The organism is Actibacterium sp. MT2.3-13A (genome assembly GCF_018139985.1).
GTDB lineage: Bacteria > Pseudomonadota > Alphaproteobacteria > Rhodobacterales > Rhodobacteraceae > JAGSOU01.
In genome coordinates this window covers 1-42,529 of record NZ_JAGSOU010000024.1, presented here as the reverse complement: position 1 = coordinate 42,529, position 42,529 = coordinate 1, and the positions used below count along the sequence as shown (strand labels likewise).

Genomic DNA, 42,529 nt, shown 5'->3' with positions numbered 1-42,529 from the left:
GCCCCCGCGCCGGGGGTCTCCGCCGGGGCCGGGGCAGAGGCCCCGGCCGCAGAACCCGCCGCGCCGGGCGCGCAGGGCCCCGCCGCGGCGCCGCGCGCGCCGACCGTTCTGCTGGCCGGCGAGGGCGGCGTGAAGGTGCTGCAGGCGCCCGGCGCGCCGGATCTCGGCGATGGCGTGGTGATCGAGACGGTCTCCTACACCCCGGCCGGCGATGTCGCCCTGTCCGGCCGCGGGCAGGGTGGGGCGCATGTGCGGCTCTATCTGGACAATGCGGCGCTGGGCACGGTGCAGATCGGCGCGGACGGCCGCTGGCAGGCCGAACTGGCCGGGATCGCGCCGGGGGTCTACACCCTGCGTGCCGACCAGATCGACGCCGAGGGGCGGGTGAGCGCGCGCTACGAGACGCCGTTCAAGCGCGAGGCGCCCGAGGAACTGGCGCGCGCCGCGGCGCCCGCCGACCCCGAGGCCCCGGTCTCGGCCTCGGTGGTGACGGTGCAGCCGGGCTATACGCTGTGGGGGATCGCCAAGCGGACCTATGGCGAGGGCGTGCTCTATGTGAAGGTCTACGAGGCCAACCGCGACCAGATTCGCGACCCCGACCTGATCTATCCCGGCCAGGTGTTCGAACTGCCGCAGGCGGGGGCGGAATAGGCCCCTAGCCATTTCGCCCCGGAGGCCCTAGGTCTGTGCCACTGCCAGACCAAGGATTTCCGATGTCCCCGCGCCAGTCCAATGCCGACCTGTCCCATCTCGAACGCCGCAGCGCGCTGCGCACCATCGCGCGCGTCGGCCCCTACCTGTGGCCCGAGGGCCAGGCATGGGTGAAGCGCCGCGTGGTGCTGGCGCTGCTGGTGCTGGTGCTGGCCAAGCTGATCTCGGTCGCCACGCCGGTTCTTTACAAGGCGGCGGTGGATATGCTGACCGGCGAGGGGACGCCGCCGGCCTGGACGCTGGCGGCGGGCGCGATCGGGCTGACCGTGGCCTATGGCATGGCGCGGCTGATGACCGTCGGCTTCCAGCAGCTGCGCGACGCGATCTTCGCCCGCGTGGGGCAGCGCGCCCTGCGCCAGTTGGCGCTGGAGACCTTCACCCATATCCACCGCCTCTCGATGCGCTATCACATCACCCGCAAGACCGGCGGGCTGAGCCGCATCATCGAGCGCGGCGTCAAGGGCGTCGATTTCCTGCTGCGCTTCCTGCTGTTCTCGATCGGGCCCCTGGTGCTGGAGCTGACGCTGGTCGCCGCGATCTTCTTCTTCGTGTTCGATGTCTGGTACCTGGCCATCGTGGTGGGGACCATCGCGCTTTATGTCCAGTTCACCTTCAAGGTGACCGAGTGGCGGGTGAAGATCCGCCGCCAGATGAACGAGCAGGACACCGACGCCAACCAGAAGGCGATCGACAGCCTGCTGAACTTCGAAACGGTCAAGTATTTCGGCGCCGAGGCGCGCGAGGCGGCGCGTTACGACCGCGCCATGGAGGGCTATGAGGCGGCGGCGCTCAAGACCGCCTATTCGCTGGCCTTCCTGAATTTCGGCCAGAGCTTCCTGATCACCTCGGGGCTGGTCGGCGTGATGGTGCTGGCGGCGATGGGGGTGCAGGCGGGCGACCTGACCGTGGGCGATTTCGTCATGGTCAACGCCTACATGATCCAGATCACCATGCCGCTGAACTTCCTCGGCACGGTCTACCGCGAGATCCGGCAGGCGCTGGTCGACATGGGCGAGATGTTCGACCTGCTCGAACAGCCCGCCGAGGTCACCGACAAGCCCGGCGCGCCCGATCTGGTCTGCGAGCGTGGCGTGGTCGAACTGCGCGACGTGGTGTTCGGCTATGACGCGGCCCGGCCGATCCTGAAGGGCGTCAGCCTGAAGGTGCCCGCCGGTGGCTCGGTCGCCATCGTGGGGCCTTCGGGCTCGGGCAAGTCCACCATCGGGCGGCTGCTGTTCCGCTTCTACGACGTGAAGGAGGGCGCGCTGCTGATCGACGGCCAGGACGTGCGCGACGTGACGCAGGACAGCCTGCACGACGCCATCGGGGTGGTGCCGCAGGACACGGTGCTGTTCAACGACACGATCTATTACAACATCGCCTACGGCCGCCCGGCGGCAACCCGCGAGGAGATCGAGGCCGCCGCGCGCGCCGCCAAGATCCACGATTTCATCGAGGGCCTGCCGGAGGGCTACGACACCATGGTGGGCGAGCGTGGCCTGAAACTGTCCGGCGGCGAGAAGCAGCGCGTGGGCATCGCCCGCACCCTGCTGAAGAACCCGCCGATCCTGCTGCTGGACGAGGCGACATCGGCGCTCGACAGCGAGACCGAGGCCGGCATCCAGAGCGAGCTGAAGGCGATGGGCGTGGGGCGGACGGTGCTGACCATCGCGCACCGCCTCTCGACCATCGTGGATGCCGACGAGATCGTGGTGCTGGAACATGGCCGCATCGTCGAGCGCGGCCGCCACGACGCGCTCTTGACCCGCGGCGGGCGCTACGCCGCCATGTGGGCGCGCCAGCAGGCCGGCGAGGACAACGACGAGGCGGCCTGAGCCGCCCGGCGCCCCGGGTGGGAATGATCCACGTCAATGTCGCCCCGCCCGAGCGGGGCTACCCTGTCCGGTGCGGGTCCGGGCCCGTTCGGGCCGGCCCGCGGCATTTGATCGGGGGGATTGGCGATGAAATTCATTCGGACGAACAGATTTCGTGCGGCGCTGCTGCTGATTGCGGCGGCGCTGCTGTGCACGGGGCCTGCGCGGGCGGAAACGGCGGTCGGGGCGACGGTGGAGGGCCGCCTTCTGCTGGGCTTCAAGGTCGATGACGCCGCCGCGCAGGCATGGATGCCCGAGGGGTGGAGGGCGATCACCTTGCCCAACGGGCCGCTGGCGGGGGCGAATGTCATGCTGGTGCTGATGGACCGGCAGCTGATCCTCGACCCCGAGGGCAAGCCGCAGGCACCGTCGTCCGGCCGGGCCGCCGCGCTGTTCAGTTATGGCTTGGCGGAGGGGCAACCGGGCCCGCGCCTTTTCATCACCCGGGTCTTCGAGCCCGCTCCGATGACCGATGCCTACGGCAACTCGGTCCCGGCGCGGATCACCCGCGCCACGCAAAGTTCGGTTGACGCGGACGGCGCCACGACCCGCCGCGAGACATGGGTGGTCACGCCCGAGGCCGGCGGCGAGATCACCGTCGATCTCTCCTTCGCCCCCGGCACGCCGAGCCTTGTGAAGGGGGCCGAGGCATTGCCCTATTCCGCGGCGCGGCCCGATTTCCACCGCATCTACCGCTACGACCAGATGGTGGAGCTGGTGATGAACGCGGCGCTGGGCAAGCCCGTCGCCGGCGCGGCCGAGGTCAGCGTCGATCTGCCGGACATGGCCGGAATGTTCGACGGCGGCCAGCAATTGGCCGCCGTCCTGTCCATCCCGGTCTATCTCCGCGAGGTGTTCCTGCCCTGAGGCCCCCGTGCGTGGGCCGTCACTCGGCGGCGCGCAGCGGGGTGGCGGGGCCGCCACCCGGCCTCTCTCCATCCTCGGCCCCGGGCGCGCGTTCGTCGCCGGGCCGCGGGGCGGTTTCGCTCTCGTCGATCCACAGCAGTTCGGGCGCCCGCAGCCTGCGCGCTGCGCGGCGCAGGGCACGGTCGCGCGCGGGCCGGCTGTCGCGCCCGAGGCTGAGCGCGCGCAGCGCATCGACCGAGCGGTAGGCGCCGGTCCAGAACCACACCCTCAGCGCCAGCATCGAGGGAGTGAAGACCAGCGTCAGCACCGTCGCGATGCCGAGGCCGAACACCACCGCGGTCGCCAGCTGTTTCCACCACAGCGCGGTGGGGCTGTCGATGGTGTAGCCGCCCGCGATGAAATCGAAGCTCAGCCCGAACATCATCGAGGCCAGCCCCGCCATGGTGGTGACCGTGGTCAGCAGCACGGGCCGGATGCGCGCCTGCGCGGTGCGCGTTATGGCCTCGATCTTGGGCATGTACTGGCTGAACTCCATGTAGGTGTCGATCAGCACGATGTTGTTGTTCACCACGATCCCCGCCAGCGCCACGACCCCGGTGCCGGTCATGATGATCGAGAAGGGCTGCCCCATCACCATCATCCCGATCAGCACGCCGGTCGTGGACAGCACCACCGCCAGCAGCACCAGCGTCGCGTTGTAGAAGCTGTTGAACTGCGCCAGCAGGATGATGAACATCAGCCCCAGCGCCCCGGCGAAAGCCTTCATCAGGAAGGCCCCGGATTCCTCCTGGTCCTCGGTGTCGCCCGTCCATTCCCACTCCAGCCCTGCCGGCAGCGGGTCGGTCTTCAGCCACTCGGTCAGCCGCTCGATCCGCTCGTTGGCGTTGATCGGGGTGCCGTCGTCGTTGCTCAGCCCGGCGGCCACGCCGGCCTTGACGTCGAAGTAGCGCTCGCCGTCCACGCGGTTGATCAGCGCCAGTTTCTTCACCGGCGCGCGGGTGACGAAATTCGACAGCGGCACCAGTCCGCCGGCGGTGCGGACCTTGAGGCTGTCCAGCGTCGAGAGCAGCCGGTCCCGTTCGGGCAGGCGGACGCGGATCTCGATCTCCTCGTCGGAGGAGGGCACGCGCATCGTGTCCAGCAGCAGCCCGCGCGTCACCAGCTGCACCATGCCGCCCACGGTGGCCACGTCGGCGCCGTAGCGGCCGGCCTTTTCCACGTCCACGTCGATCTGCCAGTCGATGCCGGGCAGGGGCAGGGTGTCCTCGATATCGGTCAGGCCCTTGGTCTGCTCGAACTTCGCGCGCGCGATTTCGGTGGCCTTCAGCAGGTCGTCCCAGTTGTCGCCCTTGATCCGCAGATGCACCGGCTTGGCCGAGGCCGGGCCGCGCGATTGCGACAGGATCTCGGTCCGGATGCCGGGGAGCTGGGAAAGCTGCGTCTCCAGATCTTCGAGCACCACGTCGCCGTCCAGCTCGGGCTGGTCGGCGCGCTCTTCCCAGGGCACCAGCTCCACCTGGATCTGGCCGATGGTGTCCAGCGGCGGCTGCGCGCCGCCGGTGTTCTGGTCCAGCCCGCCCTGGCCGGCGAAGGCGAAGGCCGCGTCGACGCCGGGATGGGCCAGCACGATCGCCTCGGCCTCGCGCACCAGCGCGTCCTTTTCGGCCAGCGACAGGTTGCCCCGCGCGCGGACATAGACGATGGCCTGTTCGGGTTCGGATTCCACGAAGAACTCGACACCCTTGTTGTTCTGGCCATAGGCCATGAACACCGCCACGACCAGCCCGACCACCGCCGCGACGGTCACGAGGGGCATCACCGGGTTGCCCGCGATCAGCTGGATCACCCAGCCGAAGACCGACCGGCGATAGCCGGCGCGGATGCGCTTCCGCCGGGGCTCGATCCGGGCCGCGGTCAGGGTGATCGAGCTCAGCGCCGAGCCCAGCAGGAACAGCGCCACGCCGGGCAGGATCTGCACGGGGCGGGGCAGGGGGGCGGCGCCGGCGAACAGGTAGCCGGGGTTCAGCGTCTGCATCGCGCCGAGAAACACGAGGTAGAGCGCCCCGGCCGCCAGCGCGGCGCGCACGACCCAGGGCAGCGGCGTCAGCCGTTCCGCGATGCGGTCGAGGATGCGCGTCCAGCGCCCCGCGACGCCGCCCATCACCGGCAGGTAGATCAGCGCCACCACCAGCGAGGCCGACAGCACGAAGATCAGCGTGACCGGCAGCATTCCCATGAATTCGCCCGGCACGCCGGGCCAGAAGAGCATGGGCAGGAAGGCGCAGAGCGTGGTGGCGGTGGAGCTGACGATGGGCCAGAACATCCGCTTGGCGGCCTCGGTGAAGGCGTGCATCGGCCCCGCGCCCTCGGAGATGCGGCGGTCGGCATATTCGACCACCACGATGGCGCCGTCGACCAGCATGCCGACGGCCAGGATCAGGCCGAACATCACGATGTTGGAGATCGCCACCCCCATCAGCCCCAGCAGCACGAAGCACAGCAGGAACGAGGTCGGAATGGCGAAGCCCACCAGCATCGCCGAGCGCGAGCCGAGGAAGGCCAGCACCACGATCATCACCAGCGCGATGGCGGTCAGCACCGAGCCCTCCAGCTGGCTGACCATCGAGGCCACGGTCTTGGACTGGTCCATCGAGGTGCCGACGGTCACCGCCTGTTGCAGCTCCCTGGGCCAGGTGGCGCGTTCCCTGTCGACCTCCGCGCGCACCAGCTCGGCGGTGTCGATGATGTTGAAGCCCTTGCGCTTGACCACCTGCAGCGCGACCGTGGTCTCGCCGTTGAACCGCGCGGTGCCCTTGCGGTCCTCGAAGGTCAGGCGGATCTCGGCCAGATCGCCCAGCGTGACCACCCGGTCGCCGTTGGTCTTGACCGGCAGGTCGTGGACATCCTTCGGGGTGTCGAAGCTCGACGGGATCTTGACCGAGAAGGCGCCGGTCGCGGTCTCCACCTCGCCGGCCGCGATCAACTGGTTGTTGTTCTGCACGACACGGATCAGCTCGCCCGCGGTGACGTTGTAGGCTTCCAGCCGCAGCGGGTCGATCACCACCTCCAGCATCTCGTCGCGGTGGCCGGCCAGCCCCGCCTCAAGGACCGGCTCCAGCCCCTCCAGCCGGTCCTGAAGATCCTTGGCGAGGCGTAGCAGCGTGCGCTCGGGCAATGCGCCGGTCAGGTTGACGATGATGATCGGGAACTCGGAGAAATTGATCTCGTTGATCGAGTATTTCTCGGCCCCGTCGGGGAATTGCGCCTCGGCGGTGTTCATCCGATCGCGCACATCGGCGATGGTCTTGGTCTTGTCCCAGCCGAATTCGAATTCCAGCGCGACGCCGGCATAGCCCTCCTGCGCCACCGCCGACATCTTGTCGAGCCCGTCGAGATCGGACAGCTCCGTCTCCATGACCTTGACCAGCAGCTTCTCGGCGTCCTCGGCCGAGATGCCGGGGAAAGGGACCGAGATGAACAGCGCCGGGATTTCGATATCCGGCTCGCCCTCCTTGGGCAGGCCGGTGTAGGCATAGGCGCCCGCGAGCAGCGACAGCGCGATGAAGGCCAGCACCATCCGCGCCCGGCTGGCGGCCCAGTCGATCATGCCGGTCATTGGGTCACGTCCTCGCGGAAGGTGGGGGTCACCGGCACGCCGTCGGTGACGTATTCCTGCCCGACCACGATCACGTCGGCGCGGTCGGGCAGGCCGGCCACCCACATCCCCTCCACCGCGTCGCGCAGAACGGTGACGGGCGCGAAGCGGGCATGGGCGGTTTCGTCAACCAAGCGCACGCCGATGCGGCCCGCGTCATCCAGCGTCAGCGCCGATTGCGGCAGCAGATGCGCCACCTGCTCGCCCGAGGAGATCACGATCTCGGCGGTCTGGCCGTCGCGGATGGACAGGTCGCCATTGGCGATCTCGATCTCCACCCGGAAGGTGCGCGTGGCGGGGTCGGCCGAGCGGCCGAGGAAGCTTACCCGCCCGTCGACCGCGCGTCCCGTGGCCAGCTTCGCCCCGGCGCGCGCGCCGACGGCCACCTTGTCCACCTCGGTCTCCGGCACGAAGCCGACCAGCTTGATCGGGTCGAGCTGGATCACCGTCGCGCAGGGCGCGCCGGGCTGCAGCAGCGCGCCCAGCTCGGCGCTGTCGGTCTCCAGCAGGCCGGCGAAGGGGGCCTCGATGGTCAGGCGCTCGATCTCCTTCTCGGCGGCGGCGACGCCGGCCTCGGCGGATTGCACGCCGCTGGCGGCGGCCTCCAGCCCGGATTTTGCGGCCTGCACGGCGGCCTTGGCCGATTCCACGGCCGCATTGGTCGAGGCGGCGTGGGTCTGCGTGGCGAAGCCGTCCTCAAGCAGGCGGGCGGCGGCGCGGTCGTTGATCTCCGCCTCGCTGAGGCGGGCCTGCGCCTCGGCCAGCCGGGCCCGGGATTCGGGCAGCGCGGCACGCGCCTGCGCCAACCGGGCCTGCGCCTCGGCCAGCGCGACCTCGCGCGTGCCCGGGGCGATCTCGCACATCACCTCGCCGGCCGCGACGAAGGCGCCCTTGCGCAGCGGTTCGGAAATCACGGCGCCGGTGGTCTCGGCCCTGACCTCGACCTGGCGGGCGGCCTCGGTGCGGCCGCGCACCAGCACGGCACCGGCCACCGGGCGGGCCACCGAATGCAGCGCGACCACCGACACGCGGCGCGGCTCGTCCGGGGCGGGGGCTGCGGCGGGCGCGGTCGTTGCGGGCGCGGGATTTTCTGCGGCGGCGGTTTCTTCGGGCGCGCCGCGGCCGACGAACTCCATCACCCGGTCGCGCTCCATGACCATCAGGTAAAGCGCGGCCGTCACCAGGCAGGCGGTGAGAAAGGAAACAAAACGCATGCAATCCTCGTTCATGTGCGCTGGCACGGGCCGCGGACGTCAATTTCGCCCGCGGGCCGGGCAGCGCGTGACGCTCAATTCGTCTACGCTGAACCGACCAGTTCAGATTAAACTTTTCCGCAGCGCCGCGCAAGCAGGCCCGGCACGGGGCTTGGCAAGCCCTCGAGTGCTGGGCTAAGACGGGCCGGACCCGGCGGAGAGAGGCATATGAGCAACCCCGAGAGTTTTATCGAGGAAGTGACCGAAGAGGTCCGCCGCGATCGTCTGTTCGCGCTGATGCGGCGCTATGGCTGGATCGCCGTTCTGGCGGTGATCCTGATCGTCGGCGGCGCGGCCTACACGGAATGGCAGAAGGCGCGCGACACGGCCGCCGCCCAGGCGCTGGGCGATGCGCTGCTCGCCGCGCTGGAGCAGGACGACGCCGCGGCCCGCGTCGCGGCGCTGGACGGCGTGGCAGGGGCCGAGGACGCGGCGCCGCTGGTCGATCTGCTGGCCGCGGGCGAGCAGTCGGCCGCCGGCGAGGACGCGGCGGCGATCGCCCGCCTGCGCGCGCTGGCCGACGACACGCAGGCGCCGGTCACCTATCGCCAGCTCGCCCTGCTGAAGCTGGTGCTGATCGAGGGCGAGACGCGCCCCGCCGAGGACCGCCGCGCCGATCTGGCGCCGCTGGCCGAGCCCGGCGCGCCCTTCCGCCCGCTGGCGCTGGAGCAGCTGGCGCTGCTGGAGATCGAAGAGGGCAACACCGAGGCCGCCATCGGGCAGCTGCGCGAAATCCTGGAGCTGCCCGAGGCCACGGCGGGCTTGCGCGAGCGCGCCACTCAGTTGATTGTGGCGCTTGGAGGCACGCTCGAGCCCGCCTGATCGCGGCGCGGACGCGGGCGCATGGATGAAGGGAACAGGGTGGTGAAACTTACCCAGGGCGTCGCAATTCTGGTCACGCTCGGCCTGCTGGCCGGCTGCACCGAGCCCGAGCTGATTCTCGAGGGCGAGCGCCTCGGCGTGCGCGAGGCGCTGAGCGTGCCCGAGGAGGGCGCCGCGGCGCCGCTGGACGCCACCGCGCCCGCGCCCGACATGGCGCTGAGCCTGCCGGCGCCGCTGGCCAACGCAGACTGGACCCAGAAACGCGGCAACGCCCGGCACAAGATCACCCATCCCGCGCTCGGCAGCGTGCCGACCCTGGTCTGGAGCGCCAATATCGGCACCGGCGACAGCCGCCGCTACCAGATCACGGCCGAGCCCGTGGTCGCGGGCGACCGCATCTTCACGCTGGATTCGCAATCGCGGGTCATGGCGCACGGGCTCGACGGCGCGGCGCTGTGGTCGGCCGACCTGACCCCGCCCTCCGAACGCACGCGCGACGCCACCGGCGGCGGGCTTGCCTATGAGGACGGCCGCGTCTTCGCCACCACCGGCTTCGGCACGCTGGTGGCGCTCGATGCCGCGACCGGCGCGGTGCTGTGGGTGCAAAGGACCGACGCCGCCGTCACCGGCGCGCCCGCGGTGGCCGACGGGCTGGTCTATGTCGTGGGCCGCGACAACCGCGCCTGGGCGGTGCGGGCCGAGGACGGGCGGGTGCAATGGCAACTGCCCGGCACGCCCTCGCCCTCGGGCCTGCTGGGCGGCGCGGCGCCCGCGGTGACCGAGCAGCTGGCGATCTTCCCCTTCGGCTCGTCCGAGCTGGTGGCCGCGCTCCGCAAGAGCGGCGTGCGCGTCTGGGGCGCGCTGATCTCGGGTCAGCGCCGCGGCCGCGTCTATGCCCAGGTCAAGGACATCACCGGCGACCCGGTGATCGCCGACGGCGTGCTCTACGCCGGCAACCAGTCGGGCCGGCTGGCGGCGATCCGCGTGGCCAATGGCGAACGCCTCTGGACCGCCGAGGAGGGCAGCTACAGCCCGGTCTGGCCGGTCGCCGGCGCCGTGTTCCTGATCTCGGACCAGAACGAGCTGATCCGGCTGGACGCCGAGACCGGCGCGCGGGTCTGGGGCGTGCAGCTGCCTTACTTCACCAAGCAGCGGGTCAAGCGCCGCGATGCGATCTTCGCCCATTACGGCCCGGTGCTGGCAGGCGGGCGCCTGATCGTGGCCTCCGACGACGGGCTGCTGCGCTTCTTCGACCCCGCGACGGGGGCCGAGGCGGGCGCGCTGACGCTGCCCGGCGGCGCGGCCTCGGGGCCGGTGGTGGCGGGGCGGACGCTCTATGTCGTGTCGGCGCGCGGGCAACTCCACGCTTTCCGCTGAGCGCCGAATGGTGTAACGGGGCGGTCTGACGCCGATCCGGAGCATGAAATGAGCTTTACGCTGGCCATCGTGGGCCGTCCCAACGTGGGCAAGTCCACCCTGTTCAACCGCCTCGTGGGCAAGCGCCTGGCGCTGGTCGACGACCAGCCGGGCGTGACGCGCGACCTGCGCGAGGGCGAGGCGCGGCTGGGTGACCTGCGGTTCACCGTGATCGACACGGCAGGACTGGAAGAGGCAACCGACGACAGCCTTCAGGGCCGCATGCGGCGCCTGACCGAACGCGCGGTGGACATGGCGGACGTGTGCCTGTTCATGATCGACGCCCGCGCGGGCGTGCTGCCCTCAGACGAGGTCTTCGCCGATATCCTGCGCCGCCGCTCGGCGCATGTGATCCTCGCCGCCAACAAGGCCGAGGGCGCGGCCGCCGATGCCGGCGTGCTGGAGGCCTACGGCCTGGGGCTGGGCGAGCCGATCCGCCTGTCCGCCGAACATGGCGAGGGGCTGGCCGAGTTGCTGGCCGTGCTGATGCCCATCGCCGACGAATACGCCCGCCGCGAGGCCGAGAACGCGCCGGAGACCGACGTGGACGTGGATGAGGAGGGCGACGAGGCCGAGGGCCCGCGCGTCCCCACCCGCGAGAAGCCACTGCAGGTGGCGGTGGTGGGCCGGCCCAACGCCGGCAAGTCCACCTTGATCAACGCCCTGATCGGCGAGGAAAAGATGCTGACCGGCCCCGAGGCCGGGATCACCCGCGACGCGATCTCGACCCAGTTCGACTGGGAGGGGCTGCCGACCCGCATCTGGGACACTGCCGGCATGCGCAAGAAGGCCAAGGTGCAGGAAAAGCTGGAAAGGCTCTCCGTCTCCGACGCGCTGCGCGCGGTGAAATTCGCCGAGGTGGTGGTGGTGCTGCTGGACGTTGAGATCCCCTTCGAGCAGCAGGACCTGCGCATCGCCGACCTGGCCGAACGCGAGGGCCGCGCCGTGGTGGTCGCGGTGAACAAATGGGACCTGGAAGGCGAGAAGCAGGACAAGCTGCGCGAACTGAAAGAGGAATTCGCGCGGCTTCTGCCGCAGCTCAAGGGCGCGCCGCTGGTCACCGTCTCGGCGAGGACGGGTCGCGGGCTCGACCGGCTGCGCGGCGCCGTGATCCGCGCGCATGAGGTCTGGAACCGGCGCGTGCCCACCGCGCAGCTGAACCGCTGGCTCGCCGGCATGGTCGAGGCGCACCCGCCCCCCGCGCCCGGCGGCAAGCGCATCAAGCTGCGCTACATGACCCAGGTGAAGACCCGCCCGCCCGGGTTCGTGGCGATGTGCTCGCACCCCGAGAAGCTGCCCGACAGCTACCGCCGCTACCTGATCAACGGGCTGCGCGAGGATTTCGACATGCCGGGCACGCCGATCCGGCTGACCCTGCGTTCCCAGGCCGACAAGAACCCCTACAAGGGCAAGAAGAAAAGCACGCCCTCGCGTCTGCGCAAGCATCTCGGCAAGAAGCCCCACTCGGACTGAGCGGGCCGGCTTCCTTCTTCTTGGCGCAAATACTCACTGTCGCGCGGTTGAGTATTTTTGCCAAGAAGAAGGGGGCAGCGCGCGGGGCGTGCCGGCGCTCAGGCCAGGCGGCCCTCCGCGGTGATGCGGGTCTTACCGCCCAGCCAGGGGTGCAGCGCCTCGGGCAGCGCGACCGATCCGTCCTCCTGTTGGCCGTTCTCCAGCACCGCGATCAGGGTCCGGCCGACGGCCAGGCCCGAGCCGTTCAGCGTGTGCAGGAACTCGGGCTTGCCGCCCTCGGGGCGGTAGCGCGCGTTCATGCGCCGGGCCTGGAAATCGCCGCAGGTCGAGACCGAGGAGATCTCGCGGTAGGTGTTCTGGCCGGGCAGCCAGACCTCGATGTCATGGGTGCGGCGCGCGCCGAAGCCCATGTCGCCGGTGCACAGCACCACGGTGCGGTAGGGCAGGCCGAGCTTTTCCAGGATCGTCTCGGCGCAGCGGGTCATGCGGGCATGTTCCGCCTCGCTGTCCTCGGGCGCGGTGATCGAGACCATCTCCACCTTCTCGAACTGGTGCTGGCGCAGCATGCCCGCGGTGTCGCGGCCGGCCGAGCCCGCCTCGGAGCGGAAGCACTGGGTGTGGGCGACATAGCGGCGGGGCAGGGTGGCCTCCTCGACGATCTCGCCGTTGACGATGTTGGTCAGCGTCACCTCGGCGGTGGGGATCAGCCACCAGCCGTCCTCGGTGCGGTAGCTGTCGGCGCCGAATTTCGGGAGTTGCCCGGTGCCATACATCATCTCCTCGCGCACCAGAACGGGAGTGATGGTCTCGGTCAACCCGTTCTCCTCGACATGGGTGTCGAGCATGAACTGCGCCAGCGCCCGGTGGACGCGGGCCACCGCACCGGAGAGCACCACGAAGCGCGCGCCGGAGAGCTTGGCCGCGGTTTCGAAATCCATGCCGGCCTGCACGGCCGCCAATTCGTAATGCTCCTTGGGGGCGAAGGCGAAGTCGCGCGGGGTGCCCCAGCGGCGGATCTCGACATTGTCGTCCTCGTCCGCGCCGTCGGGGATGTCGTCATAGGGCAGGTTGGGGATGGTCATCAGCAGCTCGGTGAGCCGCGCATCCTCGGCCTTGGCCTCGTCGTTGAGCCGCGCGATCTCGGCCTTCTTCTCGGCCACCAGCGCGCGCAGCCGCTCGAATTCGGTCTCGTCTCCCGCGGCCTTGGCCGCGCCCACGGATTTGGACGCCTTGTTCTGCTCGGCCTTGGCCTCCTCGGCGGCCTGGATCTTGTTCCGGCGCGATTCGTCGAGGCCGAGGATCTGCGACGACATGGCCTCCAGCCCGCGGCGGGCGAGGGCGGCGTCGAAGGCGGCGGGGTTTTCGCGGATGGCCTTGATGTCGTGCATGGGAAGGATCCTGAGATTGTAACGTCACGTGCCGCCCCCATATGCCTCATGACGCGGGGCTTTTGAACCGTCAATTCGCGCGCCGCTTCGCCTTGCCAAGGGGCAGACCCGCCGATAGGGTGCCCGCCAATTCCACCGGGGCCCTTCTGCCCCGCCAACATGGGGAAACTGCCAATGTTCGCAACGCCTGCCTATGCCCAGGCCGTCGGAGGCGCCGGGGGCGCCTTCACCTCCTTCGTGCCGCTGATCCTGATCTTCGCGATCATGTATTTCCTGCTGATCCGTCCGCAGCAGAAGAAAATGAAGGAACACAAGGCCATGGTCGATGCGCTGCGCCGGGGGGACCAGGTGGTCACCCAGGGCGGGATCATCGGCAAGGTCGCCAAGGTCAAGGACGACGGCGAGATCGAGATCGAGATCGCCGAGGGCGTGAAGGTGCGCGTGCTGCGCGCCACCATCTCGCAGGTGCTGAGCAAGACCGAACCGGCCGAAAAAGCCTGAGCCTGACAGATGCTGAACATCCCACTCTGGAAACGGGTCGTCATCTGGGGCCTGTGCGCGATGGGGCTGGTGCTGGCCATGCCCAACGCGTTCTACACGAGGGTCGAGGGGCATAACGACGCCGTCAAGGCGATCGAGGCCGGGGGCGAGACCCCCGAGCTTGCCGCCATGAAGGCCGCCTGGCCCGACTGGCTGCCCTCGGGCCTGGTGAACCTCGGGCTCGATCTGCGGGGTGGGGCGCATCTTCTGGCCGAGGTGCAGGTCGAGGATGTCTATGCCGACCGCATCGACGGGCTCTGGCCCGAGGTGCGCGACGCGCTGCGCGAGGAGCGCGCTGCGGTGGGCACCATCCGCCGGCAGGCCTCGGCGCCGGACGAACTGCGGGTGCGCCTGTCGCAGCCCGAGGGGATGGCGGCGGCGGTCGAGGCCGTGCGCGGCCTGGCCCGTCCCATCGTGACGCTGACCGGCGTCGGCTCCTCCGACATCGAGGTGCGCGCGGAGGGCGACGAGCTGATCGTCACCCTGTCGGAGGCCGAACGTCTGGCCACCGACGACCGCACCATCCAGCAGTCGCTGGAGATCGTGCGCCGCCGGGTCGACGAGGTCGGCACGCGCGAACCCACGATCCAGCGCCAGGGCGAGAACCGGATCCTGATCCAGGTGCCCGGCATCGGCTCGGCAGAGGAGCTGAAGGCGCTGATCGGCACCACGGCGCGGCTGACGTTCCACCCGGTGGTGGGCCGCACCACGGACCCCGACCAGTCGCCGGGCGCGCGCAACGTGCTCTATCCGGCGATGGACCAGGAGGGGGTCTATTACATCCTCGAACAGACGCCGGTTGTGACCGGCGAGGAACTGACCGACGCGCAGCCTGCGTTCGACCAGAACGGCCGGCCGGCGGTGAATTTCCGCTTCAACCCCGCCGGCGCGCGCAAGTTCGGCACCTACACGGCCGAGAACGTCGGCTCGCCCTTCGCCATCGTGCTGGACGAGGAGGTGATCTCCGCCCCGGTGATCAACGAGGCGATTCCGGGCGGTTCGGGCATCATCACCGGCAGTTTCAGCGTGCAGGAAAGCACCGATCTGGCCGTGCTGCTGCGCGCCGGCGCCCTGCCGGCCGAGCTGACCTTCCTCGAGGAACGGACGATCGGCCCGGAACTGGGCGCCGACAGCATCGAGGCGGGCAAGATCGCCTGTGTCGTGGCCTTTGCCGCCGTCCTCATCTTCATGGCGCTCAGCTATGGCTGGTTCGGCGTGATCGCCAACGTGGCGCTTGTGATCAACGTCGGCCTGATCTTCGGCCTGCTGTCGCTGATCGGGGGGACGCTGACCCTGCCGGGCATCGCCGGCATCGTGCTGACCATCGGCATGGCGGTGGACGCCAACGTGCTGATCTTCGAGCGTATCCGCGAAGAGCTGAAATCGGCCAAGGGTCCGGCGCGGGCCATCGACCTGGGCTACGAGAAGGCACTGAGCGCGATCCTCGACGCCAACATCACGACCTTCATCACGGCGGTGATCCTGTTCATGCTGGGCTCGGGTCCGGTGCGCGGCTTCGCCATCACGCTGGGGCTCGGAATCCTGACCTCGGTGTTCACGGCCATATACGTCACCCGGCTGATGATCGTGGTGTGGCTGGATCGCCGTCGTCCCAAGACAATCACGGTTTGACGGAGAGATACAGATGCGGCTCAAACTCGTTCCCTCCGAAACCAGTTGGGATTTCTTCCGCCACGCGCGCCTGACCTTCGGCGCGTCGGTGGCGGCGGTGATCCTCTCGGTGGTGCTGTTTTTCGTTGTCGGCCTGAATTTCGGCATCGATTTCCGAGGCGGCACCACGATCCGCACCGAAAGCAGCACCGCCGTCGATGTCGGGACCTACCGGCAGGCGCTGTCGGGGCTGGGTCTGGGCGATGTCTCGATCACCGAGGTGTTCGATCCCACTTTCGGAGCGGACCGCCATGTCACGCAGATCCGCATCCAGGCCCAGGACGAGCAAGAGGCGGTGACGCCCGAGATCATCCGCCAGATCGAAGCCGCTCTGACCGCGATCGACCCGGCGATCACCTTTCCCTCGGTCGAAAGCGTGGGGCCCAAGATCTCGGGCGAGCTGATCCAGACCGCCGTCTTGTCGGTGCTGCTGGCCATCGGCGCGGTGCTGGTCTACATCTGGCTGCGCTTCGAGTGGCAGTTCGCGGTCGGCGCGGTGGCGGCGCTGCTGCATGACGTGGCGCTGACCGTCGGCATTTTCAGCCTGCTGCAGATCAAGTTCGACCTGGCGATCATCGCGGCGCTTCTGACCATCGTCGGCTATTCGCTGAACGACACCGTGGTGATCTTCGATCGCCTGCGCGAAAACCTGCGCAAATACAAGAAGATGGATCTGCGCGAGGTGATGAACCTTTCGGTGAACGAGACGCTGTCGCGGACCGTCATGACCTCGGGCACCACGCTGATCGCGCTGATTGCGCTGCTGGTGCTGGGCGGCGACGTGATCCGGGGCTTCGTCTTCGCGATGACCTGGGGCGTGATCGTGGGCACCTATTCCTCGGTTTTCGTGGCCAAGAACATCGTGCTTTTCCTGGGGGTGAAGCGCGACTGGTCGAAGACCTCGGATGGCGGCGGCACGCAATTCGCCAATATCGACGCCTGAGCTTGCCGCAGCGGCCGGCCGGACCTAGGATTCCGCCCATGCGCCTGAACGAGATCCTTTTCACCGACGCGCGGCCCGTCGACGGCTACGGCCCCGGGTTCTTTCGCGTGGGCGGGCAGGTGATCGAGGGGCCGGTGCTGCTGACCGCCAAGGACACGCGCAGCTGGGGCGGGCTGGAGGATGTCGCGCCGCTGCTGGCGCTGGCCGGGCATGTGGATGTGCTTTTCGTCGGCACCGGTGCCGAGACCGCGCATATCCCGCCCGCGCTGCGCAAGCGGCTGGAGGCGGCGGGGCTGGGGGTCGAGACCATGGCCACCGGACCCGCGGCCCGCACCTACAACGTGCTGTTGTCGGAGGGGCGGCGCATCGCTGCGGCGCTGTTGCCGGTGGAGGGGTAGGGCCGCCTCCGGCGGGAGTATTTTCACCAAGAAGAAGGGGCCGGGGTTTTGCCGCTTTCGCGTGGGGCGGCAATCGGCTATCGGGGAAGGCTATGGATTTGCGCGTGACCGATCTTGCCTGCGCCCGGGGGGGCGTGCCCGTTCTGGAGGGGGTGAGCTTCGCCCTTTCGGGCGGGCATGCGCTGTTCCTGCGCGGGCCGAACGGCATCGGCAAGACCACGCTGTTGCGCACGCTCGCCGGGCTGCAGCCGCCGTTGGCGGGCGAGATCTCGGTGCCGGCGGAAAGCATGGCCTATGCCGCCCATGCCGATGGGCTGAAGGGCACGCTGAGCGTGGCCGAGAACCTGCGCTTCTGGGCGCGGGTGTTCGGCACCAGGGGTATCGACCGGGCGCTGGAGCGGTTCAACCTGGTGGACCTCGCCGACCGGCAGGCGCAGAACCTCAGCGCCGGGCAGAAGCGCCGGCTGGGGCTGGCGCGGCTCCTGGTCACCGGGCGGCCGATCTGGGTGCTCGACGAGCCCACGGTGTCGCTCGACGCGGAGTCGGTGCAACTTTTCGGGCAGGCGGTGCGGGACCATCTCGATGCGGGCGGCTCGGCGCTGATCGCCACCCATATCGATCTCGGGTTCCTCGCCGAGGAACTGGAACTGACGCCGTTCCGGGCCGTGCCGCGCGATCTTGAGGATTTCGACGAGGCCTTCGCATGATCGCGCTGCTGACCCGGGACATGATGCTGGCGGTGCGCGCGGGCGGCGGCTTTGGCCTTGGCCTGGCGTTTTTCCTGATCGTGACCGTTCTGGTGCCCTTCGGCGTCGGGCCGGAAAGCGGCGTGCTGCGCGAGATCGCGCCGGGGATCCTGTGGATCGGGGCGCTGTTGGCCTGCCTGCTGTCGCTCGACCGGATCTTCGCGCTGGATTACGAGGATGGCTCGCTCGACCTGCTGGCCACGGCGCCGGTGCCGCTGGAGGGCGTGGTGGCGATGAAGGCGATCGCGCATTGGGTGACGACGGGCCTGCCGCTGGTGCTGGCCGCGCCGGTGCTGGGCGTGCTGCTGAACCTGGAGGCGGGCGCCTTCGGCTGGCTGGTGCTGAGCCTTGCGGCCGGCACGCCGGCGCTGAGCATGATCGGCACCTTCGGTGCGGCGCTGACCGTGGGGCTGAAGCGCGGCGGGCTGCTGTTGTCGCTGCTGGTGCTGCCGCTCTATGTGCCGACGCTGATCTTCGGCGCGCTGGTGGTGACGCGCGGGGCCGCGGGCATGGCGGCCACGCCGTCTCTGCTGATGCTGGGCGGCATAACCTGCGCCTGCCTCGCGCTTCTGCCTTTTGCCGCGGCGGCGGCGATCCGCATCAATCTGCGATAGGTCAATCTGCCGCCCCGTCACACGCGCTATTGAATTGAGAACCCGCCACACAGGACATAAGTAGGCTTCATGTCGATCTGGGAATACGCCAATCCGAAGAAATTCATGCAGACCTCGGGGGTCGTGCTGCCGTTTCTCGTCGTGCTGACGGTTCTGGCGCTGGGCGCCGGGCTGGTCTGGGGGTTCTTCTTCACGCCCGAGGATTACAAGCAGGGCTCGACCGTCAAGATCATCTATATCCATGTGCCCGCGGCCATGATGGCGATCAATGCCTGGGCGATGATGCTGGTGGCCTCGCTGATCTGGCTGATCCGCCGCCACCATGTGAGCGCGCTGGCGGCGCGCGCCGCGGCGCCCGTCGGCATCGTGTTCACCCTGATCGCCCTGGTGACCGGCGCCTTCTGGGGTCAGCCGATGTGGGGCACCTGGTGGGAATGGGATCCGCGGCTCACCTCTTTCCTGGTGCTGTTCCTGTTCTACCTGGGCTATATCGCGCTGTGGGAGGCGATCGAGAACCCCGATGCCGCGGCCGACCTGACCTCGGTGCTGTGCATGGTGGGCTCGGTCTTCGCGATCCTCAGCCGCTACGCGGTGAATTTCTGGAACCAGGGCCTGCACCAGGGCGCGACGCTGAGCATGGACGCCGAGGAGAACATCGCCAACGTGTTCTATGTGCCCCTGCTGATCAGCATCGCTGGGTTCATCCTGCTGTTCCTGACTCTGGTGCTGCTGCGGACGCGCACCGAGATCCGGGTGAGGCGGATCCAGGCGCTGCAGGCGCGGGAGAGGATGGGATGATGCCGGATCTTGGGAAATACGCGGTCGCGGTGCTGTCCTCCTACGGGGTGACGCTGGGGCTGCTGGCCGCCCTTGTTGGGCTGACCTTGTGGCGGGGCGCGCGTGTGCGCCGCCAACTGGACGAGATCGAGGAGCGCCGGTCGAGACATGGCTGAGAAGAAGAAGTTTTCTGTGATGATGATCCTGCCGCCGCTGATTTTCGTCGGCGTGGCGGCGCTGTTCTTCTTCGGGATGCTGCGCGACGATCCCGACACGCTGCCCTCAACCCGGATCGGCAAGCCGGTGCCGGGCGTCGATCTGGCGCCGCTGGCGGGGCTGCCGTTGCTGACCGACGAGGTGCTGGCGGAGCCCGGCGTCAAACTGGTGAATTTCTGGGGCACCTGGTGCGTGGCCTGCCGGCTGGAACACCCGCAGCTGCTGCGCATGGCCAATGAACTGGACATCACCGTTCACGGCGTGAACTACAATGACGAGCCCGAGCGCGCGGAGGCCTATCTGGAGAAGGAGGGCAACCCCTTCACCGCGTTGGGCGAGGATACGACCGGGCGCACCAAGATCGACTGGGGCGTCTACGGCGCGCCCGAGACCTTCGTGATCGATGGCGAGGGGATCGTGCGGCTGCGCTTTGCCGGGCCCATCACCGAGGACATCCTGCGCCACACCATCCTGCCGGCGATCGAGGCCGCGAAGTAGCGGTCAGGACGCCAGGCCCAGCACCAGGATGAAGGCGATCAGGGCCAGCGCCTCGAATGCGGGCGCGGAACGGATAAGGTTTTTCGTCGAATCGAACATGGTCACTCTGTCTGTCTTCCACAGGTTGCCTTTGGGTCAATGCGGAGGATCTAGCGCAGGGCCGGTTAACAGTCTCTGAAAAACCGGGGCGCCCTTCTGGAACAGAGTGTTTCCTCACCCTGAGGTTGTGCGCGCGGCGGCCACGCGGCCCGTGGCGGGCGTGGGTTTCAGGTGGGGAAACAATCGGCGGCGCGCCCCCGTCCGAAAGGCGGGGGCGTATTCGCGTCCGCGCGCGTGCACCGGGGAATCACCCCGGCCCGGCGTGGGCCGAAGGCGCCGTCGGACCCGCGGGCGCCGGGCATAGAAAAATCCGCCCCCCTGGGGGCGGGTTCGAATGTTTCAGGCGCCGGGCCTCAGGCCTTGGCGAGGTTGCGCAGAACGTAGTGCAGCACGCCGCCGTTCTCGACGTATTCCTTCTCGACCGCGGTATCGATCCGGCATTTCAGCGCGATCTCTTTGGTCGAACCATCCGCGTAGGTGATGGTGCAGGGCACCTCGCTCAGCGGTTTCAGATCGCCTTCGAGCCCGTGGATCGAGACCGTCTCGTCGCCCTTCAGGCCCAGCGACTTGCGGGTGTCGCCGCCGGTGAACTCGAAGGGGATGACGCCCATGCCCACCAGGTTCGAGCGGTGGATGCGCTCGAAGCTTTCGGCGATCACGGCCTTCACGCCCAGCAGGCTGGTGCCCTTGGCCGCCCAGTCGCGCGAGGAGCCCGCGCCGTACTGCTCGCCGCCGAAGATCACCAGCGGGGTGCCGGCCTCCTTGTAGGCCATTGCCGCGTCGAAGATGGCGGTCTGCGCGCCGTCCGGGCCCTTGGTGTAGCCGCCCTCGACCCCGTCCAGAATCTCGTTGCGGATGCGGATGTTGGCGAAGGTGCCGCGCATCATCACCTCGTGGTTGCCGCGACGCGAGCCGTAGGAGTTGAACTCGCGCACCGGCACCTGGCGCTCGGTCAGGTATTTGCCGGCGGGCGTTTCGGCCTTGAAGGAACCCGCGGGCGAGATGTGGTCGGTGGTCACCATGTCGCCCAGGATCGCCAGAACGCGCGCGCCCTCGATGTTCGAGATCGTGCCGGCCTCGGTCCCCATGCCCTGGAAATAGGGCGGGTTCTGGATGTAGGTCGAGCTGGCCGGCCAGTCATAGGTCTCGGCATCCGTGGTCTCGACCGATTGCCACTTGTCGTCGCCCTTGAAGACATCGGCGTATTTCTTCTGGAAGGCTTCGCGGGTGACGGTCTCATGCACCAGGTCGGCGACCTCCTTGTTGGTCGGCCAGATGTCCTTGAGGTAGACGGGGTTGCCGTCCTTGTCCTCGCCCAGCGGCTCGGAGCTGAGGTCGATGTTCATGTCGCCCGCGATCGCGTAGGCCACCACCAGCGGCGGCGAGGCCAGGTAGTTGGCGCGCACGTCGGGGCTGATGCGGCCCTCGAAGTTGCGGTTGCCCGACAGAACGGCGGTGGCGACCAGATCGGCCTTGGAGATCGCCTCGGAGATTTCCTTCTGCAGCGGGCCGGAGTTGCCGATGCAGGTGGTGCAGCCATAGCCCACCAGGTTGAAGCCGATGGCGTCGAGATCCTCCTGCAGGCCGGCGGCCTCCAGGTATTCCGACACGACCTGGCTGCCCGGCGCCAGCGAGGTCTTGACCCACGGCTTGCGGGTCAGCCCCAGCGCGCGCGCCTTGCGCGCCACCAGGCCGGCCCCGATCATCACATAGGGGTTCGAGGTGTTGGTGCAGGAGGTGATCGAGGCGATCACCACCGAGCCATCGCGCAGCTTGTATTCCTCGCCCGCCACCGCGACCGATTTGCGGACGTCGTTCGACGCGGTGATGGTGTCGCCCTCGGCGGCCATGTCGCGCGCCTCGTCGGTGGTGTCGATGCCGCGGAACTCGCTGACCACCTTGTAGAAGCTCTCGGCGGCCTGGTTCAGGGGCGTGTAGTCCTGCGGGCGCTTGGGACCCGAGATCGCGGGCACGATGGTGCCCATGTCGAGTTCCAGCGTGTCGGTGTAGACCGGGCTGTAATCGGCTGTCCGCCAGAAGCCGTTCTCCTTGGCATAGGCCTCGACCAGCGCGATGCGGTCCTCGTCGCGGCCGGTCTGGCGCAGGTAGCGCAGGGTCTCGTCGTCGATCGGGAAGAAGCCGCAGGTGGCGCCGTATTCGGGGGCCATGTTGGCGATGGTCGCGCGGTCGGCCAGCGGCAGGTGATCGAGACCCTCGCCGTAGAATTCGACGAACTTGCCCACCACGCCCTTCTTGCGCAGCATCTCGACGACCTTCAGAACCAGGTCGGTGCCGGTGGTGCCCTCGACCATCTGGCCGGTCAGCTTGAAGCCCACGACCTCGGGGATCAGCATCGAGATCGGCTGGCCCAGCATCGCGGCCTCGGCCTCGATGCCGCCCACGCCCCAGCCCAGCACGGCCATGCCGTTGACCATGGTGGTGTGGCTGTCGGTGCCGACCAGCGTGTCGGGATAGGCGACCTGCTCGCCGTTCTGGTCGGCGTCGGTCCAGACGGTCTGGGCCAGGTATTCCAGGTTCACCTGGTGGCAGATGCCGGTTCCCGGCGGCACGACGCGGAAGTTGTTGAACGCCTTCTGACCCCATTTGAGGAAGGTGTAGCGCTCCAGGTTGCGCTCATATTCGCGGTCCACGTTCATCTGGAAGGCGCGCGGGTTGCCGAACTCGTCGATCATGACCGAGTGGTCGATGACCAGGTCCACCGGGTTCAGCGGGTTGATCTTCTGCGCGTCGCCGCCGAGCGCCTTGATGCCGTCGCGCATCGCGGCCAGATCCACCACGGCCGGAACGCCGGTGAAGTCCTGCATCAGCACGCGCGCCGGGCGATAGGCGATCTCGCGGGGGTTCTTGCCGCCCTTCTGGGCCCATTCCGCGAAGGCCTTGATGTCATCGGTCGAGACGGTCTTGCCGTCCTCGAAGCGCAGCATGTTCTCCAGCACCACTTTCAGGGCGGCGGGCAGGCGCGAGAAATCGCCCAGGCCCGCGGCTTCGGCGGCGGGGATCGAGTAATAGGCGACGGTGGCGCCGCCCGCGCTGAGCGTGCGGCGGGTCTTGGCGGTGTCTTGTCCGACGATGATGGTCATGGTTGGCTCCCTCAGATGCAACGGGGGTATCTGCTGGCCTGCTCTTGCCTGATCGCGCCCGCGCGATCAAGGGGGAGGATGCTAATTTGTATACCACGGTGCACAAAAAATCCCGCTCGCGCCGCTCTCTCGAAACCTTGATTGGCAAGGCCCCGTCTGCTGGCTTAGGAAAGAGGCATTGGCAACCCGGGAAAAGGCATGTTCATGCGCGCAGTGATCGGCTCGATTCTATCGCTCTGGATGGCCGCGGCGGCGGCCTGGGCCGGCGAGCGGCCCGTGGTGATCGAGCTTTATACCTCGCAGGGCTGCTCTTCCTGTCCGCCGGCCGACGCCTTCCTGGCCGAACTGGCGCAGCGCGATGACGTGATCGCGCTGGCGCTGCATGTGGACTATTGGGATTACATCGGCTGGAAGGACATTTTCGCCAACCCCGGCTTCACCGCCCGGCAGAAGGCCTATGCCCGCGCCGCCGGCGCGCGCACCGTCTACACGCCGCAGATGGTGATCGGCGGGGTCGATCACGTCGTCGGGCTTCAGCCCATGCAGGTGGCTGACCTGATCGCCGCCCACCGCGCCGCGCCTTCGCCGGTCGAGCTGGGGGTGGAGCGCCGCGAGGGTGGCTTCGTGGTCCGCGCACGCAGCGCCAAGCCGGGGCCGATGCGGGTGCAACTGGTGCGCTACCTCCCCGAGAAGACGGTGCAGATCAAGCGCGGCGAGAACAGCGGGCGCACCCTGCGCTATAGCAATATCGTGACCGAATGGCGCGCCCTCGCGGACTGGGACGGCACCGCGCCGCTGGAACTGGCGGTGCAGGCCGGGGGAGAGCAGCCGGCGGTGGTGCTGGTGCAGCGCCACGGGCCGGGGCGCATCCTGGCCGCGGCGCGGCTGCGCTGAGACCGGCCCGGCGCCGGGCTCAGGCCTTCCAGCGGCGGTGGATCCAGAACCACTGCCCCATGTGGCGCCGCGCCATCGCCTCGATGCTGTCGTTCACCGCCTGCATCATGTCGGCCGGATCTCCGGGCGGGATCGGGGCCTCGATCACCACTTCGAAGCTCAACCCGTCGGGCTGGCGGATGCCATAGGCCGGCACCAGCGGCGCGTCGAATTTCAGCGCCAGCTCGGCGGCCGACAGGGCGGTCTTGGCGGGCGCGCCGAAGAACCTCAGCGGCACCCCCCGCTTGACGTTGAGATCGACCAGGAAGGCCGTCATCCCCCCCGATTTCAGGAAGCGCAGCAGATTCGCCAGCCCGCGCCGCCCGCGGGGAAAGACGGGTTGCCCGATACGCTCCAGCGCCGCGACATAGTGCTTGTTGAAATAGACGTTGCGCATCGGGTTGTAGAGCCCGCCGATGCGGTAGCCCCGCGCCATCAGCGCCACGCGGGCGACGTCGTAATTGCCGAAATGGCCAGTGACCAGCACCACCGGCCGGCCGGCCCGGTGGGCCTCTTCCAGGGCCGGCAGGCCGGGGCCGCGGATCGGGCTGTCCTTGACCCGGGCGATGAATTCGGCGCCGGAATACATCTCCATCCAGCTGCGCGCCGCATTGTCGGGCACGGCGCGCTGCAGCCGCCTGACCTCGGCCTCGGGCAGGTCGGGGCAGACGAGGGCGAGGTTGTCGCGGATGCGCCGGTCATAGCCGGCCAGCGGTGCCAGCACGCGCGACATCACCCAGCCGGCCAGCGGGATGCGGCGCGCGTAGGGCAGGCGCAGCGCACCGCGGATCAGCCCGTGCACCACCGCATTGAGCAGCCACGAGCCTACGCCACGTCCGCGCTTCGCCTTGTTCTTCTTGTCCTCGGCCATCGTCCCGCCTGGCTTGTCCATCCCCACGCCTTCGGGGTGCGGTCAGACATAGTTCCGGCGGGCGGCGATCACAAGCGCGGGCCGGGTCGCGCTCAGCTGGTGGCCTTGTCGACGCAGGCGCCGGTGGCGGCGTCGAAGCTCTGGTTTTCCCCGCACTGATGGGCGGTCTTTTCCCACTGGCAGCCGTTGGCCAGCGCCAGGGCGGGCGAGAGGGTCAGTGCAAGCGCGGCAAGAACGGTCTTAATGGACATGGCAAAGCTCTCCGTTTCTCAATGCGCGGAATGCTAGCACGGCTTGCCGTCCGGTCAAAACGCGCCCGGACCAGCCGGGCGCGTTCAGGTATCATTCGCCGAAAACGCGGGCGAAGATCGTGTCCACATGCTTGGTGTGGTAGCCGAGGTCGAATTTCTCCTCGATCTCGGCAGGGCTGAGCGCGGCGGTCACCTCGGGGTCGGCCAGAAGCTCGGTCTTGAAGTCCTTGCCTTCCTCCCAGACCTTCATCGCGTTGCGCTGCACCAGGCGGTAGGCGTCCTCGCGCGACACGCCGGCCTGCGTCAGGGCCAGCAGCACGCGCTGGCTCATCACCAGGCCGCGGAACTTGTTCATGTTCGCCAGCATGTTCTCGGGATAGACCACCAGTTTTTCGATCAGTCCGGCCAGACGGTTCAGCGCGAAGTCGAGGGTCACGGTGGTGTCCGGCCCGATGCCGCGCTCGACCGAACTGTGCGAGATGTCGCGCTCATGCCAGAGCGCAACGTTCTCCAACGCCGGCACCACCGACATGCGCACCAGGCGGGCGAGGCCGGTGAGGTTCTCGCTGAGCACCGGGTTGCGCTTGTGCGGCATGGCCGAGCTGCCCTTCTGACCCTTGGAGAAGAACTCCTCGGCTTCCAGAACCTCGGTGCGCTGCATGTGGCGGATCTCGATCGCGATGTTCTCGATCGAGCTGGCGATCACGCCCAGCGTGGCGAAGAACATCGCGTGGCGGTCGCGCGGGATCACCTGGGTGGAGATCGGCTCGGGCGTGAGCCCCATCATCTTGCAGACATGCTCTTCCACGGCCGGGTCGATATTGGCGAAGGTGCCCACCGCGCCCGAGATCGCTCCGGTGGCGATCTCCTCGCGCGCGGCGATCAGGCGGCGCTTGCCCCGGTCCATCTCGGCGTAGAAACGGGCAAAGGTCAGGCCCATCGTGGTCGGCTCGGCATGGATGCCGTGGCTGCGGCCGATGCGGACCGTATCCTTGTGCTCGAAGGCGCGGCGCTTGAGCGCGTCGAGAACCTTGTCCATATCCGCGATCAGGATGTCGGCGGCGCGGGTCAGCTGCACGTTGAGGCAGGTGTCCAGCACGTCCGAGCTGGTCATGCCCTGGTGGACGAAACGTGCCTGTTCGGAGCCCACATGCTCGGCCAGGTGGGTGAGGAAGGCGATGACGTCATGCTTGGTGACGGCCTCGATCTCGTCGATGCGGGCGACGTCGAACTCGACATCCTTGGCCTTCCAGACGGCCTCGGCGTTCTCTTTCGGGATCACGCCCAGCTCGGCCTGCGCATCGCAGGCATGGGCCTCGATCTCGAACCAGATGCGAAACTTGGTCTCGGGCGACCAGATGGCGGTCATCTCGGGGCGGGAATAACGGGGGATCATCGGCGCAACCTTGTGTTTCCGGGGTTTGCCGGGTCTCATAGCGGGCGCGGCGAAAGGGGGCAAGCATGCAGCAGACCGAGGGCACGCGCCCGGCGCTGGCGGACTTCGAGGGACGCTGGCGCCTGGAGCGCGAAATCGACGACGCGAAGGCGGGCCAGAGGGCGCGGTTTTCCGGCACGGCCACCTTCACGCGCGAGGCCGCCGGTGGACTGCTGTGCGATGAGGCGGGAACGCTGATCCTGCCCGGCCAGCCGCCGCTGGCCGCCGCCCGGCGCTACCTGTGGCGTGCCGAGGGCGGCGATATCGCGGTTTTCTTTCACGACGGCCGGCCCTTTCACCTGATCGCGCCCGGGGCGCGGCCCGAGGCCGGCCATGACTGCCCGCCCGACCTCTACCAGGTGCGCTACGATTTCCGGCGCTGGCCGGAGTGGCGGGCCGAATGGCGCGTGAGCGGACGGCGCAAGGATTACCTCATGCGAAGCACCTACGCTCGGCTGGTGTGATTGAAACCTTGCGCGACACGCGGCGCTGGGGCACAAAGCTGCAAACACTGTAGAAAGGGAGATCCGGGGATGGCTCTTGCAATGACGGACAGGGTGCTGAGCGAAGCGTTCGGCGCGAACGAGGGGACGGCGCGCCGCATCAAGCAGGCGGCGCTGGTGGTGCTGGGCGTCGCCGTTCTGGCGATCGCCGCCAAGATCAAGGTGCCGATGTGGCCGGTGCCGGTGACCATGGGCACCTTCGCCGTGCTGACCATCGGTGCGGCCTATGGGCCGCGGCTGGGTCTGGCGACCATCCTGGGCTATATGGCCGTGGGCGCGCTGGGCTTCGACGTCTTCGCCGGCTCCTCGGCGGAAAAGGCCGGTCTCGAATACATGATGGGCGGCACCGGCGGCTACCTGCTGGGCTACGTTCTGGCCACGCTGGCGCTGGGCCTGGCCGCGCGCCGCGGCATGGACCGTTCGGTGCTGGGCATGGGCGCCGCGATGCTGGTGGGCAACGCGCTGATCTATGTGCCGGGCCTGCTGTGGCTGGGGCAGCTCTACGGCTGGGACAAGCCGATCCTGGAATGGGGTCTCACCCCGTTCCTCGTCGGCGACGCGCTGAAGCTGGTGCTGGCGGCGCTGATCGTGCCGGGCGCGTGGAAGCTGGTCGGCCGCGCCCGCGGCTGACCGGGGTTCCGCCGTTTGTGAAATCGAGAGGCGCAGCCGTTGGCTGCGCCTCATTTCTTTTTGCCCTTCGGGCAGTTGTTTCGCGCCTGCGGCGCGAGAGTATTTGGCGCCAAGAAGAAGGGGGCTGGGGGCTTCTTCTTGGCATAAATACTCAAAATGCGCCGCGGGCTCAGTCGCGCAGGCGGGTTTCGACTTTGGAACTGCGGGTCAGGGTCTGGTGCACCGGGCATTTGTCCGCGACCTGGAGCAGGCGGGCGCGCTGGTCGGCATCGAGTTCCCCCTCGAGCGTTATCTCGCGGATGAAGCGGTCGATCTTGAGCTCGGCGCCATGCGCGGCGTCCTGGGCGTGGACCTTGTCATGGGTGACGTCTACCCGCAGATGGGCGAGCGGCCAGCCCTTGCGCCGGGCATAGAGGCGGAGGGTCATCGAGGTGCAGGCGCCGAGGCCGGCGGCGAGGAAACCGTAGGGCGACATGCCGCGGTTGGTGCCGCCATAGGCTTCGGGTTCGTCCGCCAGCGCGTGGTGATGCGGCCCGTGCTGGACGTCCTGCAGGAAGCCCTCGGGGTCGATCTCGCAGACGCGGACGATGCCCTCGGGCGCGCCGGGGGGCGGGGGCGGGGCCTGGAGGCCGAGCCGTCGGGCGACCCAGGCGGCGATCATGTCGGCCGCGTATTCGGCATCGGCGGGGTCGGAGACCAGGTGATCGGCATCGTCCAGGGTGACGAAGCTCTTGGGATGCCCGGCGGTGCGGAAGATCGCGTGGGCGTTCTCGATCCCCACCACCCCGTCGCGCGTCGCGTGCATCACGAGCAGCGCGCGGTTCAGCCCGGCGATGGCGGGTTCCAGCCGCTCGGCGGCGATGTCGTCGGCGAAATCGCGGGCGACGCGGACGGTCCTGCCGCCCAGCGACATCTCGATCACCCCCGCGGGGGTCAGCGTGGGATGGGCGGGGGCGAAGTTGCGGGCGACATGATCGGGGTCGAAGGGGGCGCCGATGGTCACCAGCGCCTTGACGTTGCCCAGGCGCGGCGCGGTTTTCAGCACCGCCGCGCCGGCCAGCGAATGGCCGATCAGCAGGTCGGGCGCCATGCCGCGGGTCTCCAGGTGGCGGGCGGCGGCCTCGAGATCCTGCACGTTGGCAGCAAAGCGGGCGTTTCCGAACTCTCCGCCCGAATGGCCGAGCCCGGTGAAATCGAATCGCAGCACCGCGATGCCCATCGCGGCCAGCCTTTGCGCGATGCGGCGCGCCGCGGCGATATCCTCGCCGCAGGCGAAGCAATGGGCAAAAAGCGCGGTGGCCAGATGCGGCCCCTCGGGCAGGTCGAGCCGGGCGGCGAGCGGGGCGCCGGCATGGCCCGGGAAGGTGAGTCTTTCCATCGGCATGATGTGATCCCTGCTGTGACTTGTCGGGCCCAGAGTGGGCCGCGCGCCCGCCGGCCGCAACCCGGAGGCTGCCTGCGTCACGCCTTGGTGAGGGCCTGTGACGGCGCTGCGCCGGGGGACGGATTCGGCCTTTGAGAGGCGCGCGGGGGCGTTATAAGGGGGGCATGGCGATCCTGCAGAAAACACTTCCCCACACGCCCTGGGCGGACCCGCGGATGTCGCGTCTGCCGGGGATCCTGCCGCTCGACCCGGCCGACTGGCTGGTGGTGGACGAGGCCTACGCCGGCCAGATGGCCGAGCGCGACCGGCTGTTCGCGCAGGCGCCGGACAAGGTCCATGCCCTCGACCCGGCCGCGCTGCCGGCGGCGCGGGAGCTGCTGGACAGGGTGCTGGCGCATCTGGCCGCGCGCGGCGATTTCGGGATCGCGCAGGGGGCCGTGACCCGGCCCGACGGGGTGCGCGTGCCGATCGACCGCGACGCGCCGCTGTTGACCGCCGGGCGGCTGGTGCAGGAGGATCTGTGCCTGATGGAAAAGCGCGGCGCGGAGCATGTGCTGACCGGCGCGGCGCTGTGTTTTCCCGCCAGCTGGACGCTGGCGGAGAAATTCATGCGCCCGCTGATCCGCCTCCATGTCCCGGTGGCGCCCTATGACGAGGATATCGCCCGGCGCGTGCAGCGCCTGTTCGACGGCCTCGCGCCGGGGCGGATGCTGTGGCGGGCGAACGCGCATCTCTACGAGGATCCGGCGCTGTTCCAGCCGCGCCCGGAGGCCGCGCCGCGCAGCGACGCGGCGGGCGCCGCGCCCTTCATGCGGTCCGAGCGGCAATGCCTGCTGCGCCTTCCCGAGAGTCGCGCCGTGGTGTTCTCGATCCACACCTATGTCGTTCGGGTGGAGGATCTCTCGGCAGACCAGAAGGCGACGCTGGACGGTCACGCGGCTGCCGGACGGGACATGCGCCGATGAGCGAGGTGCAGGCGCAATACGAGGCCTATCCCTATCCCGAACGCGACCCGGCGGATGAGCGCCGGCGGCTGATCACCGGCTCGCCCTCGCACCCCTGGGAGATCGACCATTTCCTGTTCGCGGGCCAGCGCGACTGGACGCGGCCGCTGCGCGCGCTGATCGCCGGGGGCGGGACGGGCGACGGGCTGATCCAGCTGGCCGCGCTTCTGACGGCGGCGGGGCGGCCCTACGAAATCACCTATCTCGACCTTTCCACCGCCGCGCGCGCCATCGCGGAGGAGCGGGCGCGGGTGCGCGGGCTGACCGGCATCCGGTTCGAGACCGGCAGCCTGCTGGAGGCCGCCGATTACGGCACCTTCGACTATATCGATTGCTGCGGGGTGCTGCATCACCTGCCCGAGCCGCAGGCGGGGTTCGACGCGCTGTCGCGCGCGCTGGCGCCGGGCGGCGGGATCGGGCTGATGGTCTATGCGCCTTACGGGCGCTCGGGCGTCTATCCCTTGCAGGAGGCGTTCGGCGCGCTCGGGGCGGGGCTGGCGCCGCGGGACAAGCTGACGATGGCGAAGCGGGTCTTCGCGGGGTTGCCCGAGGGTCACCCGTTCAAGCGCAACCCGCATCTGGTCGATCACGACGCCAGCGACGCGGGGTTCTACGACCTGCTGCTGCACAGCCAGGACCGGCCCTACACGGTGAACGAGCTTGACGACAGCCTCGCGCGGGCGGGGCTGGAACTGGTCAGCTTCACCCAGCCGGCGCTTTACGATCTGGACCTTCTGCTGCCCGAGGGCGTGCGCGCGCCGGCGGGGCTGGACCGGACCCAGCGCATGGCGCTGGCGGAGAAACTGCGCGGCACGATCAAGACCCATGTCGCCTATGCGGTGGCGGCGGGGCGGGGGGCGCAGGCGCTGGCGCGGCCCTCGGACCTGAGCCTGGTGCCGCAGATCAAGGGCGGCACGGGGGCGCAACTGGCGCGGGTGGCGGCCGCCAAGGGCGCGTTGCGCCTGACCCAGGGGGCCGAGAAGATCACCGTGCCGCTGCCGAAATCCGCGGCCCCTCTGCTGGCGGCGATCGACGGACGGCGCAGCCTGGGCGGGATCGCGCAGCGCGCGGGGCTCGACCCGGTGGGATTCGCCGCCGCCTGGGCGCCGCTGCACCGGGCGCTGGGCGACTGGGGGCTGATGCTCTACGCCCGGCCGTGAGGCCAGGGGGCGGCGTCGCCCAAACACGAAAGGCCCCGCGCGCGGCGGGGCCCTGTCGGTGTCGCGGGGCGATCAGATCAGCGAGATCAGCTGGTCGGTGATGCCCGCGAAGTTCAGCGCGATGCCGACGCCGGTCAGCGCCATCGCCCGCGCCGTCATCTTCAGGTTCTCGCCGGCGAGGATGTTGTAGATCATCATCGCGAACCCGGCCGGGAACATCATCACCATGATGGTCAGGGTCATCACATAGACGGTCAGCTGCTCGGGCAGTTCGGGCTCCGCCTTGGGCGCATCGAGCTTGACGTCCTCGATCTCGATCAGGTCGCTGGCGAAGATCGCCAGGCGCGAGCGGCGCAGCTTTTCCTCGCTGGGGGCAATGTTGGGCAGGATGTCCGTCCAGCCGCTGCGCGGGGTGTCCTCGACGGTTTCGGCATCGTGGATCTGGGCGTGCTCGGGATCGACGACCTGGGCGAAGCTCTCGTCGAGGCGGGTGTGGTTCTCCGCCACGCCCATGTAGCCGGCCGAAAACCGGCCCAGCCCGCCCGGAAGGGTGCCCTCCAGCGGCTTGGGGCGCGGCACGCGGTTTCCGGTGGCCTTGGGACGGCGCGGCGTCACCGTGGGTTGCGCGTTGGTCGGGTTCTCGAACTCTTCGGCGGTGAACAGGGTGTTGGTGTGGTGCCAATGCACCAGGCTTGCCTCGTGGCTGCGCAGCACCTGGCGCACGACGTGGTAGCAGACCGACACGCGCAGCCGCTCGGGCACGCTGCGGCCGGCGCCATCGGAGACCGACACGGTCAGCGTGTCGGTGTAGTCATGCAGCATCCCGGCGATTTCCTCCTCCGAGCTGCGCACCTGGTTGGGGCGGCCCGAGGCGGCCAGCGCCTCGGCCGCGACCGGCACCTGGCCGCGGGCGACGCGCAGCGTCAGGCGGTCGTTGGTGAACAGCGCGTAGAGGTGCTCGTCCACCTCGATCTCGTCGAATTCGAGGGCGATATTGCGGAACGTCCGCTTCAACTCGTTGATCAGACCGACGAAATCGAGATCCGGCGGGCCATCAAACAGGATGGTCGCGGTCGTGCTGCTCGTGAAATCCGACATGGTTCAACTCCGTAACCCGGATGTTTTCCGTTGCTTCGACACTGGCCGGGGAATGGGGAGACAGTTGGGCTTGATTGGGGAGATTTCCGTTCCAATTGGGCAGGCGTTAACCATTCTCGCCACATTGGAAACGCATTTCGGCGCAACGGCGGCGGCGCGGGGCCGCATCGGCCGCGCCGGGCCGGGGTGTCGGCATGAGGATCATCCGGAAGACGGGGGATTCGCGTCGTTCGCCACGCGGGCGTGGCGCTCTGCCGGCAGCCGCCTCAAAGGATTCGCGGCCGGCGCACAAGAAAAAGGCCCCCGACGCGCGGGGGCCTTTCCAAATCGCTCTGTCCCGGGGGATCAGCAGCTGTAGTACATCTTGAACTCGATCGGGTGCGGGGTGTGCTCGTAGGCGTAGACCTCTTCCCACTTCAGGTTCAGGTAGCCCTGGATCTGGTCCTTGGTGAACACGTCGCCGGCCAGCAGGAAGTCGTGATCGGCCTCCAGGCACTCCAGCGCCTCACGCAGGCTGGCGCAGACGGTGGGGATGCCCTGCAGCTCTTCGGCGGGCAGATCGTAGAGGTTCTTGTCCATCGCCTCGCCCGGATCGATCTTGTTCTTGATCCCGTCGAGACCGGCCATCAGCAGCGCCGAGAAGGCCAGGTAGGGGTTGGCGGACGGGTCGGGGAAGCGGGCCTCGACGCGCTTGGCCTTCGGCGATTCCGTCCACGGGATCCGGACGCAGCCCGAACGGTTGCGGGCCGAGTAGGCGCGGAGAACCGGGGCCTCGAAGCCGGGGATCAGGCGCTTGTAGGAGTTGGTGGAGGGGTTGGTGAAGGCGTTCAGCGTCTTGGCGTGCTTCAGGATGCCGCCGATGTAGTAGATCGCCTCCTGGCTGAGGTCGGCGTATTTATCGCCCGCGAAGAGCGGCTTGCCGTCCTTCCAGATCGACATGTTGACATGCATGCCGGTGCCGTTGTCGCCGTAGATCGGCTTGGGCATGAAGGTGGCCGACTTGCCATAGGCATGCGCCACGTTGTGGATGACGTATTTGTATTTCTGCAGGTGGTCGGCCTGCTCGACCAGGGTGCCGAAGATCAGCCCCAGCTCATGCTGGCACGTCGCCACCTCGTGGTGGTGCTTGTCGACCTTCATGCCCATGCGCTTCATGGTGGACAGCATCTCCGAGCGCAGATCCTGCGCGTCGTCGAGCGGGTTCACCGGGAAGTAGCCGCCCTTGACGCCCGGGCGGTGGCCCGTGTTGCCCATCTCATACTCGGTGTCGGTGTTCCAGGCCGCGTCCTGCGCGTCCACCTGGTAGGACACCTTGTTCATCTCGACCGAGTAGCGCACATCGTCGAACACGAAGAATTCGGCCTCGGGGCCCCAGTAGGAGACGTCGCCGATGCCGGAGGACTTCAGATAGGCCTCGGCCTTCTCGGCGGTGCCGCGCGGGTCGCGCTCGTAATGCTCGCCGGTGTCGGGCTCGACGACCGAGCAATGGATCGCCAGCGTCTTCTCGGCGTAGAACGGATCCATGTAGATGCTGTTGGTGTCGGGCATCAGCTTCATGTCCGAAGCTTCGATCGACTTCCAGCCGGCGATCGACGAGCCGTCGAACATGAAGCCTTCGTCGAGGAAATCTTCGTCCACCAGGTCAGACACCACGGTGACGTGCTGCAACTTGCCGCGCGGGTCGGTGAAGCGGATGTCGACATATTCGACACCTTCGTCCGCGATGGCCTTGAGAACTGCGTCTTTGCTCATGTGACCTTCTTCCCTTCTTTGGATTGGTCTCGTCTGGCCGGGCAGGGGGCCCGTGCCGATTATTACAATGCGTCTTCGCCGGATTCGCCGGTGCGGATGCGGATCGCCTGCTCGACCGGCGAGACGAAGATCTTGCCGTCGCCGATCTTGCCGGTCTTGGCCGCGGTGATGATCGCCTCGACCGCGTTGTCGACCAGATCGTCGGGCAGCACCACCTCGATCTTAACCTTGGGCAGAAAATCCACCACGTATTCCGCGCCGCGATAGAGTTCGGTATGGCCTTTCTGACGGCCGAAGCCCTTGACCTCGATCACGCTGAGACCCTGCACGCCGATCTCCTGCAGCGCCTCTTTCACCTCGTCGAGCTTGAAGGGCTTGATGATCGCCTCGATTTTCTTCACGGCTGCCGACTCCCTTGGAATATGCGTTCGATTGGTCACAGACCACTTTCGCCGCGCGGCTACAATTGGCTAGGCTGGACGGCGGAAGCCGCCCGCGCGGATTCCGAATGACGTGATTAAAAATTGTGCAACTTGCTGCTGTGATGTGCGGTTTGTGAACTTTTGAGGCGCCAAGGAATGCGTGAACTTCTGACATCTGCCCAAATGCGCGCCATCGAGCAGGCCGCGATGGGCTCCGGCGCGGTCTCCGGGCTGGAGCTGATGGAGCGCGCCGGCCGCGGCGTGGTCGAGGCCATCTTCGAGGAATGGCCGGCGCTCGCCCGCGCGCCGCAGCGCGCGGCGGTGCTCTGCGGGCCGGGCAACAACGGCGGCGACGGCTTCGTCGTGGCGCGGCTGCTGGAGGCCTGGGGCTGGGCGGTGGAGCTGTTCCTCTACGGCGATCCGGCGGCGCTGCCCCCTGACGCCCGGGCCAATTTCGAGCGCTGGGGGCGCAGGCCGGGCACGATCGAGGAGGCCACGGCCCGCGACGATCTGCAGGCGGATGTCGTGGTCGATGCGCTGTTCGGCATCGGCCTTGTCCGGCCGCTCGAGGGGCTCGATGCGCTTCTGCGGCTGCTGTCGGGGCGGGGCGAGGGCCGCCCCGCCATCGTCGCGGTGGACATCCCCAGCGGTCTGTGCGCGGACAGCGGCCGGGTGCTGGCCGGGGAGGGGCTGCATGGTCCCGCGGCGGTGTCGGCGGATCTGACGGTGACGTTTCACCGCGCCAAGCTCGGCCATGTGCTCGGCGACGGCCCCCGCCATTGCGGCCGGCTGGTCTGCAAGGACATCGGGCTTTCTTCTTGGGAGAAAATACTCCCGCCGGAGGCGCCCGATCTCTGCCACCGCGCCGCGCCCGCGGACCCCGCGCTCATGGCGAAGTCGCAGGGCGATCACAAATACGCCCACGGTCACGCGCTGATCCTGTCGGGGCCGAAGGCGCGCTCGGGCGCGGCGCGGCTGGCGGCGCGCGGCGCGCTCAGGATCGGGGCGGGGCTGGTTACCGTGGCGGCGCCGAAATCGGCGCTTGAGGAATGCGCGGCGCAGCTGACCGCGATCATGCTGCGGCACTGCGACGGCGCCGCGGGGCTGGACGAGTTGCTTGAGGATGCGCGGCTCAACGCGCTGTGCCTCGGCCCGGGGCTGGGCCTGGGGGGCGAGACCCGCGACCTGGTCCGCCGTGCCCTGCAATCGGGCCGGGCCTGCGTGCTGGACGCCGATGCGCTGAGCGTGTTCGCGGAGGCGCCCGAGGCGCTGTTCGAGATGCTGCATGGCGGCTGCGTGCTGACCCCGCATGGCGGCGAGTTCGCGCGCCTCTTTCCCGACATCGCCGCGAAACTGGAGGCCCCCGCCGAGAGCGGCCCGGCCTGGTCGAAGGTCGAGGCGACCCGCGCCGCCGCGGCGCGTGCGGGCTGCGTGGTGCTGTTCAAGGGGGCGGACACGGTGATCGCCGATCCGACCGGGCGCTGCGTGGTCAACGCGGCCTGCTACGCGCGCGCCGCGCCCTGGCTGGCGACGGCCGGGGCGGGGGATGTTCTGGCGGGGTTCATCACCGGGCTGCTCGCGCGCGGGCTGGCGCCGATGCGCGCGGCCGAAACCGCCGCCGCGCTGCATGTGGAGGCTGCTCTGGAATTCGGCCCCGGCCTGATCGCCGAGGATCTGCCGGAGGTCCTGCCGCGGGTGCTCCGCGCGCTGGAACTTCAGGCCGGCGCAGGGCTGCAGGTGCCGGCGTGGACCGGTCGCCCGTCGGCATAGATCACCTGCGGGTGATCGAATTCGAGGCGGAACGCCCGTGGCGCGGGTGTGTCGATGCGACGGAGCACGCGCATGCCGGCGCGGGTGATGATCCGGTCGCCGGAGCACAGAAATTCGACCGGCATCGCGCCATCCATCGTCAGGACGACGGTGCCGGCGGTCAGTCCCGCCGGGGCCCCGTCGTCGTCGGAAGCGCGCCGTGCCCGGGCGCGGCTGTCATTTGGAGTCCTGTCCGCTGTCATCGTGCACCGTGTAATGTGGGAAGCAATGGTCGCCGAGCACATAGACGGTCTGGTGCTCGTCGAACTCAAGAGTGAAATGTTGCTGGTCGTAGGTATGCACGCGTTTCACCGGGCTCGCGCCGGAGCGGGTGCATACGCGGTCGCCGAGGTGGATATCCTCCACCGGCAGCGCGCCGCGCAGGGTCAGGACGATCGTGCCGGCCGGCATGGTTGCGGCGGGGTAGCGCCTGATCCGCGAGGAGGGCCTCAAATTCTCGGGTCTGTAATAGGTCATGACGGGTCTCGCTGATGGCCGCGAAGCGGGGGGTGCCTTTCTCCTCCTTCATCATGACACCAGAATGTGTCAAAAATCGGTAAACGCGGCCCGCTTTCCGCGGTTCTTTTTCCTCTCGCATCCCCGGGCAGGCTTTGCTAGAAGGGCGCGAAATTCCGGGGCGGCCCTTTGGGCTGCCTTCGTGGTTTAGCGGGTGTGGCGGAACTGGTAGACGCACCAGATTTAGGTTCTGGCGCCTTTGGCGTGGGGGTTCAAGTCCCTCCACCCGCACCATACTGATTTCAAAGGGAAATTCTGTTCGCTTTTGTTCCGCTTTTGGGTCAAAAGTGCCATGCTGGTCACTTTGTTAGTCACTTTCACGTTTTGTGCTCTGCTGCTGATGGTGCTGTTGAGCGGCCTTTGACAGGCGCTTCTGATCGCCTTGGCCAAGGTGTTTTTCTCCAATTCCTGGGTCAGGTGACCGGTGACTGCCATGGATCATGGTGTTGGTGCAGCGGGTCTTCGCGAGGTCCTTGGCCGCGGTGTAGCGCCAATCTATGCTCCCCGCGGGAGCCGAGTTTTCCTGAAGATCAACTCGAGCGCCGGAGTGATGGGCCACACTTGGCCCGCTTGCGGGGAACACCTCGACCGGCGGAAGTGGTTGCTGCGTACCTACTTCAGCTACTTTACGGGGCAAATGTTTGGGTGCGGCTTCGGCGGGGGCAACAGGCCTGAACTACAAGGCTAGTGCTGCCTAGTCGCGATAAATAGGCCGACCAGCACCGCGAAGACGATCCACAGATAGAGTTTGGCGAAGGCTTTTGGGTTCTTGTCCAACATGTCCCGGCTCTAGCACCGCGGGGGGCGGTGTGTCTAGGTAGGGGCCAAGCGCCCGTCGGCATCCGCCCCGGTAAGACAAGGTCTGTTAGCCGCTCATTAATCTGTCAGCGTTTACTGTGACCGCGCATGATGTGGAGCATATTTAGAATCCCTACCAGTAGGGTGTGTGCTTGCGCCTCCCACATGATGTTGTCGATCTGTTCTTGTGTGGGCGTCGCGACTCTGGCTAAATAGCCACTCAAAGACGAAGCAGGAGGCGGGAACATGGCAAGAACATGCGTGGAGATCTGTGCAGGAGCTGGCGGTCAAGCTCTTGGTCTTGAGTATGCAAAATTTGAACCCGCCGCGCTGCTCGAAATCGAACGTATCGCGTGTGAAACACTCCGACTGAACCGGCCGGCCTGGAATGTAATCGAAGGCGACGTGCGGCAGTTCAGCGGTATGCCGTATGAAGGTGCCGATCTGCTCGCCGGAGGTGTTCCTTGTCCGCCTTTCTCTATTGCGGGGAAACAGCTGGGTGCGGCTGACGAGCGGGATCTGTTCCCTGAGGCCTTGAGACTTGTCGAGGAGATCAAACCTCGTGCGGTGATGTTGGAGAACGTTCGTGGCTTTCTGGGCGCTGTATTCGAAGACTACCGTTTGGAACTGAAGAACCGGCTTAATGATCTCGGCTACGAATGCGACTGGCGTCTTCTGAACGCATCCGATTTCGGTGTCTCTCAGTTGCGCCCGCGGGTGGTGATCGTTGCCCTGCGCAAGGACGAGTGGAAGCATTTCCACTGGCCTCAGGTTGAAGAGGACAACCCAAAATCCGTTGGCGAGGTCCTCTACCCTCTAATGAAGGCCAGAGGCTGGCGAGGTGCCGCCAAATGGAAGAAAATGGCGGACGACATTGCGCCCACCGTGGTTGGTGGTTCAAAGAAGCACGGGGGCCCCGACCTCGGACCGACCCGAGCAAAGAAGGCTTGGGCGACCCTTGGCGTCTGCGGAAAAGGTGTGGCCGACGCCCCGCCGGATCGGGATTTTGTCGGCATGCCTCGCCTCACGGTCCCGATGGTGTCCCTGCTTCAAGGTTTCCCGCTGGAATGGAAGTTCGCGGGGCGGAAAACCGCTGCGTACCGCCAGGTCGGCAACGCCTTCCCTCCGCCGGTCGCAGCGGCCGTGGCTGGCAGGATCCATGCGGCTCTGGATGCCGCTGATATTGAGGAAGAAAGTCGCCGCTCGGTTGCATAGCCTGAACTCTGGATTACATAATCGATCGAACCTACTGGGGAGATCGAGTCGTGGCAGGAAGAAAGGTAGAGGGGGCTCGTTCCCTTCTCAGGCGCCATTTCTTGAAGAATATCGGTCGAGTAATGGATGGCGACGAGCTGAGGCCCGTTGCTAAGAACATTACGGAATGGGCTCGACGCGTTCGAGAACTTCGTGATGAAGAAGGGTACCAGATTCTGACCCACAATGATCGGGCCGATCTGAAGGCGGGCCAATATCTACTGCTAGATCCGGTTCCGCGACCGAAAAACGCGAGGAAGATTTCGAAGGAAACCCGGGCCATAGTTCTCGAGCGAGACGGCTATACATGCCAGACTTGCGGCGCTGAAGCAGGCCAACCCCATCCTTACGATTCTGGGAGAAAAACCCGGCTGCATCTTGGACATATCTTGGACAAGAGTAAGGGGGGCACCGATGATCCGGACAATCTTAAGGCTCAGTGCTCAATCTGCAATGAGGGATTGGCCAATATCACGCCGATCAGGCCGGATGAAGCAGACTTGCTAGCCAGAATTAGACGCGCCCGATCATCCGATCAGCAGAAGGTTCTGAAATGGCTGATCGACAAGTTTCCCGCGGCGGCCAAGGAGCATATCTCCAATCTATGACAGGACAACCGATGACCCGGTCCGAGAACATGGCGCGGATCAGGTCAAGAGATACGAAACCGGAAATGATTATTCGCCGCGGGCTCCACGCCTGCGGTTTCCGTTTCAGACTCCATCGTAGGGATTTGCCGGGGCGTCCGGATATCGTCCTTCCTCGCTACCATGCTGTGATCCAAGTCCACGGCTGTTATTGGCATGGCCACGACTGCCTGGGCCGATCGCCAAAGACCAACAAGAGCTATTGGGGGCCGAAGATCAGCCGCAACCGCGAGAGAGATGCCTTGAATACTTCCGCACTTCGGGCTGCTGGATGGCGCGTCCTGATCGTCTGGGAATGCTGCATGAAGGGGGCCGCCCGGTGGGATGAGAAGGAACTCATCCATGCAGTCGCCGATTGGGTGACCAGCGATTCTGAGTTTGGAGAGATTGAAGGGATTCGGGCTTCATAGGGCACCGTCCATATGTGTCGCTGGAAAGCCATCACTTGGTGCCCGGGTCCAACTTGCCCCGTTCGCTCAACCTGAAGTCGTGAAATGCGCGTTGTAGCATGAGGTGGCCCGCGCGTCAGTTTTTTGGGTGGATTCCCGCCGGGTTTTTCTCTAATAGCGGCACGTCAAACGGCTCACTTCGGTGAGCATCAGCGGGTGGATTTTTCTTGTGGGCTAGCCCTGGGGAATTTCTCGAGGTCGTAGTTAGTCACTTTACCCCTAGAAAGGGCGAAAAAAGTGACTAACAAATCGCCTAAGTCATTGAATTGTAACACAATTCATAAGATTTAGGTTCTGGCGCCTATGGCGTGGGGGTTCAAGTCCCTCCACCCGCACCAAGGATGTGAGAGAGGAAGACACATGCAGGTCACCGAGACCCTGAACGAAGGTCTGAAGCGCGGCTATCAGATCACCGTCACCGCCGCCGAACTTGAGGCCAAGGTCAACGAGAAACTGGTCGAGGCCCAGCCCGAGATCGAGATGAAGGGCTTCCGCAAGGGCAAGGTGCCCATGGCCCTGCTGAAGAAGCAGTTCGGCCAGCGCCTGCTGGGCGAGGCGATGCAGGAAAGCGTCGACGGCGCCATGAACGCGCATTTCGAGGAAACCGGCGCCCGCCCGGCGGCCCAGCCCGACGTCAAGATGACCAACGAGGACTGGAAAGAGGGCGACGACGTCGTCGTCGAGATGACCTATGAGGCGCTGCCCGACGTCCCCGAGCTGGACATGAAGGGCGTCAGCCTAGAGAAGCTGGTGGTCAAGGCCGCCGACGAGGACGTGCAGGACGCGCTGAAGAACCTCGCCGAAACCGCTCAGGAGTTCGAGGACAAGGACGGCGCCGCCGACGAGGGCGATCAGGTCGTGTTCGACTTCCTCGGCAAGGTCGACGGCGAAGCCTTCGAGGGCGGCGCGGCCGAGGATTACCCGCTGGTGCTGGGTTCGGGCGCGTTCATCCCCGGCTTCGAGGATCAGCTGAAGGGCGCGAAGGCCGGCGACGAGAAGAATGTCGAGGTGACCTTCCCGACCGAGTATGGCGCCGAGCACCTGGCCGGCAAGGATGCCGTGTTCGAGTGCAAGATCAAGGCCGTGAAGGCCCCGAAGGCGGCCGAGATCGACGACGAGCTGGCCAAGCGCTTCGGCTCCGAGGATCTGGAGGCGCTGAAGGCCCAGGTCGCCGAGCGCCTGGAGGCCGAATACGCCGGCGCCTCGCGCGCGGTGATGAAGCGCAAGCTGCTGGACATCCTCGACGAGATGGTCAGCTTCGAGCTGCCGCCGAGCCTGGTCGAGGCCGAGACCAAGCAGATCGCGCATCAGCTGTGGCACGAGGAGCACCCCGAGGTGCACGGCCATGAGCATGGCGAGATCGAGCCCACCGACGAGCACAAGAAGCTGGCCGAGCGCCGCGTGCGCCTCGGGCTGCTGCTGGCCGAACTGGGCCGCAAGGCCGAGGTCGAGGTGACCGACGCGGAGATGACCCAGGCCATGATGAACCAGGCCCGCCAGTACCCGGGTCAGGAGCAGGCCTTCTTCCAGTTCGTGCAGCAGAACCCGCAGATGCAGCAGCAGATCCGCGCGCCCCTCTACGAGGACAAGGTCGTGGACTACCTGTTCGAGCTGGCCGAGGTCACCGAGAAAGAGGTCTCCAAGGACGACCTGCAAAAGGCCGTCGAGGCCCTGGAAGACGAATAAGACGCCTTCCGGGAACGGAATGCAGGGGCCGCCCGGTTGGGCGGCCCTTTTGCGTCGCACCCCTTGCCATCGCGCCCGGCCGCCCTTAGCCCGGAGGCGGGACCGAGAAAAGGGGCAGGGCGATGGAGCTGAAGAACGGGTTCTACGACGTGCCGCCGGGCAAGCTGGCGGCGGTGGTCACGCATCTGGAGATGCGCGCGCGGGTGCCGCTGCGTCCGGCGGGCGCGCCTGAGGGCGTGACCCTGACGCGCGTGCAGGCGCCCGCCGCCGACTGGTATCGCGCCCTGTTCCGCGCGGTCGGCGCCGAGGACTGGCTGTGGTTCTCGCGCCTCGTGATGGCGGAGGAGGCGCTGGCGGCGATCCTGCGCGACCCGCGGGTCGAGGTCTACGCCCTGCGCGCGGGTGGCGCGGACAAGGGCCTGCTGGAGCTGGATTTCCGGCAGGAGGGCGAATGCGAGCTGGCGTTTTTCGGCCTCGCGTCCGAGCTGATCGGCGGCGGGGTGGGGCGCTGGCTGATGAACCGCGCGATCGAGATGGCCTGGCGCCCCGGCATCGCGCGCTTCCACGTCCATACCTGCACGCTGGACAGCCCGCAGGCGCTGCCCTTCTACATCCGCAGCGGGTTCGTCCCGTGGCGGCGCCAGGTGGAGATCGCCGACGATCCGCGCCTGACCGGGCTGCTGCCCGAGACCGCGGCGCCGCAGGTGCCGATCCTGCGCTGAGGCGGGCAGGCGGCGCCCTCGGCGCCGAATGGCTGAACGCCAACTGACCTGCCCCCCGGTGGTCCCTCGTTCATAACGAGAGTCTGCGGGTTTGGGATTGGTAGTTGGGTTGGTCGGTTTGGGCAAGCGCGCCGGGAGCGGAG

General features: G+C 67.7%; 38 protein-coding genes and 1 tRNA gene. 27 read left to right on the top strand and 12 right to left on the bottom strand.

What is annotated here, in order from left to right; genetic code table 11:
• From KCI33_RS16140 to KCI33_RS16130, 3 genes are all read left to right on the top strand, one after another.
• The coding region (locus KCI33_RS16140; RefSeq protein ID WP_212525835.1) for a LysM peptidoglycan-binding domain-containing protein at positions 1 to 651 on the top strand (651 nt) is incomplete at its 5' end.
• A gap of 62 nt (positions 652 to 713) precedes the next feature.
• Positions 714 to 2,546: an ABC transporter ATP-binding protein/permease gene (locus KCI33_RS16135; RefSeq protein WP_212525834.1), complete on the top strand. Its 1,833-nt coding sequence runs from the start codon at positions 714 to 716 to the stop codon at positions 2,544 to 2,546.
• Positions 2,547 to 2,672: 126 nt separating this feature from the next.
• Positions 2,673 to 3,452, top strand: coding sequence for a hypothetical protein (locus KCI33_RS16130; RefSeq protein ID WP_212525833.1), 780 nt, complete (start codon positions 2,673 to 2,675; stop codon positions 3,450 to 3,452).
• 19 nt (positions 3,453 to 3,471) lie between these two features.
• Here KCI33_RS16130 and KCI33_RS16125 read toward each other — a convergent pair whose 3' ends face one another.
• Both KCI33_RS16125 and KCI33_RS16120 read right to left on the bottom strand, forming a co-directional pair.
• Entirely contained in the window at positions 3,472 to 7,068 is a 3,597-nt protein-coding gene (locus tag KCI33_RS16125) for an efflux RND transporter permease subunit (RefSeq protein ID WP_212525832.1), read from the bottom strand.
• Positions 7,065 to 8,321: an efflux RND transporter periplasmic adaptor subunit gene (locus tag KCI33_RS16120; protein ID WP_212525831.1), complete on the bottom strand. Its 1,257-nt coding sequence runs from the start codon at positions 8,319 to 8,321 to the stop codon at positions 7,065 to 7,067. The genes KCI33_RS16125 and KCI33_RS16120 overlap by 4 nt, the downstream gene beginning before the upstream one ends.
• 207 nt (positions 8,322 to 8,528) lie before the next feature.
• On the opposite strand from KCI33_RS16120, the gene KCI33_RS16115 reads away from it, so the two are divergent.
• The 3 genes from KCI33_RS16115 to der are packed head-to-tail and all read left to right on the top strand — an operon-like array spanning position 8,529 to position 12,071.
• The gene (locus KCI33_RS16115; RefSeq protein ID WP_212525830.1) at positions 8,529 to 9,182 is read left to right on the top strand and encodes a tetratricopeptide repeat protein; all 654 of its coding nucleotides are present in this window, start codon (positions 8,529 to 8,531) and stop codon (positions 9,180 to 9,182) included.
• A 42-nt stretch (positions 9,183 to 9,224) separates the two neighbouring features.
• Complete coding sequence (locus KCI33_RS16110) at positions 9,225 to 10,559, top strand: PQQ-binding-like beta-propeller repeat protein (protein WP_349252218.1); 1,335 nt, start codon at positions 9,225 to 9,227, stop codon at positions 10,557 to 10,559.
• Positions 10,560 to 10,607: 48 nt separating this feature from the next.
• A complete protein-coding gene (gene der, locus KCI33_RS16105; RefSeq protein WP_212525828.1) occupies positions 10,608 to 12,071 on the top strand; it encodes a ribosome biogenesis GTPase Der in 1,464 nt (487 codons plus the stop codon).
• A 98-nt stretch (positions 12,072 to 12,169) separates the two neighbouring features.
• Here the strand turns inward: der and serS are convergent, their stop codons facing one another.
• Positions 12,170 to 13,459, bottom strand: a complete 1,290-nt coding sequence (serS, locus tag KCI33_RS16100) for a serine--tRNA ligase (RefSeq protein WP_212525827.1) — start codon at positions 13,457 to 13,459, stop codon at positions 12,170 to 12,172.
• Positions 13,460 to 13,633: 174 nt separating this feature from the next.
• On the opposite strand from serS, the gene yajC reads away from it, so the two are divergent.
• From yajC to KCI33_RS16055, 9 genes are all read left to right on the top strand, one after another.
• Entirely contained in the window at positions 13,634 to 13,960 is a 327-nt protein-coding gene (gene yajC, locus KCI33_RS16095) for a preprotein translocase subunit YajC (RefSeq protein ID WP_212525826.1), read from the top strand.
• Positions 13,961 to 13,969: 9 nt separating this feature from the next.
• Complete coding sequence (gene secD / locus KCI33_RS16090) at positions 13,970 to 15,631, top strand: protein translocase subunit SecD (protein ID WP_212525825.1); 1,662 nt, start codon at positions 13,970 to 13,972, stop codon at positions 15,629 to 15,631.
• 13 nt (positions 15,632 to 15,644) lie between these two features.
• Positions 15,645 to 16,613: a protein translocase subunit SecF gene (gene secF, locus KCI33_RS16085; protein ID WP_212525824.1), complete on the top strand. Its 969-nt coding sequence runs from the start codon at positions 15,645 to 15,647 to the stop codon at positions 16,611 to 16,613.
• A 38-nt stretch (positions 16,614 to 16,651) separates the two neighbouring features.
• Positions 16,652 to 17,011 carry an Mth938-like domain-containing protein gene (locus tag KCI33_RS16080; protein WP_212525823.1) on the top strand — a complete coding sequence of 120 codons (360 nt, stop codon included), beginning with the start codon at positions 16,652 to 16,654 and terminating at the stop codon, positions 17,009 to 17,011.
• A gap of 92 nt (positions 17,012 to 17,103) precedes the next feature.
• The gene (ccmA, locus tag KCI33_RS16075; RefSeq protein ID WP_212525822.1) at positions 17,104 to 17,718 is read left to right on the top strand and encodes a heme ABC exporter ATP-binding protein CcmA; all 615 of its coding nucleotides are present in this window, start codon (positions 17,104 to 17,106) and stop codon (positions 17,716 to 17,718) included.
• A complete protein-coding gene (gene ccmB, locus KCI33_RS16070) occupies positions 17,715 to 18,371 on the top strand; it encodes a heme exporter protein CcmB (protein ID WP_212525821.1) in 657 nt (218 codons plus the stop codon). The genes ccmA and ccmB overlap by 4 nt, the downstream gene beginning before the upstream one ends.
• Before the next feature lie 69 nt (positions 18,372 to 18,440).
• Positions 18,441 to 19,169, top strand: a complete 729-nt coding sequence (locus KCI33_RS16065; RefSeq protein WP_212525820.1) for a heme ABC transporter permease — start codon at positions 18,441 to 18,443, stop codon at positions 19,167 to 19,169.
• On the top strand, positions 19,166 to 19,324 hold the full coding sequence (gene ccmD / locus KCI33_RS16060) for a heme exporter protein CcmD (RefSeq protein WP_212525819.1): 159 nt from the start codon (positions 19,166 to 19,168) through the stop codon (positions 19,322 to 19,324). The genes KCI33_RS16065 and ccmD overlap by 4 nt, the downstream gene beginning before the upstream one ends.
• The gene (locus KCI33_RS16055) at positions 19,317 to 19,862 is read left to right on the top strand and encodes a DsbE family thiol:disulfide interchange protein (RefSeq protein ID WP_249139111.1); all 546 of its coding nucleotides are present in this window, start codon (positions 19,317 to 19,319) and stop codon (positions 19,860 to 19,862) included. The genes ccmD and KCI33_RS16055 overlap by 8 nt, the downstream gene beginning before the upstream one ends.
• 452 nt (positions 19,863 to 20,314) lie before the next feature.
• On the opposite strand, the gene acnA is transcribed toward KCI33_RS16055, so the two are convergent.
• Entirely contained in the window at positions 20,315 to 23,062 is a 2,748-nt protein-coding gene (gene acnA / locus KCI33_RS16050) for an aconitate hydratase AcnA (RefSeq protein ID WP_212525818.1), read from the bottom strand.
• Positions 23,063 to 23,260: 198 nt separating this feature from the next.
• Between acnA and KCI33_RS16045 the strand changes: the two genes are divergently transcribed.
• Positions 23,261 to 23,956, top strand: coding sequence for a DUF1223 domain-containing protein (locus tag KCI33_RS16045; RefSeq protein WP_212525817.1), 696 nt, complete (start codon positions 23,261 to 23,263; stop codon positions 23,954 to 23,956).
• A 19-nt stretch (positions 23,957 to 23,975) separates the two neighbouring features.
• Here the strand turns inward: KCI33_RS16045 and KCI33_RS16040 are convergent, their stop codons facing one another.
• The 3 genes from KCI33_RS16040 to purB form a co-directional block, all read right to left on the bottom strand.
• Complete coding sequence (locus KCI33_RS16040) at positions 23,976 to 24,887, bottom strand: lysophospholipid acyltransferase family protein (protein WP_249139110.1); 912 nt, start codon at positions 24,885 to 24,887, stop codon at positions 23,976 to 23,978.
• Positions 24,888 to 24,958: 71 nt separating this feature from the next.
• Positions 24,959 to 25,117: a hypothetical protein gene (locus KCI33_RS16035; protein ID WP_212525816.1), complete on the bottom strand. Its 159-nt coding sequence runs from the start codon at positions 25,115 to 25,117 to the stop codon at positions 24,959 to 24,961.
• A 91-nt stretch (positions 25,118 to 25,208) separates the two neighbouring features.
• Positions 25,209 to 26,513, bottom strand: coding sequence for an adenylosuccinate lyase (gene purB, locus KCI33_RS16030; protein ID WP_212525815.1), 1,305 nt, complete (start codon positions 26,511 to 26,513; stop codon positions 25,209 to 25,211).
• 65 nt (positions 26,514 to 26,578) lie between these two features.
• Between purB and KCI33_RS16025 the strand changes: the two genes are divergently transcribed.
• Both KCI33_RS16025 and KCI33_RS16020 read left to right on the top strand, forming a co-directional pair.
• Positions 26,579 to 27,016, top strand: a complete 438-nt coding sequence (locus KCI33_RS16025) for a DUF6314 family protein (protein WP_212525814.1) — start codon at positions 26,579 to 26,581, stop codon at positions 27,014 to 27,016.
• A gap of 69 nt (positions 27,017 to 27,085) precedes the next feature.
• The gene (locus tag KCI33_RS16020) at positions 27,086 to 27,685 is read left to right on the top strand and encodes a biotin transporter BioY (RefSeq protein WP_212525813.1); all 600 of its coding nucleotides are present in this window, start codon (positions 27,086 to 27,088) and stop codon (positions 27,683 to 27,685) included.
• Positions 27,686 to 27,854: 169 nt separating this feature from the next.
• Here KCI33_RS16020 and KCI33_RS16015 read toward each other — a convergent pair whose 3' ends face one another.
• Positions 27,855 to 29,069 carry a bifunctional alpha/beta hydrolase/OsmC family protein gene (locus KCI33_RS16015; RefSeq protein WP_212525812.1) on the bottom strand — a complete coding sequence of 405 codons (1,215 nt, stop codon included), beginning with the start codon at positions 29,067 to 29,069 and terminating at the stop codon, positions 27,855 to 27,857.
• A gap of 164 nt (positions 29,070 to 29,233) precedes the next feature.
• On the opposite strand from KCI33_RS16015, the gene KCI33_RS16010 reads away from it, so the two are divergent.
• Positions 29,234 to 30,034, top strand: coding sequence for a DUF3445 domain-containing protein (locus KCI33_RS16010; protein ID WP_212525811.1), 801 nt, complete (start codon positions 29,234 to 29,236; stop codon positions 30,032 to 30,034).
• Positions 30,031 to 31,233, top strand: a complete 1,203-nt coding sequence (locus KCI33_RS16005) for a class I SAM-dependent methyltransferase (protein ID WP_212525810.1) — start codon at positions 30,031 to 30,033, stop codon at positions 31,231 to 31,233. The genes KCI33_RS16010 and KCI33_RS16005 overlap by 4 nt, the downstream gene beginning before the upstream one ends.
• Before the next feature lie 72 nt (positions 31,234 to 31,305).
• On the opposite strand, the gene KCI33_RS16000 is transcribed toward KCI33_RS16005, so the two are convergent.
• The 3 genes from KCI33_RS16000 to KCI33_RS15990 form a co-directional block, all read right to left on the bottom strand.
• Positions 31,306 to 32,331 (bottom strand): hypothetical protein, encoded by a 1,026-nt coding sequence (locus KCI33_RS16000; RefSeq protein ID WP_212525809.1) that lies wholly within the window; start codon positions 32,329 to 32,331, stop codon positions 31,306 to 31,308.
• Positions 32,332 to 32,676: 345 nt separating this feature from the next.
• Entirely contained in the window at positions 32,677 to 34,083 is a 1,407-nt protein-coding gene (gene glnA / locus KCI33_RS15995) for a type I glutamate--ammonia ligase (protein WP_212525808.1), read from the bottom strand.
• Between the two features lie 62 nt (positions 34,084 to 34,145).
• Positions 34,146 to 34,484 (bottom strand): P-II family nitrogen regulator, encoded by a 339-nt coding sequence (locus KCI33_RS15990; RefSeq protein ID WP_212525807.1) that lies wholly within the window; start codon positions 34,482 to 34,484, stop codon positions 34,146 to 34,148.
• 177 nt (positions 34,485 to 34,661) lie between these two features.
• On the opposite strand from KCI33_RS15990, the gene KCI33_RS15985 reads away from it, so the two are divergent.
• A complete protein-coding gene (locus tag KCI33_RS15985; protein ID WP_212525806.1) occupies positions 34,662 to 36,275 on the top strand; it encodes an NAD(P)H-hydrate dehydratase in 1,614 nt (537 codons plus the stop codon).
• Between the two features lie 216 nt (positions 36,276 to 36,491).
• Here the strand turns inward: KCI33_RS15985 and KCI33_RS15980 are convergent, their stop codons facing one another.
• Positions 36,492 to 36,791: a hypothetical protein gene (locus tag KCI33_RS15980; RefSeq protein WP_212525805.1), complete on the bottom strand. Its 300-nt coding sequence runs from the start codon at positions 36,789 to 36,791 to the stop codon at positions 36,492 to 36,494.
• Between the two features lie 189 nt (positions 36,792 to 36,980).
• On the opposite strand from KCI33_RS15980, the gene KCI33_RS15975 reads away from it, so the two are divergent.
• The 6 genes from KCI33_RS15975 to KCI33_RS15950 all read left to right on the top strand — a co-directional run bounded on the left by KCI33_RS15975 (position 36,981) and on the right by KCI33_RS15950 (position 42,386).
• Positions 36,981 to 37,064, top strand: a tRNA-Leu gene (locus KCI33_RS15975).
• A gap of 810 nt (positions 37,065 to 37,874) precedes the next feature.
• The gene (locus tag KCI33_RS15970; protein WP_212525804.1) at positions 37,875 to 38,843 is read left to right on the top strand and encodes a DNA cytosine methyltransferase; all 969 of its coding nucleotides are present in this window, start codon (positions 37,875 to 37,877) and stop codon (positions 38,841 to 38,843) included.
• Positions 38,844 to 38,965: 122 nt separating this feature from the next.
• On the top strand, positions 38,966 to 39,490 hold the full coding sequence (locus tag KCI33_RS15965) for an HNH endonuclease (RefSeq protein ID WP_212525803.1): 525 nt from the start codon (positions 38,966 to 38,968) through the stop codon (positions 39,488 to 39,490).
• Between the two features lie 11 nt (positions 39,491 to 39,501).
• Positions 39,502 to 39,939: a very short patch repair endonuclease gene (locus KCI33_RS15960; RefSeq protein WP_249139109.1), complete on the top strand. Its 438-nt coding sequence runs from the start codon at positions 39,502 to 39,504 to the stop codon at positions 39,937 to 39,939.
• A gap of 399 nt (positions 39,940 to 40,338) precedes the next feature.
• Positions 40,339 to 41,664, top strand: a complete 1,326-nt coding sequence (gene tig, locus KCI33_RS15955) for a trigger factor (RefSeq protein ID WP_212525801.1) — start codon at positions 40,339 to 40,341, stop codon at positions 41,662 to 41,664.
• A 122-nt stretch (positions 41,665 to 41,786) separates the two neighbouring features.
• Complete coding sequence (locus KCI33_RS15950; protein ID WP_212525800.1) at positions 41,787 to 42,386, top strand: GNAT family N-acetyltransferase; 600 nt, start codon at positions 41,787 to 41,789, stop codon at positions 42,384 to 42,386.
• The last annotated feature ends 143 nt before the right edge of the window (positions 42,387 to 42,529 follow it).

Coding starts and splice junctions, on each gene's coding strand:
- KCI33_RS16135 (WP_212525834.1), top strand. CDS start 714: ATGTCCCCGCGCCAGTCCAATGCCGACCTGTCCCATCTCGAACGCCGC.
- KCI33_RS16130 (WP_212525833.1), top strand. CDS start 2,673: ATGAAATTCATTCGGACGAACAGATTTCGTGCGGCGCTGCTGCTGATT.
- KCI33_RS16125 (WP_212525832.1), bottom strand. CDS start 7,068: ATGACCGGCATGATCGACTGGGCCGCCAGCCGGGCGCGGATGGTGCTG.
- KCI33_RS16120 (WP_212525831.1), bottom strand. CDS start 8,321: ATGCGTTTTGTTTCCTTTCTCACCGCCTGCCTGGTGACGGCCGCGCTT.
- KCI33_RS16115 (WP_212525830.1), top strand. CDS start 8,529: ATGAGCAACCCCGAGAGTTTTATCGAGGAAGTGACCGAAGAGGTCCGC.
- der (WP_212525828.1), top strand. CDS start 10,608: ATGAGCTTTACGCTGGCCATCGTGGGCCGTCCCAACGTGGGCAAGTCC.
- serS (WP_212525827.1), bottom strand. CDS start 13,459: ATGCACGACATCAAGGCCATCCGCGAAAACCCCGCCGCCTTCGACGCC.
- yajC (WP_212525826.1), top strand. CDS start 13,634: ATGTTCGCAACGCCTGCCTATGCCCAGGCCGTCGGAGGCGCCGGGGGC.
- secD (WP_212525825.1), top strand. CDS start 13,970: ATGCTGAACATCCCACTCTGGAAACGGGTCGTCATCTGGGGCCTGTGC.
- secF (WP_212525824.1), top strand. CDS start 15,645: ATGCGGCTCAAACTCGTTCCCTCCGAAACCAGTTGGGATTTCTTCCGC.
- KCI33_RS16080 (WP_212525823.1), top strand. CDS start 16,652: ATGCGCCTGAACGAGATCCTTTTCACCGACGCGCGGCCCGTCGACGGC.
- ccmA (WP_212525822.1), top strand. CDS start 17,104: ATGGATTTGCGCGTGACCGATCTTGCCTGCGCCCGGGGGGGCGTGCCC.
- ccmB (WP_212525821.1), top strand. CDS start 17,715: ATGATCGCGCTGCTGACCCGGGACATGATGCTGGCGGTGCGCGCGGGC.
- KCI33_RS16065 (WP_212525820.1), top strand. CDS start 18,441: ATGTCGATCTGGGAATACGCCAATCCGAAGAAATTCATGCAGACCTCG.
- ccmD (WP_212525819.1), top strand. CDS start 19,166: ATGATGCCGGATCTTGGGAAATACGCGGTCGCGGTGCTGTCCTCCTAC.
- KCI33_RS16055 (WP_249139111.1), top strand. CDS start 19,317: ATGGCTGAGAAGAAGAAGTTTTCTGTGATGATGATCCTGCCGCCGCTG.
- acnA (WP_212525818.1), bottom strand. CDS start 23,062: ATGACCATCATCGTCGGACAAGACACCGCCAAGACCCGCCGCACGCTC.
- KCI33_RS16045 (WP_212525817.1), top strand. CDS start 23,261: ATGTTCATGCGCGCAGTGATCGGCTCGATTCTATCGCTCTGGATGGCC.
- KCI33_RS16040 (WP_249139110.1), bottom strand. CDS start 24,887: ATGGACAAGCCAGGCGGGACGATGGCCGAGGACAAGAAGAACAAGGCG.
- KCI33_RS16035 (WP_212525816.1), bottom strand. CDS start 25,117: ATGTCCATTAAGACCGTTCTTGCCGCGCTTGCACTGACCCTCTCGCCC.
- purB (WP_212525815.1), bottom strand. CDS start 26,513: ATGATCCCCCGTTATTCCCGCCCCGAGATGACCGCCATCTGGTCGCCC.
- KCI33_RS16025 (WP_212525814.1), top strand. CDS start 26,579: ATGCAGCAGACCGAGGGCACGCGCCCGGCGCTGGCGGACTTCGAGGGA.
- KCI33_RS16020 (WP_212525813.1), top strand. CDS start 27,086: ATGGCTCTTGCAATGACGGACAGGGTGCTGAGCGAAGCGTTCGGCGCG.
- KCI33_RS16015 (WP_212525812.1), bottom strand. CDS start 29,069: ATGCCGATGGAAAGACTCACCTTCCCGGGCCATGCCGGCGCCCCGCTC.
- KCI33_RS16010 (WP_212525811.1), top strand. CDS start 29,234: ATGGCGATCCTGCAGAAAACACTTCCCCACACGCCCTGGGCGGACCCG.
- KCI33_RS16005 (WP_212525810.1), top strand. CDS start 30,031: ATGAGCGAGGTGCAGGCGCAATACGAGGCCTATCCCTATCCCGAACGC.
- KCI33_RS16000 (WP_212525809.1), bottom strand. CDS start 32,331: ATGTCGGATTTCACGAGCAGCACGACCGCGACCATCCTGTTTGATGGC.
- glnA (WP_212525808.1), bottom strand. CDS start 34,083: ATGAGCAAAGACGCAGTTCTCAAGGCCATCGCGGACGAAGGTGTCGAA.
- KCI33_RS15985 (WP_212525806.1), top strand. CDS start 34,662: ATGCGTGAACTTCTGACATCTGCCCAAATGCGCGCCATCGAGCAGGCC.
- KCI33_RS15980 (WP_212525805.1), bottom strand. CDS start 36,791: ATGACCTATTACAGACCCGAGAATTTGAGGCCCTCCTCGCGGATCAGG.
- KCI33_RS15970 (WP_212525804.1), top strand. CDS start 37,875: ATGGCAAGAACATGCGTGGAGATCTGTGCAGGAGCTGGCGGTCAAGCT.
- KCI33_RS15965 (WP_212525803.1), top strand. CDS start 38,966: ATGGATGGCGACGAGCTGAGGCCCGTTGCTAAGAACATTACGGAATGG.
- KCI33_RS15960 (WP_249139109.1), top strand. CDS start 39,502: ATGACCCGGTCCGAGAACATGGCGCGGATCAGGTCAAGAGATACGAAA.
- tig (WP_212525801.1), top strand. CDS start 40,339: ATGCAGGTCACCGAGACCCTGAACGAAGGTCTGAAGCGCGGCTATCAG.
- KCI33_RS15950 (WP_212525800.1), top strand. CDS start 41,787: ATGGAGCTGAAGAACGGGTTCTACGACGTGCCGCCGGGCAAGCTGGCG.